Source organism: Paeniglutamicibacter sp. NPDC091659, from assembly GCF_044756805.1.
Taxonomy (GTDB): Bacteria; Actinomycetota; Actinomycetes; order Actinomycetales; family Micrococcaceae; genus Paeniglutamicibacter.
Genome location: NZ_JBIVTO010000002.1, coordinates 114,734 through 172,404 on the forward strand (window position 1 = coordinate 114,734; position 57,671 = coordinate 172,404).

The window sequence follows — 57,671 nt, forward strand, 5'->3', positions numbered from 1 at the left end:
GTCGATCATCGCCCGCGACGTGCTGCTGGCCGAACACGTCGGCTCCCGCCTGCACATCTGCCACGTCTCCACCGCCGGGTCCGTGGAGATCATCCGCTGGGCCAAGTCCCGCGGCGTGCAGGTCACCGCCGAGGTCACCCCGCACCACCTGCTGCTGACCGACGAGCTGGTCAAGAGCTACGACCCGGTCTACAAGGTCAACCCGCCGCTGCGCCGCGAGGCCGACGTCATGGCGCTGCGCGCGGCGCTGGCCGACGGCACCATCGACATCATCGGCACCGACCACGCGCCGCACCCCTCCGAGGCGAAGGAATGCGAGTGGGCCGCCGCGGCCATGGGCATGACCGGCCTGGAGACCGCGCTCTCGGTCGTGCAGCACACCATGATCGAGACCGGCCTGATCACCTGGGCCGACTTCGCGCGCATCACCTCCTCCGCCCCGGCCGCGATCGGCCGCGTCACGGACCAGGGCCGCGCGCTGGCCGTCGGCGAGCCGGCGAACATCACGCTGGTTGACGCCGACGCCCGCTGGATCGTGGACCCGTACGTGATGGCCACCAAGGGCCGGAACTCCCCGTTCAAGGGACTGGAGCTGCCGGGCAAGGTCACCACGGTGTTCTTCCACGGGCACCCGACCGTGCTGGACGGCGCACTTGCCACCCCGCGCCTCGTGGGAGCCGAGTAAGTTGGGTCAATACACCGGCGCGGTGGTCATCACCATCGCGGTCATCGCGGTGCTGGTCGCCCTGATCCTGCTCGGCTGGCGCAACCGCCTGCGCCGCCAGTCCGGCATTGCGGCGCCGCCGGAAACCCCGGCCGATCCCGGCGTGCTGCTGGCGGACCCCAGCGAGGGTCAGTACGTCTGCACCACCACCGCCGGGGACTGGCTGGACCGCATCGCCGCGCACCAGCTGGGCATCCGCACCAACGCCACGCTGTCCGTCCACCCGACCGGCGTGTTGCTGGCCCGCCACGGGGCGCCGGACGTGTTCATCCCCGCGGCCACCATCACCAACGTGCAGCGCGCCTCGGGCATGGCCGGCAAGTTCGTCGAAAAGGACGGGCTGCTGGTCATCACCTGGGCGCTGGGGGACAAGGCGGTCGACACCGGCTTCCGCCCCCGCTACCACCTGGAACTGCCGGTCCTGCTCAAGGGCATCGCCGCCCTGGGCCTGGCCGGAACAACGAACGACGAAAAACCATCACCCGCCGAGGATAAGGAAAACCAGTGACAGCAGTACTAAGGACCGAGCCAGCCCTCCTGGTGCTCGAAGACGGACGGGTTTTCCGCGGCCGCAGCTACGGTGCCGTCGGCACCACCTTCGGCGAGGCCGTGTTCTCCACCGGCATGTCCGGCTACCAGGAAACCCTCACGGATCCGTCCTACGCCAAGCAGATCATCGTGCAGACCTTCCCGCACATCGGCAACACCGGCGTGAACGACGAGGACGCCGAGTCCAGCCGCATCTGGGCCGCCGGCTACGTGGTGCGCGACGCCGCGCGCCGCCCGTCCAACTGGCGCGCGCAGCGCTCCCTTGACGAGGAACTGATCAACTTCGGCGTCGTCGGCATCCAGCACGTGGACACCCGCGCGCTGACTCGCCACCTGCGCGACCGCGGCGCCATGAAGGCCGGTGTGTTCTCCGGCGAGGCCGCCGCCACGCCGGTGGCCGAGCTCGTCGCACAGGTCAACGCGCAGGCGCCGATGGAGGGCCTGAACCTCTCCGCAGTGGTCTCCACCAAGGAGGCCTACACGGTCGAGCCCAAGGACCACGGCTTCGACGGCGAGGTGGAGTTCTCCATCGCGGCGATCGACCTTGGCATCAAGGCGATGACCCCGCAGCGCTTCGCCGAGCGCGGCGTGCGCGTGCACGTGCTGCCGTACAACGCCACCTTCCAGGACATCGCCGCCACCGGCGCGCAGGGCGTCTTCCTCTCCAACGGCCCGGGCGACCCGGCCACCGCCAACGTGCAGGTGGAACTGGTCCGCCAGGTGCTGGACGCGAAGATCCCGTACTTCGGCATCTGCTTCGGCAACCAGATCCTGGGCCGTGCCCTGGGCTACGGCACCTACAAGCTGCGCTACGGCCACCGCGGCATCAACCAGCCGGTGCTCGACAAGGCCACCGGCAAGGTGGAGATCACCAGCCAGAACCACGGCTTCGCCGTCGACGCCCCGCGCGAGGGCGCCTCGCTGGCCCCGCTTGACCGCTTCGGCCGCGTCGAGGTCTCCCACATCTCGCTCAACGACCAGGTCGTCGAGGGCCTGGTGTGCCTGGACCTGCCGGCGTTCTCCGTGCAGTACCACCCGGAGGCAGCCTCCGGCCCGCACGATGCAAGCCACCTGTTCGACCGCTTCATCGACGTGATGCGCGCAGCGGGAACCGCCGCCGCATCCACCTCCACCACCGCCTCCACCCAGGAAGAGAAGTAAATGCCCAAGCGCGAAGACCTCAAGTCAGTCCTGGTCATCGGTTCCGGCCCGATCGTCATTGGCCAGGCAGCCGAATTCGACTACTCGGGCACCCAGGCGTTGCGCGTGCTGCGCGAGGAGGGCCTGCGGGTCATCCTGGTCAACTCCAACCCGGCCACCATCATGACCGACCCGGAGTTCGCCGACGCCACCTACGTGGAGCCGATCACCCCGGAATGCGTCGAGAAGATCATCGCCAAGGAGCGCCCGGACGCACTGCTGCCGACCCTGGGCGGCCAGACCGCGCTTAACACCGCGATCGCCCTGGACAAGGCCGGCGTGCTGGAGAAGTACAACGTCGAGCTGATCGGCGCGAACATCGAGGCCATCGAGCTCGGCGAGGACCGCGAGAAGTTCAAGGGCGTCGTCGAGCGCTGCGGCGCCGAGTCCGCCAAGTCCGTCATCGTCCACACCATGGACGAGGCCTTCGCGGCCGTCGAGATCCTGAACTATCCCGTCGTCGTGCGCCCGTCCTTCACCATGGGCGGCCTGGGCTCCGGCATGGCGTACAACGCCGAGGACCTGCGCCGCATCGCCGGCGCCGGCCTGCAGTACTCGCCGACCACCGAGGTGCTCCTGGAGGAGTCCATCCTCGGCTGGAAGGAGTACGAGCTGGAGATGATGCGCGACAAGGCCGACAACGTCGTGGTCGTCTGCTCGATCGAGAACTTCGACCCGGTTGGCGTGCACACCGGCGACTCGATCACCGTGGCCCCGGCCATGACGCTGACCGACCGCGAATACCAGAAGCTGCGCGACATCTCGATCGCGGTCATCCGCGAGGTCGGTGTGGACACCGGCGGCTGCAACATCCAGTTCGCCATCGAGCCGGACACCGGCCGCATCGTGGTCATCGAGATGAACCCGCGCGTGTCGCGTTCCTCCGCGCTGGCCTCCAAGGCCACCGGCTTCGCCATCGCGAAGATCGCCACCAAGCTTTCGCTGGGCTACACCCTGGACGAGATCCCGAACGACATCACGCTCAAGACCCCGGCCTCCTTCGAGCCGGCGCTTGACTACGTGGTCGTGAAGGTCCCGCGCTTCGCGTTCGAGAAGTTCCCGGCCGCCGACGCCACGCTGACCACCACCATGAAGTCCGTCGGCGAGGCCATGGCCATCGGCCGCAACTTCACCGAGGCCCTGCAGAAGGCCCTGCGCTCCCTGGAGCAGAAGGGCTCCGAGCTGGAGTTCAACAAGCCGATGGAGTTCGAGGTCGAGGAGCTGATCGCGGCCTCCGTCAAGGGCTCGACCTCCCGCCTGTCCAACGTGCAGCGCGCCCTGCTGGGCGGCGCCACCATCGAGCACATCTTCGACGAGACCGGCATCGACCCGTGGTACCTCGACCAGCTCGCGCTGATCAACGAGACCGCCGAGATGATCCGCTCCAACCCGGACCTCACCGAGGACGTGCTGCGCACCGCCAAGCGCCACGGCTTCTCCGACGCGCAGATCGCCAAGCTCACCAACAAGACCGAGGCAGTGGTGCGCGGCATCCGCCACGCGCTGAACATCCGCCCGGTCTTCAAGACGGTCGACACATGCGCCGCTGAGTTCGAGGCCTTCACCCCGTACCACTACTCCTCCTACGACGAGGAGACCGAGGTTGCGCTGCACGAGAAGCCGTCGGTCATCATCCTGGGCTCGGGCCCGAACCGCATCGGCCAGGGCATCGAGTTCGACTACTCCTGCGTGCACGCCACCATGGCGCTGCGCAAGGCCGGCTACGAGACCGTCATGGTCAACTGCAACCCGGAAACCGTCTCCACCGACTACGACGTCTCTACCCGCCTGTACTTCGAGCCGCTGACGCTCGAGGACGTGCTGGAGGTCATCCACGCGGAGGAATCCACCGGCGGCGTGCTCGGCGTGTTCGTGCAGCTCGGCGGCCAGACCCCGCTGAAGCTCGCGCAGGAACTCGCCGACGCCGGCGTGCCGATCCTGGGCACCTCCCCGGAGGCCATCGACCTGGCCGAGCACCGCGGCGCCTTCCAGCGCGTGCTGGATGCCGGCGGCCTGATCGCCCCGAAGAACGGCACCGCCGTCTCCTTCGAGGAGGCCAAGCGCATCGCCGACGAGATCGGCTACCCGGTCCTGGTCCGCCCGAGCTACGTGCTCGGCGGCCGCGGCATGGAGATCGTGTACGACGAGGCAAACCTCGCCCGCTACATCCTCAACGCCACGGAAATCACCGAGGACCACCCGGTGCTCGTCGACCGCTTCCTCGAGGACGCCATCGAGATCGACGTCGACGCCCTGTTCGACGGCAAGGACCTCTACGTCGGCGGCATCATGGAGCACATCGAGGAGGCCGGCATCCACTCCGGCGACTCCGCCTGTGTGCTGCCCCCGATCACCCTGGGCAAGGACGTGCGCGACCGCGTGGTCCACGCGACCCGCGTCATCGCCGAGGGCGTGGGCGTGCGCGGCCTGATCAACATCCAGTTCGCGCTGGCCAGCGACATCCTCTACGTGATCGAGGCCAACCCGCGCGCCTCGCGCACCGTGCCGTTCACCTCCAAGGCGACCGGCGTGCAGCTGGCCAAGGCCGCGGCGATGATCGGCGTCGGCGTGTCGATCGCCCACCTGCGCTCCGTGCACAAGATGCTGCCGGCGACCGGCGACGGCGCCAACCTGCCGGACGGCGCGCCCGTCTCGGTGAAGGAAGCGGTTCTTCCGTTCGCCCGCTTCCGCACCCCGGAGGGCAAGGTCGTCGACTCGCTGCTCGGCCCGGAAATGCGCTCCACCGGCGAGGTCATGGGCATCGACAAGTACTTCGACACCGCCTTCGCCAAGTCGCAGGCCGCGGCCAACAACCCGCTGCCGACCTCCGGCAAGGTCTTCGTCTCGGTGGCCAACCGCGACAAGCGCTCGATCGTCATCCCGGTCAAGCACCTGGCCGACATCGGCTTCGAGATCATCTCCACCGGCGGCACCGCCGAGGTGCTGCGCCGCAACGGCATCCCGTCCACCGTGGTCCGCAAGGTCCGCGAGGGCGCTGCCGAGGGCGAGTCCAACATCGTGGACCTGATCACCGAGGGCGAGATCGCGATGATCCTCAACACCCCGTCCGGCGGCGACGCCCGCGGCGACGGCTACGAGATCCGCGCGGCGGCCACCTCGGTGGGCACCCCGGTGATCACCACCGTCGCCGAATTCGGAGCGGCCATCCAGGCGATCGACGCCATGCGCCACTTCGAGTGGACCGTCACCTCGCTGCAGGAGCACGCGGCCACCCTGAATGCAGCCACCGCGTTGCGGGATGCAGCCGATGCCTAACACCGAGAACACCACCGTGCCGGGCCAGCGCGCCGCCTTCGGGCAGCGTCTGGCCTCGGCCATGGCCGCGCACGGTCCGCTGTGCGTGGGCATCGACCCGCACCCGGGACTGCTCGCGGCCTGGGGCCTGAACGACGACGTCGAGGGGCTCCGCTCCTTCTCGCTGCGCGTGGTCGAGGCCATGGCCGGACAGGTCGCGGCCCTCAAGCCGCAGGTGGCGCTCTTCGAGCGCCACGGTTCGCGCGGCCTGGCCGTGCTGGAGGAAACCCTGGCCGCCTGCGCCGACGCATCGTTGATTTCGATTGCCGACGCCAAGCGCGGGGACATCGGGTCCACTATGGCTGCCTACGCCGACGCCTGGCTGGGGGAGGGCAGCCCGCTGGCCTCCGACGCCGTGACGCTGAGCCCGTACCTGGGCTACGAGTCGCTGCGCCCGGCGCTCGACCTTGCCGCAGCCACCGGCCGCGGCGTGTTCGTGCTGGGCCTGACCTCCAACCCGGAGGGCAAGGCCGTCCAGCATGTGGGAGGCGGCGAGTCGGTTGCCAAGCGCATCATCGCAGCCGTCGGTGCTGAGAACGCCGCCGAAGACCTGCCCGGGGCGCCGTTCGGCTCCACCGGACTGGTCATCGGCGCGACCGTGGGCGCGGCCCTGGAGGAGCTGGGCATCGACCTGGCCGCCTCCGCGGCGCCGATCCTGGCCCCCGGGCTGGGAGCCCAGGGCGCAACCGGCGCCGAGATGAAGGTCTCCTTCGGGGCGTTCTGGCCGCAGGTGCTCGGCACCTCCAGCCGCGACATCCTCAAGGCCGGCCCCGACGCGAAGTCGCTGCTCGAAGCGGCACTGCGTACCCGGGATTCGCTGGTCTAACCGGCCCGGCCGTCCGACGGCCAGCCAGCAAGTGTGCGTTTGTCTTTCCGTTCCCTCGCGGGGCGGAAGGACAAACGCACATTGCTTTAACGGTGTCTCAACGGGGTCGGCGGGCGGCGGAGCGAGGTCCGATCCGACCTCGTCCAATGGCCTGCACGCACTCCACAAGACCCGGAACCGCACCTGTAGGACGCCCCTTGTGCGGATTCCGTCGTGAAGTAGGTCATGAATGGTCGACAATGAACCATTGTGACACGGCCACGCGGGATTCTCACAGCATTTTGCCAGATTTCGAGAGGTCGGATGTTTCGGGTGCGACCTTGGTCACGGAAGGGTGTATACCGGTCACTGACTGGTACTTATGTGCCAATGCCCACCACTGCGAATACCTTGGTTAAAACTCCCGACAGGCGCGGTTTTCTGACATTTCCCGGGAGTTCAGCGCGTATTCCGCTCGTTTTTACCGGGATTTTGCGTTCATGCAGGTGGGCGCGGAATCCGTGTCGGAATCATGATCTTGCTTACAGCCTGGGGATTATGAATTACGAACGAAACGCGGTTTTGACGGTTTGTCGCATTCGTGGTAGCCACGGCGCAAATACCCATTGCATCGGGGAGTAAGTTTGGCTATCTTCGGTTCAGGGCGCACTGCCCTAGTGCTGAAACCTACAGATGGAATGGCGGCAAGAGCATGGTACTGCGAGAACTCTCGGACGAGGATCGTATTCGAGCACGGGCGAAGGCGCTGGCAGCGCGCACGCGTCGGGCCCACATCAAGAACCAATTTGGCGCCGGCAAGCTCAGCATCACCGAGGTCCTGGATCTGGTTCCGGACGACGAGGCCATCGGGCGCCTGCGCGTGATGGACCTGCTGGAGTCCGTACCGGGGGTCGGGGAAATCCGAGCCCACACCCTTATCGATAGACTAGGGATCTCACCCAGTCGGCGCCTGCGCGGACTGGGGCGCAAACAGCGCATCGCATTGGTGGAACATTTCCAGCAATCGCCTCCCAAAACGAAAGAGTAATGAAGCACACCATGACGCTTAGTGCCCATCCTTCGGTCACAGTACTTGCCGGCCCCACGGCCGTGGGCAAGGGGACGATCTCGACCTACATTCGAGACAACTACCCGGAGGTATGGCTCTCGGTTTCCGCAACCACACGCGACCCCCGCCCCGGCGAGGTGGATGGTGTGCACTACTTCTTCGTCGGACCCGAAAAGTTTGCGGAACTTGTCCAAAACGGGGAAATGCTTGAATGGGCGGTCGTGCACGGGCAGAACAGCTACGGCACGATCCGCACCAAGGTGGAAGAGGCGGTTGCCGCCGGAAAGCACGTGCTGCTGGAGATCGACCTACAGGGCGCGCGCCAGGTCAAGGAGAACATGCCGGAGGCGAAATTCGTGTTCCTGGCCCCGCCAAGCTGGGACGAATTGGTCCGCCGGCTCACCGGACGCGGCACCGAAACGCCCGAGGAGCAGCAGCGACGGCTGGAAACCGCTAAACTGGAACTTGCTGCCGAATCCGAATTTGACGTGACCATCGTCAACGACGAGATTTCGCGGGCGGCTAACGAGCTGGTTACCCTCATGGGATTGACCCCGCACGAGCACTAAAACTTTTTTGCCGGTGGGATCCTTGTGCGCCTTTTGGCGCGCAAACCCCGCTCGCACCCCGACTGATCCACCGACTAGTTATTTGGAGGCTTCGTTGACCACGAACCTTGAAGGCATCATCAGCCCGTCCATCGACTCGCTGTTGACCACCACCGATTCGAAGTACGCCCTGGTGATTAACTCCGCCAAGCGCGCACGCCAGATCAACGCATACTACGCACAGCTGCACGAGGGCCTGTTCGAGTACGTCGGCCCGCTGGTTGACACCCGCCTGAACGAGAAGCCGCTGTCGATCGCACTGCGCGAAATCAACGAGGGCATGCTCAGCGTCACGAAGATCGAAGAAGCAGCAGAGTAACAACCCGGGCCTCCCAGGCTTTTTGAACACAGGGGCCTGGGCCCGGAAGCGGCCGGCTCCGAACGAGAGTATCGGTGGTAGCAGTGAAGCGCATTGTTCTTGGTGTATCCGCAGGGATCGCCGCCTACAAGGCAGCTTTGCTGCTACGGCTGTTTAAGGAGGCGGGCCACCACGTCGATGTGATCCCCACCGAGGCCTCGCTGCAGTTCGTGGGGATCGCCACCTGGGAGGCGCTGAGTGGCAACCCGGTGCGCACCGGCGTGTTCGAGGCCGTCGACACCGTGAACCACGTGCGACTGGGCCAGCTGGCCGACCTGGTGGTGATCGTCCCGGCGACCGCCGACGTGTTGGCACGCGCCGCCGCCGGCATGGCCAATGACTTGCTCACCGGCACGCTGCTTGCCACCGGCGCACCGGTGGTGATGGCCCCGGCCATGCACACCGAGATGTGGGAGCACCCGGCAACGGTCGCCAACGTCGCGACCCTGCGCTCCCGCGGCGTCCTTGTGATCGACCCGGCCGTCGGCAGGCTCACCGGCAAGGACTCCGGTCCCGGCCGGCTGCCCGAACCCGAGGACATCTATGCCTTGGTCCAGCCCTACCTTGCCGATGCCGCGGGCGCCCCGGCGGAGCTTCCGCTGGCGGGCAGGATCGTCGCGATTTCCGCCGGCGGCACACGCGAGCCGCTGGACCCGGTGCGCTACCTCGGCAACCGTTCCTCCGGACGCCAAGGCATTGCGCTGGCCAAGGCCGCGATGGCGGCGGGTGCCCGCGTGCGCTTCATCGCCGCGCACATGGACCAGCCGGCGCCCGAGGGCGTCGAACTGAGCACCGCCTCCACCGCCCGGCAGCTGCAGGCGGCAGTGAACGAGGCGGCACGCGGGGCAGACGTGCTGATCATGAGCGCCGCCGTCGCCGACTTCCGTCCCGCCGAATACGTGGACTCCAAGATCAAGAAGTCCGACGAACACGCGGACCCCGTCATCACCCTGGTCCGCAACCCGGACATCCTGGCCTTGCTGGTCGCCGACCGCGCGGCGCAGGGCCCGGCCACGGAACTGCCGGGCCTGGTCGTCGGGTTCGCCGCCGAAACCGGCGACGCCGAAAACAGCGTGCTGGAGTACGGGGCGGCGAAGCTGGCCCGCAAGGGCTGCGAGCTGCTGGTCGTCAACGAGGTGGGGGAGAACCTGACCTTCGGGACCGATGAGAATTCCATCACCATCCTTTCGGCGCTCGGGGCGGACCCGGTCCACGCAGCGGGGTCCAAGGACGCCGTGGCGCGGACGGTCATCGAGGCCGTCGCCTCCGCACTCGGCCGCTAGGCCGCGTCCGTCCGCCGTGCCTGCCGCCGGGTTTGCGCAACCGGCGGCGTCATCGTGCGTCACGCCGCGTCACATGGCCGGGTCCGCCGCGTCACATGCGGTTCATGGGATTGACGCATGAATCTGACCGCGCGCCAACTTGACGGTAGAGTAGCTAGGTGACTTTAGAAACCCCGCAGCTGCGCCTCTTCACCTCCGAATCGGTTACGGAGGGCCACCCGGACAAGATCTGCGACCAGATCTCCGATGCCATCCTCGACGCCATGCTGGCGCAGGACCCCAACTCCCGTGTTGCAGTGGAGACGCTGACCACCACCGGGTTGGTGCACGTTGCCGGCGAGGTGACGACCGACGGCTACGTCGAGATCCCGGAGATCGTGCGCCGCACCATCCTGGATATCGGCTACGACTCCTCGGCCAACGGCTTCGACGGCGCGCGCTGCGGCGTTTCGGTGTCGATCGGGCAGCAGTCCCAGGAGATCTCCGACGGCGTCTTCAACTCGCTGGAGGTCCGCGAGGGCACCGCCGTCGACCCGCGCGACGCGCAGGGCGCCGGCGACCAGGGCCTGATGTTCGGCTACGCCTCGGACGAAACCGAGACCCTCATGCCGACCCCGATCCACCTGGCGCACCGCCTCTCCGAGCGGCTCACCGCGGTCCGCAAGTCCGGCCTGCTGGACCTGCTGCGCCCGGACGGCAAGACCCAGGTCACCGTCGGCTACGACGGAGACGTACCGGTCTCGGTCGAGACCATCGTGGTCTCCTCCCAGCACGCCGCCGAGTTCTCCCTGGAGGACTTGAAGGACGGCCTGCTGGAGCACGTGGTGAACCCGGTGCTGGCCAACGCCCCGCTGGACACCTCCAAGACCCGCATCATCCTGAACCCGTCGGGCCCGTTCATCATCGGCGGCCCGGTCGGCGACGCCGGCCTCACCGGTCGCAAGATCATTGTCGACACCTACGGCGGGTTCGCCCGCCACGGCGGCGGCGCCTTCTCCGGCAAGGACCCGTCGAAGGTCGACCGCTCGGCCGCCTACGCCATGCGCTGGGTCGCCAAGAACGTCGTGGCCGCCGGCCTGGCCCGCCGCGTCGAGGTCCAGATCGCCTACGCCATCGGCGTGGCCCGCCCGGTGGGCCTCTACGTGGAGACCTTCGGCACCGAGACCGTCGATCCGGCGAAGATCACCGCGGCGATCAACGAGGTATTCGACCTGCGCCCGCTGGGCATCATCGAGGACCTGGACCTGAAGCGCCCGATCTATCAGAAGACCGCCGCCCACGGCCACTTCGGCCGCGAGGAACCGGACTTCACCTGGGAGAACCTGGACCGCGTGGACGCGCTCAAGGCGTACTTCGGAGCCTAGGCACCAAAAACCCCGCCGCACGGGCGCCCTGGCAACCGTGCGGCCGTGCGGCCCCCGTGGCGCTTGCCCCTTGGTGGGACGGCGCCACGGGGGCCGTGCCGTTTGCCCGGTTGTTTGCCTGCTCGTTTGCCAAGACGGCGCCCGGACGTGCCACAATGCTGGTGGGCGCGTGCCCGGTGAACAACGGCAAACACCGAATACACCAATTACACCGAAATACACACGACAACCCGAAGGGAACGCGCCGGCACCGTGAGTGATCCACTTCAGCCATCGCTGCTGGCGGGCTTCAATCTGGGCGCCACGCTGCCCGGAACGCCCAAGACCGCCGAACTGTTGCCGGTGGCCCGGGTTGTCATCGACTCGGCGTTGCCGCATCTTGACCGTCCCTTCGACTACTCGGTGCCGGCGGAGCTCGATGCCCTCGCGCAGCCGGGCGTGCGGGTGAAGGTGCGCTTCGGCGGCCAAGAGCTGGCCGGATTCCTCGCCGAACGGCTTGAACACGGCGAGCCGGGCATGAAATTGCAGCCGCTCGGCTCGGTGGTTTCGCCCGAGGTGGTGCTCAGCGCGCCGGTGCTTGCCACGGCCCGCGCCGTGGCCGAACGCTACGCCGGAACGCTGTGGGACGTCTTGCGCTCCGCAGTCCCCCCGCGCATGGCCCGGGTGGAGAAGGAAACCGGAAGCGCCGGCGAAGCGCCGGCAACAGGTGCGCCGGATGTGAGCCCGACGGCGGCCGTCACGGTGTCGTCCGACCCGCGTGTCGTGGGCCAACACGCCGATGAGGCCTCCCCGGGCGACGCACACGACGCTCCACATGGCGCCGGTTCGGTGCATGCAGACACTCTGCACGAAGAAACCCCGCACGAAGAAACCCTGCACAGCCCGCTGCTGGCCGAATACGACGGCGGGGCGCACTTCGCGGCCGAGCTCGCCACCGGAAACTCCCCGCGCGCAGTTCTCAGCGCGGTGCCGAACCGTCCGGGCCACTGGCCGGCACTGTTGCTGGAGGCGGCCCTGGCCGCCAACGAATCGGGGCGCGGCGCACTGATCGTCGTGCCCGACGCGCGCGACCTGGCCCGGCTGTGCGCGCTGCTCGACGAGCGGGTCGGTGCCGGAAACTACGTGCGGCTCAGCGCCGAGGACGGGCAGACCCCGCGCTACAGGAGCTTCCTCAGGGTGGCCCGCGGCCACGCCAAGCTGGTGGTCGGCACCCGCAACGCGGCCTTCGCCCCGGTGAGGGACCTGGGGCTGGCGATCATCTGGGACGACGCGGACAGCTCGCACGCCGAACCGCGCGCCCCGTACCACCACGCCCGCGAGGTGCTGCTGCTGCGCAGCGAGATCGAGAACGCCGCCGTGCTGGTCGCGGCCCCCGGTCGCAGCGCCGAGGCCCAGCGCCTGATCCGCAGCAACTGGGCCGTTGAGCTGCGGGCCAGCCGCGCGCTGCTGCGCGCCCACGCCCCGCGCGTGATCGCCGCCTCCGACGAATTCGAGCAGAACCGCGACCCGCTGCTGCATGCGGCCCGGCTGCCCGCCGCGGCCTGGCGCGAGGCCAAGCACGCGCTGGAGCGCGGCCCGGTGCTGGTGCAGGTGGCCCGCACGGGCTTCATGCCCGCGCTGCGCTGCGAACGCTGCCGGACCAGTGTGCGCTGCACCAAGTGCACGGGCCCGCTGGCGCTTGACGATGCGCGCGGCGCCCCCTCCTGCGGCTGGTGCGGGCTGGTGGCGGCCGGATGGTCGTGCGCCGAATGCGGTTTCATGCGGCTGCGCGCGGCGAGCATCGGAGCGGACCGCACCGTGGAGGAGCTCGGGCGGGCCTTCCCGAACGTGAACGTGGTAGCGGCCACCGGCGCCAAGCCGCTGCACCACGTCCCGGACGCCCCGGCGCTGATCGTCGCCACCCCCGGCGCCGAACCTGTCGCGGAGCACGGCTACGCGGCGGTGCTGCTGCTGGACGGGGACCGGATGATGTCCCGCGAGGGCCTGCGCACCGGCGAGGAGGTGCTCAACCGCTGGATGGGCGCCGCGCAGCTGGCCCGCGGCCAGAAGGGCGCGCCGGGCATGCCAGGCGGCGGGACCGTGGTGGTTGCCGGGGAACCCAGCGAGCCGATGCGCGCGTTGGTGCGGTTCGACGCCGGCGCCTACGCCGATGCCGAGCTGGGGGAGCGCCGCGCGCTGGGGCTGCCGCCGGCGGTGCGCACGGCCCTGGTCAAGGGCCCCGCGGCAACCGCGGACAAGTTCGTCGAAGCCCTGGGCTTCGGGGACGACGTCCGCCTGCACGGACCGGTGCTGGAGGGCGAGGGCGAGCACCGCTGGCTGCTCTTCTACTCCTACGCCCTCGGGCCGGCCGTCACCCGCAAGCTCCGGACACTGCGGGCCAGCTTCAGCGCCGCGAAGGAACCGGTCCTCGCGATCCGCGTGGACCCCGACGGCATCCTCTAGCCACCGGCATCCACGCGGTCGACCTTAGTCGGTCTGCCGAGCCCCGTGCAGGATGCGCGGCACCGGCTTGGGCACGTACGGGTGCTCGGAACCCAGGAACGAGTCGATCAGCGCGCCTGCCTCCGGCGCCTTTTCGTAGTGGATCAGGTGCCCGACCTCGGGAATCACCCGCATGACCCCGCGCGGGAACGCGCGTGCCAGGGCCTTCTGTCCCGGGATGGAACCCAGCTCGTCCTGCTCGCCGACCACCAGCAGCGTGGGCTGGGCGATACGCGCGGCGAAGTCGCGCACCGTCTGGGTGATCGACGCGGCGTAGGCTTCGCGCAGCGTGGCCCGGGAGGTGAAGCCGGAGAAGTAGCGGCGGTGCTGGTCAAAGACGTAGGCGCGCATGGCGGGGTCCTTTGACTTCAGCATCGCCAGGCTCGTCACGTCGGTGATCAGGCGCGAGCGCAGCAGTCCTTCGCCGAGTTTCGCCGGCAGCCCCGCACCCGCCCGGTAGTAGAGGCTCGCGACGCGGGACATGAACGCCTGGTCGCCCTCGAGCGCGGGCTCGCAAATCGGGTTGATCAGCACCAGCTGGGCAAACGATTCCGGATGTTTGGACAGGTAGGCGGCTGCAACGATGCTGCCGAAGGAGTGCCCCAGCAGGATGGTTTCGGGGCCGAGGTCCAGTTCCCCGCGCAGCGCGTGGATGACCTCGGCGTACCCGGTGACGTCGTGCGTCGGCAACGGCTGTCCCGGGGCGGCCGCGAACGGGGTGGAGACCCCGAAGCCCGGCAGGTCGGGGACGATGACCGTGTATCCGGGCAGCTGCTCGATCAGCCTGACCAGCCCGTGGTGGTCGCCCCGGAAGCCGTGCACCGCCAGGATGACCCCCCGGCTGGTTTCGCGCGCCGGGTAGCTCCAGCAGTGGACTTGGGAGCCGTGCACTTCGTGGACGCTGTGCAGGCTCGGACGTTGGGGGCTGAAAACATCGTCTGGCATGCATCCAAGCCTAGTGGCAAGCCCGGCCCCCGGCACGGCGGACCCGGCCGGGGCGGAGCCAGCCGGCTAGTTGTTGGGCATCCCGTTCGGCGCTCCGTTGGGCAGTCCGATGGGCACTCCGGGGGAGTTGAGCAGCTCCAGCGCCGTCCCCTCGTCGAGCACCAGGTCGGTGACAAGCCCCCCGGCCAGCGCCCCGCGCAGGGCCGTGAGCTTGCCGCGACCCGAGACCACGCACAGCCGCCGCGGCACCTCGCGCAGCGTCTGCAGGCTGGGCCCGGTGGCCCGCTCGTTGATTTCGATGCCCTCGTCGCTGCCGTGCGCGTCGAAGAACATGGTGGCGACGTCGCCCACCACGCCGCGTTCGCGCAGCGCCCGGTCCTCCTCGAGGGTCAGGTAGCCGCCCCGGTAGACCTGCGAGGGGACGGCAGCGGCCGTGGCGCCCAGGCTGAAGACCGCCAGCGTCATGTTCCGCTGGATCTTCAGCACCCGCTGCACCGAGCCCTCGCGCCACATGGCCTCGCGGGTGGAAGCCCTGTCGAAGAACGCCGGGACGGGGAACTGCTCCACGCGCGCGGTGAAGGCCGCCCCGAAGCGCTGGAGGATGTCCGAGGCGTAGGTCAGCCCGGTGGTCTGCGGGTTGGCCGCTCCGTTGAGCTGGACGATCACGGTGTCGTGGGTGGGCTTGCGGCTCAGTGCGTTGGACATCGCCTGCACCGTCGAGCCCCAGGCGACGCCGACCGTCATGCCGGATGAGATCAGCGTGCTCAGCACGTGGGCGGCGTGCGAGGAGACGCGCTCCAGGATTTCGCTGTCGCTGAGCGACCCGTCCGTGGGAACCACGAACACCTGGAGCCCGTAGATGCGCTCGAGTTCGCGCACCAGCACCGGCGTCCGGTCGCCGGTGGCGTTGATCTCGATGTTCACCAGGCCGGTGCGCCGGGCCAGGCCGAGCAGCCGGGAAACGGTGGAGCGCGAGACGCCCAGTTCGCGCGCTATCGATTCCATGGTCAGGTGCTGCAGGTAGTAGAGCTGGGCGGCACGCAGGGCGTCGCGTTCGCGGGGCACGACCTGCGCCTGATGCGCGGCCTGCTGCTTCGCCTGCACGTTTTGAGCACCCGGTGCGGGCGGAAAGTCACTGGTTAGGTGCTGTTTCATCGGCTGAAACGGCCTTTCGTGCACATATGTGCATTTCGGTTGACGGGAGTGTTCTGCACTGACCAGACTAGCTCGTATCCGGTGCAATGCGGCTCCCAGAGCCCGCTGGCGATCATCCGGGGATGCTCTGCTCTGTTGCTTGTTCGGTTTCGGTGCCAGAGTGGAATCCCGGGGGTGTGAACCGAGTTGTTCCCGGGTTGTTTGAAGTTTGAGCCACGCATCACAGCACCATGGAAGGGCCTCACAGTGGAAGCCGCAACCCCACATCGTTCACAACTCGCCGCCCTGCGCGAGCGCCCGGGAGCCAAGGTCCTGATAGTGGGTGGCGGCATCAATGGTGTCGCCACGTTCCGCTACCTTGCCATGCAGGGTGTCGACGTTGCCCTGGTCGAACGAGGCGACTACTGCCAGGGTGCCTCGGGCGCCTCCTCGCACATGATCCACGGCGGCATCCGCTACCTCGAAAACGGCGAATTCCGCCTGGTCCACGAGTCGGTCCAGGAGCGCAACTCGCTGCTGGAGATCGCCCCGCACTACGTCAAGCCGTTGCAGACGACGATCCCGATCTTCTCCACGTTCTCCGGCATCCTCTCGGCCCCCATGCGCTTCCTGACCCACAAGAGCGGCAAGCACACCGAGCGCGGCGCCGTGCTGATCAAGGCCGGCCTGGTGCTCTACGACCTGTTCGCCGGTGCCGGCGCCTCCAAGCGCAACACCCCGTGGCACAAGTTCCGCGGGGCCAAGGCCTCGCTGGCCGAACTGCCGCAGCTGCGCGACGATGTGAAGTACACGGCAACCTACTTCGACGCCTCGGTGCACAACCCCGAGCGACTCACCCTTGACGTCCTGCGCGACGGGTTGCACGCCAATCCCAACGCCCGGGCCAGCAACTATGTCTCGCTGGTTGGCCATGGCGCCCAGGGAGCCCGCCTGCGCGACGAGCTCAGCGGCGAGGAGTTCGACTTCGATGCGCAGGTCGTCGTGAACGCCACCGGCGCCTGGGTCGACCTGACCAACCAGACCATCGGCAGCCCCAGCAAGTTCATGGGCGGCACCAAGGGCAGCCACATCGTGCTGGACCACCCGGAACTGCTTGCCGCGACCGGCGGCCGCGAGATCTTCTTCGAACACAGCGACGGCCGCATCGTGCTCATCTACCCGATGGGGGACCGCGTCCTGGTGGGAACCACCGACATCGACGCGGACATGAGCGTGCCCGCACGCTGCACGGACGCCGAGGTGCAGTACTTCTTCGACCTCGTCCACCACGTCTTCCCGCGCATCCGGGTCACGGAGGACGAGATCGTCTACAAGTTCTCCGGCGTCCGCCCGCTGCCGCGCCACGACGAGACGGCCCCGGGCTTCGTTTCCCGCGACTACCGCGTGGAGCGCACGGAGCTGGAAGACAAGTCGGTCATGCTCTCGCTGGTCGGCGGCAAATGGACGACCTTCCGCGCCCTGGCCGAAACCCTGGGTGGCAAGGTCCTGGCCGAGCTCGGCGTCCCCGAGGTGCAAAGCACCCGCGGCGTGGCGATCGGCGGCGGCAAGAACTACCCGCGAAGCACCCAGGAAAAGAACGCCTGGCTGGCCGCGCGCAGCGACCGTGCACCCCGGGCACGCCTTGAGGCGTTGCTCGAACGCTACGGCAGCCGCGCCGACACGGTTCTCGAGGCCATCGGCGCCAACGATCCCGTCCTGGCCGAATGCGCCGAGCTTTCCGCGGCCGAGCTCGTCTACCTGGCCGAACACGAACAGATCGGCACGCTCGTCGACCTGTTCATCAGGCGCACCTCGCTGGCGTTCCGCGGCCTGGTGACCCCTGAGCTCATGGGCAGCTGCGCCGGGATCCTCGCCCCGGTCCTGGGCTGGGACTCCGCCGAAATCGATGCACAGGTCGCCGAGTGCACCCGCGTGCTGGAGCAGGAACACGGGGTGCGTTTCGCCCCCGCCGGCGCCTGAACCGCACGACCCACGCTTCACCTCACGTTTTAGTTTCCGACTACCCCTTTACCCACGTTTTCAGACGTGGGTAAAGTGTGCCCAAAAGCGTTTGTGATTAAACTCACGTCAGTAGGGGAATTTCAGCTCAAGGGGCCGCCTTTCGGGGGTGCCGCGACTGAAAGTTGTTGCAAGAAAATCACTCCAAGTTTTCACTCACACACGAAAGAGGTTGAACCATGTCCTTACACGCATTCATCGCCGAGACGCTCGGCACGATGCTGTTGCTCTTGCTGGGTGGCGGTGTCGTTGCGAACGCGGTGCTGGCCAAGACCAAGGGCCTGGCCGGCGGATTCCTGATGATCAACTTCGGCTGGGGCCTCGCGGTCTTCGCCGGCGTCTTTGCCGCGGCCTCATCGGGCGCACACCTGAACCCCGCAGTCACCATCGGCCTGTGGGTCAACGGCGATGTCGCCGAGTTCGGCCCGGGCATTCCCAAGACCTTCATTGTGGTCCTTGCGTACCTCGCGGCACAGATGCTCGGCGCCATGATCGGTGCGGTGCTCTGCTACCTGGCCTACAAGCAGCACTTCGACGCAGAGGAAGACGCCTCGCTCAAGCTGGCAGTCTTCTCCACCGGCCCGGCCATCCGCTCCTACTCATGGAACCTGGTCACCGAGATCATCGGCACCTTCGTGCTCGTCTTCGTGATCGCAGGTCTGGGCAAGACGCCCCACCAGCTTGGCCCGCTGGCCGTGGCACTGTTGGTCGTCGGCATCGGCGCCTCGCTCGGTGGCCCGACAGGCTACGCCATCAACCCGGCGCGTGACCTCGGTCCGCGCATCGTCCACGCATTGCTCCCGATCAAGGGCAAGGGTTCCAGCGACTGGTCCTACGCCTGGGTGCCGGTTGTCGGCCCGCTGGTCGGCGGTCTCATCGGCGGCCTGTTGGCCGCGGCCGTGTACTAGCCCGACTCCGCAAGCCACGGCTTCGTCGGAACTGGCCCTTCGCAGCAACAAACCACAGCAGTCCCCGCCGTGTCCCCCGATGAACGGGGGACACGGAACTCGCCACCGGGCCACGGCCCGAAGTTGAAAGGACCCCCACAATATGTCCAAGTACGTCATCGCCATTGACCAGGGAACCACCAGCTCCCGAGCCATCGTTTTCGACCACGCAGGCGCCATCGTTTCCACCGGACAGATGGAACACGAGCAGATCTTCCCGCAGGCAGGTTGGGTCGAGCACAACGCCACGGAAATCTGGGACAACGTGCGCGAAGTCATCGCCGTCGCCCTTGCCGCCGGAAACCTCACCCGACACGACATCGCTGCCGTCGGCATCACCAACCAGCGAGAGACGTCGGTGGTCTGGAACAAGAACACCGGCGTTCCGGTATACAACGCCATCGTCTGGCAGGACACCCGGACCCAGTACATCGTCGAGGAACTCGCGGCAAACGGGGGGGCTGACCGCTATAAGGAGCGCGTCGGCCTGCCGCTGGCACCGTACTTCTCCGGCACCAAGATCAAGTGGATCCTGGACCACGTCGAGGGCGCCCGCGAGGCCGCCGAGGCCGGCGACCTGCTCTTCGGCAACACCGACACCTGGGTGACCTGGAACCTGACCGGCGGCACCGACGGCGGCGTGCACATCACCGACGTCACCAACGCCTCGCGCACCATGTTCATGGACCTGGAAACGCTCGCCTGGGACGACGAGATCCTCTCCGACTTCGGCGTTCCGCGGTCCATGCTTCCGGAAATCAAGTCGTCCTCCGAGGTCTACGGGCAGGTGCACTCCTCGCAGCTGCTGCGCGAGGTCCCGATCTCCGGCATCCTCGGCGACCAGCAGGCCGCAACGTTCGGCCAGGCCGCCTTCGACGCGGGCGAGGCCAAGAACACCTACGGCACCGGCTGCTTCCTGATCTTCAACACCGGCGAAGAGATCGTGCGCTCCAAGAACGGCCTGCTGACCACCCTGGGCTACAAGCTCGGCGACGCGGCACCGGTCTACGCGCTCGAGGGCTCGATCGCCGTCGCTGGGTCTCTGGTCCAGTGGCTGCGCGACAACATCGGCATGATCTCGACCTCGGCGGAGATCGAGACCCTCGCGGCAACCGTCGCCGACAACGGCGGCGTGTACATCGTGCCGGCGTTCTCCGGGCTCTTCGCCCCGTACTGGCGCTCCGACGCCCGCGGCGCGATCGTCGGGCTGACCCGGTACGCGAACAAGAACCACATCGCCCGCGCGGCCCTGGAGTCCACGGCATTCCAGACCCGCGAGGTGCTCGATGCCGTCAACGCGGACTCGGGCGTTCCGCTGACCGAGTTGAAGGTCGACGGCGGCATGGTCGCCAACGACCAGCTCATGCAGTTCCAGGCGGACCTGCTCGGAGTGCCGGTCATCCGCCCGAAGGTCACCGAGACCACGGCGCTGGGCGCGGCCTACGCCGCGGGCCTGGCCGTCGGGTTCTGGAACGACCTGGGCGAGCTGCGGGCCAACTGGTCCGAGGACAAGCGCTGGGAGCCGAAGATGGACGAGGCGGAGCGCGCACGCCAGATGCGCCTGTGGAAGAAGGCCGTCACCCGGACCTTCGACTGGGTTGACGAGGACGTGCGCTAGGGCGGCCTCACGACCCGCAGAATGCGGACCGCATAGCCCGCGCCCGGGTGTTGACCTCGCCATGAAGTGGGGCAATGCCCGGGCCTTGGGGTAGAATGCAGAACATGAACGTTGAGCTCTTGCTAACCTAGCCGTATGGGTTTCACCCCATGCGGCCGCCCCTTGCATGCAAGGGGCTTTTGTGTGTCACGGGGTCTTTTGATCCGGCGCACAGGCGGCCAGGCAAGCCTGGAACGTTCCCACATACGCGCACGATTATAAGAAGGCGAAACACGATAGTGAGCACTCAGCCCACCGGCACCGATACCGCGGACAACGAGTCCACCGCAGCGGCCTACAACTTCCAGGAGATGGAAGCCAAGTGGGCTCCGGTGTGGGACGAACTAGGTGTCTTCACCCCCAAGGACGACGGCTCCGCCGAGCGCCGCTACGTGTTGGACATGTTCCCTTACCCCTCGGGCGACCTCCACATGGGCCACGCCGAGGCCTTCGCCATGGGCGACGTCGTCTCCCGCTACTGGCGCCAGTGCGGCTACGACGTCATGCACCCGATCGGCTGGGATTCCTTCGGCCTGCCGGCCGAGAACGCCGCCATCAAGCGCAACGCCCACCCCGCCGAGTGGACCTACGCAAACATCGACACCCAGGCCGCGAGCTTCAAGCGCTACGCGATCTCCGCCGACTGGGACCGCCGCCTGCACACCTCGGACCCGGAGTACTACCGCTGGACCCAGTGGCTGTTCACCCGCTTCTACGAAAAGGGCCTTGCCTACCGCAAGAACCACCCGGTGAACTGGTGCCCGAAGGACCAGACCGTGCTCGCCAACGAACAGGTCGTCAACGGCGCCTGCGAGCGTTGCGGCACCCAGGTCACCAAGAAGTCGCTGAACCAGTGGTACTTCAAGATCACCGACTACGCCGACCGCCTGCTCGACGACATGGACGACCTCAAGGGCCACTGGCCCGAGCGCGTGCTCGCCATGCAGAAGAACTGGATCGGCCGCTCCGAGGGCGCCCACGTCGACTTCGTCATCGAAGCCACCGAGGCCAAGGCAGCGCACAAGACCACGGTCTTCACCACCCGCCCGGACACCCTGCACGGCGCCACGTTCTTCGTGGTCGCCGCGGACGCCGAGCTGGCCAACGAGCTCGTCACCGAGGAGCACCGCGAGGCCCTGGAGGCCTACCAGGAAAAGGTCAAGGCGCTGTCCGAGATCGAACGCCAGGCCACCGAGCGCGAAAAGACCGGTGTCTTCACCGGCCGCTACGCCATCAACCCGCTCAACGGCGAGAAGCTGCCTGTCTGGGCCGCGGACTACGTGCTGGCCGAATACGGCACCGGCGCGATTATGGCCGTGCCCGCGCACGACCAGCGCGACCTCGACTTCGCCCGCGCCTTCGGCCTGCCGGTGCGCGTGGTCGTCGAGACCGGCGCCGAGGACCCGGCCGAGACCGGCGTTGCCGCCGCCGGCGAGGGAACCCTCGTGAACTCCGGCGAGCTCGACGGCCTGCCGAAGGCCGAGGGCATCGCCCGCGCCATCGAGATCGTCGAGGCCGCCGGCACCGGCGAGAAGTTCGTGAACTTCCGCCTGCGCGACTGGCTGCTGAGCCGCCAGCGCTTCTGGGGCACCCCGATTCCGATCATCCACTGCGAGCACTGCGGCGAGGTCCCGGTACCGGATGACCAGCTGCCGGTCCGCCTGCCGGATGACCTGCGCGGCGAGGACCTGGCGCCCAAGGGCACTTCCCCGCTGGCGGCCGCCAGCGACTGGGTCAACGTCGACTGCCCCAAGTGCGGCGCCGCGGCCAAGCGCGACACCGACACCATGGACACCTTCGTCGACTCGTCCTGGTACTTCCTGCGCTTCGTGTCCCCGAAGTACACCGAGGGTCCGTTCGACCCGGAGGCCGTGCGCAACTGGATGCCGGTCGGCCAGTACGTCGGCGGCGTCGAGCACGCAATCCTGCACCTGCTCTACTCGCGCTTCTTCACCAAGGTCATCTTCGACCTGGGCCTGATCGACGTCACCGAGCCGTTTGCCGCCCTGCTGAACCAGGGACAGGTGCTCAACGGCGGCAAGGCCATGAGCAAGTCGCTGGGCAACGGCGTGGACCTGGGCGAGCAGCTGGACAAGTTCGGCGTCGACGCCGTGCGCCTGACCATGATCTTCGCCTCCCCTCCGGAGGACGACGTGGACTGGGCCGACGTTTCCCCGGGCGGCTCGCAGAAGTTCCTGGCCCGCGCCTGGCGCGTGGCCCAGGAAGTGGCCAGCGAACCGGGCGTGGATCCGTCCACGGGCGACAAGGCACTGCGCCACGTCACCCACAAGACGGTCCACGAGGCCACCGCTCTGCTCGAGGGCGGCAAGTTCAACGTCGTCATCGCCAAGGCCATGGAGCTGGTCAACGCGACCCGCAAGACCATCGACTCCGGCGCCGGCGCGGCCGACCCGGCCGTCCGCGAGGCCGCCGAGGCCACCGCGGTCATCCTCTCGCTCTTCGCCCCGTACACGGCCGAGGACATGTGGGCAGCGCTGGGCCACGAGCCCGCCGTCGCCAACGCCGGTTGGCCCGCGGTCGACGAGGCATTGCTCGTCGAGGACAGCGTCACCGCCGTCGTGCAGATCAAGGGCAAGGTCCGTGCGCGCCTGGAGGTGCCCGTCGACATCACCGCCGAGGACCTCGAGGCGCTGGCCCTGGCCAACGAGCAGGTCATCCGCTACCTGGACGGCGCGGCGATCGCCAAGGTGATCGTGCGTGCGCCGAAACTGGTGAACGTGGTTCCGGCCTCCTAGTCAGGGGCTGTAACCTAACCCTATGGATCCTGACCAGTTGCCCGCCCGACCGCCGTGGCAGTCACGCCCCGGCGGCTGGGTGGGCAAATTGCGCCAGCGCCTGGACCGTCCCGAACACGGCGGTCCGGGCGGGCGCGGATTCATCCCCGTGGGGGTCGTCACCGACTCCGCCGCGGCCCTGCCGGCCGAGTGGGCCAAGGCCCACGGGCGCTACCTGCGGGTGGTGCCCATGCCGGTCATGATCGACCACCAGATCTACTCCGAGGGCACCGACGACGTGCCGCACGAACTCGCCCTCGGCTTGGCCATGGGCAAGTCGGTGCGCACCTCGCGCCCGGCGCCCGGCCAGTTGCTGCGCGCCTACCAGGAGCTTGCCGACGCCGGGGTCAAGCGGATCATCTCCATCCACCTCTCCGGGGCGCTCTCCGGCACCGTGGACGCCGCCCGGCTGGGTGCGGCGCAGTCCCCGGTCCCCGTCACCGTCATCGACTCGCTCACCGTCGCCCTCGCCGAGGGCTTCACGGTGATGGAGGTCGTCGAGGCGGCGGCCGCAGGGGCAAGCATCGGGGAGCTGGCGGAGATCGCGGCCCGCGCCCCGGAAAACCACGTGTTCTTTGCCGTGCCCTCCCTTGAACAGCTGCGCCGCGGCGGGCGGATCGGCACCATGGCCTCGGTGCTGGGCACCCTGCTGAACGTGAAGCCGATCCTGAGCGTCAGCGACGGGCACGTCGTTGCACACGAAAAGGTCAGGACGCAGGCGCGCACCGTGGCCCGGCTGGTGGCGATAGCCCGCGAGGAGGCGGCCGCGCGCGGCCCCGAGGCGCGCGTTGCCGTGCACTACTTCGGCAACGATGCCGCCGCCGAGGAGATCGTGCACGAACTTGCCGGCGCCTCGCGCTTCGAGGTGCTGGCCGTGCCCGTCCCGGCGGTGCTGGGCGCGCACACCGGCGCCGGCGTGCTGGCCGTAGCCATCGGCGGCGGGACAGCGCCCCGGCCTCCCGGACCCGCCGAGGCCAAACCCCGCCAGGCGGCCCCGCGCCGCGAGCAGCGGCCCAGGAACGGTGCTGATCCCGGAACCCCGGCGCGCCCGGAGGTTCCGGCGGCAACCCCGGAGTAGGGGCCCGGCACCTCGGTACCGCGTGCTCAGGGCCTGGGTCCGCCGTTGACGTTCCGGTCGTGGCAGGCCGCCGCGGCCTCCGGCGCGACGGCCGGGGCGGGAACGGGCGGGTTGCGGATGCCGATGGCGGAGATCGCGGCACCCGCATACAGGAGCACCGCCGTGACCAGCAGGACCCTGTGGAACGAGTCGTAGTCCAGGGTGGTCCCGACGATCGTGCCCATGGCCGCGACGGCAACCAGCCCCGCCACGCGGGCCACGGCATTGTTGATGGCCGACCCGATGCCGCTGCGGTCGGCCGCGATCGACCCCAGCACGGCCGCGGTCAGCGGCGCCACCGTGATCGACAGGCCCAACCCGAACAGCACCACCCCGGGCAGCACCTGCCACCAGTAGTCCAGCGGGTCCCGGGAGGTGAGCATCAGCAGGAAGCCGCACCCGCCCAGCAACGGCCCGAGCCCCATGAACAGGCGCGGGCCGTGCTTCCCGGCCAGCGTGCCGAACAGCGTGGAGAATGACAGGGACATGATGGTCAACGGGATGGTCGCGAGGCCCGCGGCGAGGGCGGAGAACGCCGCGACCTCCTGCAGGAAGATCGGGATGATGAACAGCCCCAGCGAAAGCCCGGCGTAGACCGCGGCCGTGGCGAGGTTGCCGACACCGAAGTTCCGGATCCGGAAGAGCCCCAGCGGCATCATCGGGTGCGTGGCGCGTGCCTGCCACCAGATGAAGCCTGCCAGGCACGCCAGCCCCGCCGCGAACGGGGCCAGCACCAGCGAGCTGCCCCAGCCCAGCGTGCCCTGCATGATCAACGCGTACACGGTTCCCGCCAGGCCGAGCGCCGCCAGCAGTGCGCCCGGGATATCGACGTGTGTAGTCGCGCTCCCGCGCGCCGGGTCGTGCAGCCCGGCCAGCAGCAGCATGGTCGCGGCGATCGGCACCACGTTGATGCCAAAGACCCAGCGCCAGCCGATGGTGTCGACCAGCACCCCGCCGAGCACCGGGCCGACAATGAACGCCGTGCCGGTCCACCCCGTCCACAGGCCGATATCGCGTGCGCGGGGCTCCTCTTGGAAGGTCGAGGTGATCAGCGCCAGCGAACTGGGTACCAGCAGGGCTCCCTCGGCGCCCTGAAGCAGCCTTGCCGCCACCAGCACCGGGCCGGTGGGTGCCACTGCGCACAGGAGGGAAGCCAGACCGAAGAGCACCAGCCCGGTCCGCAGCACGTGGACACGGCCGTAGATGTCTGACAGGGCGCCGGCCACAAGGATCAGCGAACCGAGCGTGAGCAGGTAGCCATCGAGCACCCACTGCTGGGTGGCCAGGCCGCCGCCGAGGTCCGCGGCGATGGCCGGCAGTGCCACGTTGACGATCGACCCGTCGAGAAACGCGACGAAGGAGGAGAGGATCGCCACCCACAGGACCACCCGTTCATGTGATGTCATGCGGCGTTGCACTCGTCTCTTCCCGCGGGAGCGCCCGGCCGGGGTCCCGGCACGGCTCCGTTCCCTTACGACCGAAGGTAGAACCGCGGGTCCGGCGTGTCAACGACGGGGGATCGGCCACCGGCAGGAATCGATTTCCGGGCCGATCGTGCGTTATTGCTTTTGCCCGGTTGCAGGTGTCCACTGTGTATGGAACCTGCGCCCGGTTGAGGTGGCTGTGGGGTGGGGACCGGACAATATTTGTGGAACAACCTCCAGGAGGATGCCATGTCCGCAGCACCGGGTGAAGAGAAGGCCGTGAAGCCGTGGGTCTACCGGGTGATGCCCGTCGAAGGCGAGGATGACAAGAAGTGGGACCTGCACAAGGTCCGGACCAGCAAGCACACGCACTTCCACACCGTGAAAGAGGCGGTTGCCGCGGCCCACGAGGAGGCCGGCGCCCACCCGGCACACATCGTCATCCACGCCCTTGACGGCCATGCCTACCGCGAGTACGACCTGTGAGCTGAAGGGACGCGGTGCGGCCGTCGCCCGCCGCAAGTAATCCACGTTCGAAACCCGGCAACGCAGTCGATGTCCTGCATTGCCGGGTTTTGAACGTGTGCATGCATGCATGCTTCGGCTGGGCCATGGAAGTTCTCCACACCCGGATCGGGGGAGCGACCCAACATTGGCCGCATGCGTTGAACTGGTGGCATGGGCAGACACGATTGGGCTGAACGTGCGGCCGCCCCGAACCTGGCGCAGGCACCGGGCCGCCTGCGCGTGCTGATCGGCAGGTCCGCCGTCATCGTCCTGGTCATCGGGGCGCTGAGCTGGATCTCGGTATCCATCGTTTTCAACCCGCCGCCGGGAGGCCCGAAACAGATCCAAACCCTGCCGTTGACCGTCGACGGGAATTCCGCGCCCGCGGAAAGCCGGACGGTCGACCAAGGACCGGGTGAACAGGAGCCTGGCAAGCAGGACGACCACCTGCAGCCGACAAACAGCGCGGGCGCCGGCGCCATGGTCGTCGTGCACGTCATCGGCGCGGTCAAGAAGCCGGGCGTGTACGAGTTGCCGCTGGGTTCCCGCGCATTGGATGCCGTCAACCGTGCCGGCGGGATGACAAGGAATGCGGCACCGGAGGCCGTCAACCTTGCGGCCGAAGTCACCGACGGGCAGCAGCTGCGCATTCCGCTTCGCGGGGAGCGGGCCGCGCCCGCGGCCCAAGCCCCCGATGCGGGAAACCCCAAGGCGGGCGCTCCCGGCGGCATGCTGGACATCAACGCCGCCACCGGTGCGGAACTCGAGGCGCTGCCCGGCATTGGCCCCGCGCTGGCCCAACGCATCCTTGAGTTCAGGGAATCCAACGGCGCATTCAAGAACATTGCCGAACTCGACGCCGTCAGCGGCATCGGCCCGGCATTGTTGGCAGGACTGCGCGAAAAGGTGGAGTTCAGGTGAGCCGAGGTGCCGGTTCCCGGTGGCATTCGTTGCCCGGCAGGAGATCCAACGCTGTGGCTGCGGACGAGGAGCCATTGAGGCTGGACCTGCGCGGACTGTGGTGCCTGATCGGTGCCTGGTCCGCCGCCCTGCTCGGGGTGCGCCTGTCCGTTCCGCAGCAGGGAATGGCGGCGCTGGTCGCACTGGGCCTGGCGGTGCTCGGCGTGTTGTTGCTGCTGCGGCCCAGGCACGTACTGTTCGGCGGCGACACCGCCCCGGTCTTCGCCGCCCCCGCGCTGATGTGTGCCGCGGCCGGCGTGGTGCTGGCGAACCTGGTGCTCAGCGGGGCAACCGCGGTGCCCGAGCCGCTGCGCCAGGCCGCCGATGCCTCCTCGGTCATCCGGATCCGGGTCGAGCTGGAAGGCACCCCGCGCGCCCGCCTCGTGGCCGACAGGTTTTCCGAGGATTCCCACGGACACACCCGCCACCAGGTCGAGGCACGGACATCGTTGATGTGCAGCGGCGACACGTGGTTGTCTGCTGTAGCCCCGGTCACCCTGGGCTACGGCGAATCGCTGGCACCGGTCGGCGCACAGCCAACGCGCGGCACCTCCGTTGAGGTGTTGGCCCGCATTACGCCGAATCCGGCCGGGCAGCGCAGCCGTTTCCGGCTTACGGCCGTGGCTCCGCTGGTGGTCCTGGCGACCGATGGCCAACCAGGCCTTGCCGAACGGATGCGCCAGAAATTCCGGCAGCACGCCATGGCGCTACCCGAGCCCGGGCGGGCGCTGCTTCCCGCAATGGTTTACGGGGACCGCGGCGGGCAGAGCGAGGAACTCGCCGACTCGATGAAGGCCTCAGGACTGTCGCACCTGAGTGCCGTTTCGGGGGCGAACTGCGCCATGGTGCTGGGCGCGGCCTTTGCCCTGTGCCGCCTGTTCGGCGTGCCGCGGCTCCCGACGCTGTTCCTGGGGTTGGCAGCGCTCTACGGTTTTGTGCTGTTGGTCGGCTACGAACCCAGCGTGTTGCGCGCTGCCGTCATGGGGGCCATTGCGGCGTTCTCGGTGCATTCCTCAAGGGGCCGCAACGGGCTCTCCGCGCTATGCCTTGCGGTGGTCATCCTGCTGGCCATCGACCCCTATCTGGCGGGCGAGGCCGCGTTCCAGCTCTCGGCCCTGGCCACGGCGGGAATCGTGCTGATCGGACGCAGGCTCGCCGACAAGCTGGGACTCCGGCTGCCGGAATTTATCGCCGAAGGAACGGCCATAGCCGTCGCGGCGCAGATCGCCTGCCTGCCGGTGCTCGTTTCGCTGACCCCCTCCTTTTCGCTGTATTCGGTGCCCGCAAACCTGCTGGTTGCCCCGCTCATTCCCTGGATCACCATCTCCGGCACCCTGGGCATCGTGGTCCTCATGTTCTCGGCTCCGCTTGGCGCACTGTTCATCTGGGCCGCGGGCATTCCGGCGGCCGCCGTGGGACTTGTTGGCATGTGGGTCGCGGCATTGCCGGGTGCGCTGAGGCCGTGGCCGGCGGGCGTCGTGGGCATTGCCCTGGCGTGGACGTTATTTGTCGCGGTCTTCTTCTCGCTGGGCTATGCACCGGAGCGTCCCGGGACCTGGCGGGCGCGGATCCCCCTGGGGGTCCAAAGCGTGGCGATGGGGCTGCTCCTGGGACTGACACTTCCCGTGACGGCACTGGTTCCGGCGCCGTCGGTGGCCTGGCTGGTGGTTGCCTGCGACGTGGGCCAGGGCGACGGACTCGTGCTCAACGCCGGCGACGCCGGGGCCATTGTCATTGACACCGGCAGGGAACCGCCGGACATCGATGCCTGCCTGCGTCGCCTGCGCGTCGAGAAGATCTCCGCGGTCTTCATCACGCACCAGCATGCCGACCATGACGGAGGGATTGCGGGAGCCGGGAAGGGCCGAGACGTTGGGCAGTTGTTCTACTCGGTGCTCGACGACCCGGCGAAGCCGCCGTTGGTCAACGGGCTCACGGGCGAACAACTGGCCTCAGGGGATATTGGCAGCGCCGGGACGGTGAGCTGGCGGGTCCTGGCGCCAAGCCGGACGGATGTCAAGCTGGACGAAAACGATGCCTCGCTGGTGATTCGCTTCGAAATGCAGGTGCCCGGAAGCAGCCGGGTCGTCTCGATGCTGGCGACCGGCGACATGCAGGAAGCACCGATGGGCACGCTGTTGGCCTCCGGCGCCGTGCAACGGGCCGACATCTTGAAGGTCGCCCACCACGGGGCGGCCAACGGCGGCACCGAAATCATCGGGGTCGTGAACCCCGCGGTGGCGCTGATCAGCGTCGGCAAGGAGAACACCTACGGGCATCCAAGCCCGGACATCATCGGGGCCCTGCAGGACAGGGGGGTGCCGGCTCTGCGCACAGACGAGCACGGAACGCTCGTCCTTGGCTGGGAAAACGGCGGGCTCAGCGTTTCGGCGCTGGAAGCACTGCAACCGGCAGACTAGTTCGTGCCGGCAGCCCTTCCGGAAACCCCTAATGCTGGCGTTGCGGATAGTATTTATGGGGTTCTCCATTCACTACGTAAGGGTTCGGTCATGGCTGCGGCACGAGGCACATCTAAGAGCGCCGGGATTTCCTGGCGGGACGTCTCCCCGGCGGCGATCATCCTGCTGCAGGGATCCGAGGAGCTGCTTGCATCCCGAGCTTTTGAAAAGGTCAAGGCAACCCTGCGGGCCGATGCGGAAGTCGAGCTCACGCGCTTTGAAGCCACTTCGTACGACCGCGGCGAATTGCTGCTGGCTTCCAGCCCTTCACTCTTCAGCGAAACCAAACTCATCGAGGTCCGCCAGCTGGCCAACATGAATGAGGACTTCCTCAACGATGCCCTTGAGTACGCCAAGGCCCCGGCACCGGACACCACGCTCGTCCTGCACCACGGCGGGGGAGTGCGCGGCAAGAAGTTGCTGGACGCGCTCAAGGCCGCCGGAGCGGTGTTGGTGGACTGCCAGCCGCTGAAGAAAGATGCGGAGAAGCTCGACTTCGTGACCCAGGAGTTCAAGGCGGCCAAGCGCCGGCTGAGCCCCGAGGCTGCAAGGGCCTTGGTTGCGGCACTGGGCAGCGATCTTTCCGAATTGTCCGCGGCCTGTTCACAGCTGCTGCAGGACACCACCGGGGCGATCGACCAGGACATGGTGGACAAGTACTACGGGGGCCGGGTCGAAGCCACGGGCTTCAAGGTTGCCGATGCGGCCATGATGGGACGTGCCGACGTGGCACTTTCCACGCTTCGGCACGCTCTCGCCACGGGAACCGATCCGGTGCCGATCGTCGCAACACTGGCCATGAAGTTGCGCCAGGTTGCGAAGGTGGCAGGGGTCCGGAAGTCCGCCGGCCAGCTCGCAAGCGAATTGGGCATGCCTCCCTGGCAGGTGCAGCAGGCCCAGGAACAGGCCCGTTACTGGAGCGCTGACGACCTCGGCCGCTGCATCCGGCTGGTTGCCGAGGCCGACGCCCAGGTCAAGGGTGCCTCACGCGATCCCGAGTACGCCGTTGAACGCGCGGTCACCCAGATAGCCCTGGCTGCCCGGCGCTAAAAAGCCCACTGAACTCGCTTTCCGATTGGGATTGGAGCGGGATCTTGGATCAGTGCCGGCCATCCGGCACGGTTTGACGAGCAATCCGGATACGGTTTGGGAGCGTGCAAGTCGCTGGGCGGAAGTTGCCGGACCATGGGCCGACGGTGCGCCATCGGCCAACAAGTTGCCAACGAAGCTTCCCGCGAGCCAGGTATCTCCAAGCGCTGCCTCGGCAGACGGCTTCGAATAGCGGATTTTTTGAAGGGCCACCCTGAACTTCCGCTCCCCAGGATATGGATCGTGGTGGCCATTGCAGCAATGTGGCAAAAAGTGGCTTGTCTGCGGTGCAGGTACGCCGGAAAATTCAGGTGCCGGGAGGCCGGTACTTGATCTGTTCGGCCTTGCGCAGGGCTTGCATAGTTTCGTCAATGCTCAAGAGCACTGTCGTTTCAAACGAGCTCAGTGCTCCGCCTCCGCTGATCGCCAAGGCAACCGCAGCCATGGACACGTTGTCGGGAGCCTCCCAAAGGTTGTAGCCGTCGTGGGTGCCGAAGGCATACCAGAATCCATGGAGTTTCCCTCCGACCGATTCGATATAAGCCTGGGCAGCCTTTCCTCGGTCCTCGGGGTTGTTGGTTAGCCTTGCCCAGGTTTCCGGTGTGTAGCTGAACTTCGACAGATAGAGCGGCATCGTCTCTTCCTTTCGTACAGTCTCGGAAGTGTGGATGCACAAAGAATGGCAGACCGCTACCAAGATCAGCAATGAGCCCAGCTTGAATTCCGGAACTCGCCCCCGGAAGCCAGATGGGCGGTTAAACTGCTAGGCCCTCCACCCAATTGGGTGGAGGGCCTAGCAGCGCAGTGAAGCAATCCTTAGAGGGCGTTAACCTTCTTGGAGATGGCCGACTTGTGGTTTGCTGCGTTGTTCTTGTGCAGCACACCCTTGGTGACGGCCTTGTCAATCTTGCGGCCAGCGGTTACCAGTGCGGTAGAGGCTGCTTCCTTGTCCTCGGACACAACGGCAGTGTTTACTGCGCGGATTGCGGTCTTGAGCTCGGACTTGATTGCAGCGTTACGCTGGCGTGCCTTCTCGTTGGTGAGAATGCGCTTCTTCTGGGACTTGATATTTGCCACTGTTTTAAACTCTCTTGCTCATCGCTTATATGGTCGGTGAGGGATATCTTCCGGGCCATTGACTGAGCGGCGTGGGGATACCTATGGCGACCCGGGAGAAGTGCCCGTCGACCTGCGCGGACACACAAGAAGTAATAGTATCAGGTTCATATCGAACTCACGATTCATTCGCGGCATCCCCGACGTGATGCGGGTCAAGTTTCTCTGCCTGTGCCGACCTGCAATGAGCTGCGAAGCAGCTCTTCAGGCCGGAAAATCAGGACAAGATGCCCGCCGATTTAGGAACCGAGCCGGTCCGCGACACGCGAGAAAAGCTGCTTGTTCAACACGGCGCCCTCGCGCCTGATGCCGGAAGGCAGGAGGCGGATCAGTCGGTCGACCTTGACTTCGCTGGGCCGCCCCTGCTTGTCCCAGGGGCCGGATCCGACGTCGACATAGTCCCTGTCGGAGCGTCCCGGGTTGTTGTGGTCCTTGGAGGTCAGCATGAGGGCCAGCAGGTACTTGCCGTCGTTTCCGACCAAGAGAACCGGGCGGTCCTTGCCCTGGCTGTAGTCCTCTTCATACGGAACCCAGGCCCACACGATTTCCCCGGGATCCGGCTGCCCGTCTGGCTCGGGGCTGTAAACAGACTTCACCGCACCATGGAAGTCGCCCGGGTAGTCGCCGTTTTCCCACCCGAGGGCCGTTGGCGAATCGGTGCGTACCGGCTTGGATGCGCTGCGCGGACCTGCCGGGGCCGACGGCCGGGACTTGGCTCCCGGCTTTGTTGCGGTTCCCGCATTCCGGGAAGGAGCCGGGGCGCGCTTGGCGCCCGCTTTTGCATTCGTGTCGTTCTGGGATTTCAGGAAGCCTTCGAGGACCCGACCGAGAAACCCGAAGAATTTGTTGGTGTTGAACTTCATCTGGCCAAACTATCAGGAGCAACACCTCGACCGATTGTGCGACACCGGCGTCGCGGCATGGGAGAATGGCCATTGCGAAGCAATTCGCTGCCAACTTACTTTTCCACTCCTTATTAGCGAGGTCCCTTACGTGTCACCCATGGCCCGCACCGCACCGGTGCCTGCCGCGACAGATCCGGCGATCATCAGAAACTTCTGCATCATCGCCCACATCGACCACGGCAAGTCGACCCTGGCCGACCGCATGTTGCAGCTCACCGGAGTCGTCTCCTCACGCGATATGAAGGCCCAGTACCTGGACCGGATGGACATTGAACGCGAACGCGGCATCACCATCAAGTCACAGGCCGTACGCATGCCATGGGAGGTCGATGGTCAGTCCTACGCGCTGAACATGATCGACACCCCGGGGCACGTCGACTTCACCTATGAAGTATCGCGCTCCTTGGCGGCCTGCGAAGGTGCCATCCTCCTGGTTGACGCTGCGCAGGGCATCGAAGCCCAGACGCTGGCGAACCTGTACCTGGCCATGGAGAATGACATGACGATCATTCCCGTGCTGAACAAGATCGACCTTCCCTCGGCACAGCCCGAAAAGTACGCTGCCGAAATCTCCAAACTCATTGGCTGCGACCCGGAGGACATCCTCCAGGTTTCGGGTAAGACCGGCATGGGCGTCGAAGCCCTGCTGGACAAGGTTGTTCGCGACCTGCCGGCACCGGTCGGCGACCCGAATGCCCCGGCACGCGCCATGATCTTCGACTCCGTCTACGACACCTACCGTGGTGTTGTCACCTACGTGCGCGTGGTTGACGGCAAGATCTCGCCGCGCGAAAAGGTCCAGATGATGTCGACCGGCACCACCTATGACCTGCTGGAAATCGGCGTTTCCTCACCGGAACCGGTTCCCTCCAAGGGCCTTGGTGTCGGCGAGGTCGGCTACCTGATCACCGGCGTGAAGGACGTGCGCCAGTCAAAGGTCGGTGACACGGTCACCAACTTCGCCAAGCCGGCGGAGAAGTCTCTGGGCGGTTACCAGGACCCGAAGCCGATGGTGTTCTCGGGCCTGTACCCGATCGATGGTTCGGATTACCCGGCCCTGCGCGATGCGCTGGACAAGCTACAGCTCAACGATGCAGCCCTGACGTACGTCCCGGAGACCTCCGTGGCACTGGGCTTCGGCTTCCGCGTTGGTTTCCTGGGGCTTTTGCACCTGGAAATCACCCGCGAACGCCTCGAGGCGGAGTTCAACCTCGACTTGATCTCGACCGCACCGAACGTGGTGTACGAGGTCATGACCGATGACAAGAAGCTGCGTACAGTGACCAATCCGAGCGAATTCCCCGACGGGAAGATCCTCGAGGTCCACGAGCCAATGGTTGCTGCAACCATTTTGGCACCGCACGAATTTGTCGGCGCCATCATGGAACTATGCCAGTCACGCCGAGGCGTCATGCGCGGCATGGACTACCTCTCCGAGGAACGCGTGGAGATCCGTTACTGGCTTCCGCTGGCAGAGATCGTCTTCGACTTCTTCGACGTGCTGAAGTCCAAGACCCGCGGCTACGCCTCGCTGGACTGGAAGGCCGACGGCGAACAGATCTCGGATCTGGTCAAGGTCGACATCCTGCTCCAGGGTGAACAGGTCGATGCGTTCAGTGCGGTTACCCACCGTGACAAGGCCTACGCGTACGGAACCATGATGACCTCGAAGCTGCGCGAGCTGATTCCCCGCCAGCAGTTCGAGGTGCCCATCCAGGCAGCCATCGGTTCACGCATCATTGCCCGCGAAAGCATCCGCGCCATCCGCAAGGACGTCCTGGCCAAGTGCTACGGCGGCGACATTTCCCGTAAGCGCAAGCTGCTGGAAAAGCAGAAGGCCGGCAAGAAGCGGATGAAGATGGTTGGCCGCGTGGAGGTTCCCCAGGAAGCCTTCATCGTTGCCCTTTCGTCCGACGAGCCCAAGAAGAAGTAACAATGCCAGGTGCTTTGCCCCTCGGGGATCCGGCACCATCGGACGGGTTGCTTCCGGCAATCTGCGCCGATGGTGCCGTGGACCGGACCTTTTCGGTCTACGTCCACATTCCGTTCTGCGCCGTGCGCTGCGGATACTGCGACTTCAACACGTACACGGCCCACGAGCTCGGCTCGGGTTCCAGCCAGGACACCTACGCCGAGGCCGTCTCCTCGGAGATCGCCTTCGGCGCCAAGGTCCTGGAGGAATCCGGCGTGCCGCGGCGCAGCGTGTCCACCGTCTTCTTCGGCGGCGGAACGCCCACGTTGCTGCCCGCCGAGGACCTGGTCCGCGTGCTGCGTGAGATCCGCACCCAATGGGACCTTGCTCCCGACGCGGAAATCACCACCGAGGCGAACCCGGATTCGGTGACGCCCGAGTCCCTGCAGCTGCTGGCCGACGGCGGATTCACCCGCGTGTCGATCGGCATGCAGTCCGCTGTCCCGCACGTCCTGAAAACCCTTGACCGCACGCACAACCCCGAGCGGGTCGGCCTTGCCGTGCAATGGGCGAAGGCTGCGGGCCTGCAGGTGAGTGTCGACTTGATCTACGGCACGCCGGGGGAGTCGATCGAGGATTGGCGCACCAGCGTCAACACCGCGCTCAGCTACGACCCCGACCACATCTCCGCCTACGCGCTGATCATCGAGGAGGGCACCCGGCTTGCCGGGCAGATCCGCCGCGGCGAGGTAGCGAACATCGACGATGACGACCACGCCGACAAGTACCTGATCGCCGACGAGCTTTTCGCCGCTGCCGGTTACAACTGGTACGAGGTCAGCAACTGGTCGAAGGACGAAAGCAGCCGCTGCCTGCACAACCTTGCCTACTGGCGGGGTGGCGACTGGTGGGGCGCGGGCCCCGGGGCGCACTCCCACGTGGGCGGGCTGCGTTGGTGGAACGTCAAGCACCCGGCCGCGTACCAGCAGCGCATCGACGCGGGCACCTCGCCCGCCGCGGGGCGTGAAACCCCGGACGAGGACGCACGCTACCTGGAACGGGCCATGCTGTTGACCCGCATCGTCGACGGCATGGACACCGCCGAGCTGAATCCCGAGGGCCGGCAGGCAATTGCCGGCTTGATTGCCGACGGCTTGGTGGTCCCGGAGGCGGCATTCGCCAAAAAGGTCGTTCTGACGCTGCAGGGTCGGTTGTTGGCCGATGCCGTGTTGCGCAGGCTGCTGGATTTCTAGGAACCGCCGCGCAGCGAAAGCGGGTGGAACCCACAAAGGTGGGTGGCGGGTTGGATGAATTTCCAACCCACCACCCACCTTTGTCATTTGGAAAAGGCGGCCTGGCCGACCCGCTTGTTCAATCCGGGGCGAAGCGTCGAGCCACGTGGACCAAGCGTCGACAGCGGTTGTCCACGGCCTGCAGGTCCCCCCCCGTCGGCGTCTTCGGCGCCGGCCGCGGATTCGCGTTCGGTGCGGCCCGCATCCAAGTCGGCCCGGTAGCTGGCAACGGAAAAGGGCACTGCCTTTCGGCAATGCCCTGGGTTTCCGGCAGGCTCTTTGCTACTTGAACAGCCGAAGGTTGAGCGGGTAGCGGTAGGGGCGGGACTTGTTCGCGTTGATGCCCGCCTTGACGCCGCTGACGGTGAGGAAGATCCAGATTGCGACCACGAGAACCGCGAAGACCCACCCGACGACGGGAATCAGCGAGAGCAGGTTCAGCACCACGGCAATGACCGTGAGCGGGAATGTGAAGTTGAGTGCTTCCTTGGATTCCTGCGCCGTGAACGGCCCGCGCGAGCGGTACACGTAGTAGATGATGGCCGAGGGAACGCACCCAAGGATCGCGCCGAAGTGGGCGATGGTTGCCCACTGGCGGTCTTCGGTGGGTGTCAGTGGCAGCGGGGCGTCCGAAGAACCTTCGAATCGGTCCGGCTGGCCGTCGCCTGCGCCGGATGGCTGTCGTGCCTCATTGACCACTGCTGGTGTCCTCTTCGTTGCTGTTGGTGAATCGATGGACAGTTTATCGCCAATCCAACGGCTCCAATGCATCGAACCGTGGCTTTGGGCGCGTCCCGGCCGAAAGGTGAAAGGTTTTTCATGCAGCATGGACATCTTCAGGCTGTCCACGTGGCACGATCGGCGGGCAGGGTGAGCATTCTCACGGTCCGGACATTATTCCGGCCGGGCGCGTCGCGCGTGTGGCGACAACTACTCGGGTCCGTGGTCGCCTGCCGTAAGGAAGTCGATGACCTCTTCAACGCGGCCCAAAAGCGATGGTTCCAGATCGGCGTAGCTTCGCACCTGCCCCAGGATGCGTTCCCACCCCTGCGCCACGTCGACCTGTTCCTGGTGCGGCCAGCCCAGGCCCTTGAGGATGCCGGTTTTCCAGTCGGTTCCGCGCGGCACCACAGGCCATGCCCTGATGCCCAGCACCGTGGGGCGGACGGCTTGCCACACGTCGACATACGGGTGGCCGACAATCAGCACGTTGCCCGCGGCACCTGGCACGCGCATTGCCTCGGCGGCGATCTTCGCCTCCTTGGTGCCGGACACCAGGTGGTCGACGAGGATTCCGAGCTTGCGCTGCGGGCCGGGTGAGAAGTCGCGGATGGCGGCAGCCAAGTCATCGACACCATGCAGCGGCTCCACGACGATGCCCTCCACCCGCAGGTCATGGCCCCAGACTTTTTCGACCAGCTGGGCGTCGTGCTTGCCTTCGACCCAAATGCGGCTTGCCCGGGCGGTGCGGGCCCGCAGGTCGGTGACCATGCGCGAACCCGATGCGCTGCGCGCGGTGCCCTGGTTGGCCGGCGGCGCGGCGACCGGTTCGGTGATTTCCACGGGTTCCCCTTCGAGCAGGAAGCCGAAGCCCGTGCGGAAAGACTTCGTCCGGCCCGCACGGTCCTCCAGGGCCATGACGCGCATGCCGCCGGATTTTTCCATGCGGACGACTTCTCCCACCCACCCGCTTTCGACGTCCTCGAGGAGCAGGCCCAGGCGCAGTGGAACCTTGCGGAGCTGTCGTCGTACGGGGGCGCTCATGTCTTGGGCGCCCCAGGTGTAATTGGTCATGGTTTCACTTTCCGGTGCCGATGGTCGCGTGCCGCGGCGGTGAGACGTGTGGTGAACGCGGCATCACCGTGTTTGAACAAACCATGCTAACAACCCAGCCGGACGTATTAGACTTAGCACTTGGACATGTCGAGTGCTAAATGCCGCAACTTCACGGGTCCCGGCGCCCCGATGCGTCGTCGACCGTATCAATCTGGTAGTCAGGAGGGTAAGAATGACCGAACCGCGCAGGCTTGAGGTCCTCCGAGCCATCGTTGAAGACTATGTGAAGTCACGTGAACCGGTGGGTTCGCGGGCCCTGCTGGAGCGTCACAACCTCGGGGTCTCGGCCGCGACCATCCGCAACGACATGGCATCGCTTGAGGAAGAGGGCTTCATCGTCGCCCCGCACACTTCCTCCGGGCGGATTCCCACCGAAAAGGGCTACCGCCACTTCGTGGACCAAATCGGCGACATCAAGCCGCTCTCGCCGGCCGAACGACGTGCCATAGCCGCACTGATCGAAGGGTCGCACGACCTCAACGAGGTCCTCGAAAACACCGTCCGCCTGCTGGCCAGCATCACGCAGCAGGTGGCGCTCATCCAGGTGCCGCATTACTCGAACGCCACGGTCCGCCACATCGAGCTGGTGGGCCTTGGCGCCGGGCAGACACTCGTTGTCCTGATTGCCTCCAGCGGCAAGGTCGAGCAACGGGTCATACTCTTGCCCCCGGACACCAGCGAGGAAGACCTCCAGCGCCTGCGCGCGGTGTTCCTCGCCGTGTTGGACAACCGCCCCATCGCCGATGTCTCGAAACTCTGCGGGGGCCCCACCGATTTGGTCGAACCACGGTTGCTGCATGCGGCACGGGCCGTCGCGGAGTCGTTGGCTGCCCTGGCGCGCAACAACACCGTGGACCGCATGGTCATGGCCGGCACCGCCAACCTGGCCCGCGCAAACCGCGACTTCCCGTTGAGCATCACCCCGGTCCTTGAGGCGCTCGAGGAACAGGTGGTCCTGCTGCGGCTGTTCTCCGAACTCGAGCAGGACGCCCACGGGATCGCGGTGGGTATCGGCACCGAAAACCAGTACGGCGCGCTGACCGAGGCCTCGGTGGTCGCCACGGGTTACGGGCCGGGCGAACAGTCGATGATCGGCGTGTTGGGCCCGACGCGCATGAACTACCCCACCTCGATGGCCGCCGTGCGCGCCGTCGCCAGATATCTTTCCCGGATCCTGGCCGGCTAACGCTTCGGCCATTGTCAATTTTTGAAGTACGAAAGGACACAGCGAGCACTGTGAGCACTCACTACGAAGTTCTGGGCGTCAGCAAGGACGCCACGGGCGAAGAGATCAAGAAGGCCTACCGAAAATTGGCCCGCAAGCTGCACCCCGATGTGAACCCGGGGGAGGACGCCTCCGAGCAGTTCAAGCAGGTGACCCACGCCTATGAGGTGCTCGCCGACGCGGACAAGCGCGCGAACTACGACGCCACGGGCAACGAGAACGGCACGGGCCAGACCGGTTTCGGCGGAGGCGGCGGCTTCGGCGGCGGCTTCGGGGACATCTTCGAGCAGTTCTTCGGCGGCGGCCAGGCCCAGGGCCCGGCCTCGCGCACGCAGCGCGGACGCGACGCACTGATCACCGCGACCATCGACCTTGCCGATGCGGTGGCCGGCACGGTGTACCCGCTGGAGATGGAAACCGCCGTCACCTGCCCCACCTGCGAGGGCACCTGCTGCCGCAAGGGCACCTCGCCCGTCACCTGCAGCATCTGCCACGGCGCCGGCCAGGTCCAGCGTCCGGTCCGTTCCTTCCTGGGCCAGATGATGACCGTCGAGACCTGTGCGGCCTGCCGCGGCTTCGGCACCACCATCCCCGACCCGTGCATCGACTGCAGCGGCCAGGGCCGCATCCGCGAACGCATCTCCAAGCAGCTCAAGGTCCCCGCCGGCGTTGCCAGCGGCACCCGCATCCACCTGGCCGGCCAGGGCGAGGCGGGCCCCGGCGGCGGCCCCAACGGCGACCTGTACGTGGAGATCGAGGTGCGCCGCCACAAGGTCTTCGAACGCGAGGGCGTCGACCTGCACGCACGCATGAACGTCCCGATGACCGCGGCCGCGCTCGGCGCGGACCTGAAGCTGGAGACCTTCGACGGCACCCAGGTCATCGAGGTCGAATCCGGCGCCCAGTCCGGCGACACCGTCCGCCTGGCCGGCTACGGCGTTCCGCGCCTGCGCGGCGGCAAGCGCGGCGACATCATCGTGCACCTGCACGTCGAGACCCCGACCAAGGTCGACGCGGCGCAGCGCGAGCTGCTCGAGCAGCTGGCCAAGCTGCGCGGCGAGGAATTCGCCGAGGGGCGCATGGAAAACAGCGGCGGTATGTTCTCCCGCCTGCGCGGCAAGCTCGGCAACCTGGGCTCATGAGCAACCAGTGCTTCTTCATGGAGCGCGGTTCCCTCGGCGACCCCGCCGTGGGAACCGTCCTCACCCTTGAGGGGCCCGAGGCCCACCACGCGGTGAACGTGAAGCGCGTGCGCAGCGGGGAGATGATCGACCTGGTCGACGGCACCGGTGTGCGCGCAAGCGTCGAGGTGCTGGACACCGACAAGGCCACGCTGCGTGCCACGGTTGCCTCCGTCGAGCACGAGGCGGTCCTGCCGGTCCGCATCACCCTGGTGCAGGCGCTGGCCAAGGGCGACCGCGACCTGCAGGCCGTCGAGTCCGCGGTGGAACTCGGCATCGACGCGGTGCGCCCCTGGCAGTCCGAACGCGCCATCGTGCGCTGGAACGAGGCCAAGGCCGCCAAGGCCCTGGGCAAGTGGGAGGCGACGGTGCTCAGCGCGCTGAAGCAATCCAGGCGCACGTTCCTGCCGGAGGTCCTGCCGATGGTTTCCACCCCGGCGCTGGCCAAGTCCATGGCGGACGCGGCGGACGCAGGGAGACCGGTGCTGGTGCTGGTGCTTCACGAACGCGGGGCCAACTCGGTGGCCGACGTCGTCGGCGCCTGGGCCGCCGAGCACGCCGTGGCACTGGCCTCCGGGGAGAACCCGCGCGCGGAAGTCCACTTGGTCGTGGGACCCGAGGGCGGGATTTCCGACAACGAGATCGACCAGTTCCTGGCCGCCGGCGCCAATGTGGCCCTGCTGGGCCGGCACGTGCTGCGCGCCTCGACCGCCGGGCCCGCGGCCCTGGTGCTCGTCAGGCACCTGCTCGGACAGCTCTGACCCGTAAGAAGTCTTGAAGCTGCACGGCCACAGGCACAAGGATCCCTGTGCTGTTCCTCCCGGTCCATCGGGAAGGGGGAACAACACAGGGATCCTTGCGTTGGCAGCGGTGCGTCGGGCCGTGTTTGGCGGGCGGTGCGGCTACTCCGTCACCGTGAAGTCCTTGGATTCGAGGGCGATCCGCTTGTCCGTGGTCGCATCGACGCCCCATGCCGTGAATGTGTACTCGCCGGCCCCCAGCTCGTGGCTGAAGGAAAACTCGTTGGTGTCCCGGGATTCGCTGCCCGCGGGCAGCTGGCCGGAGGCGACGGGCTCGGTCGACTCGCTCTTGATGCCCAGCGGGTTCGTGGCCTTCTTCCGCCGGATCTCCCAGAACTCCCCGCCGGAGAAACTCGCGCTCAGGCCGCGGAAGTTCACGCTGCCGGCGGGCACGGAACTGCCGGCCTGCGGGTCGATGACCCACAGCGGCGCCGCAAGCGTGGCGTCGCGGGTGAAGGTCTGGTCCAGAGGAATCTGGCCGAAGGCCAGGAAGTCGCTCGATCCGTCGACCTGGATCCGCACGCTTGGCTCGATGCCGTCGGAGAGGATGCCGGCGTTGGCCGCGGCGGCAGTGGCCGTGTACACCAATTGCGCGATCGACCGTTCCGCGAGGCCGCGATCCAGCGATGCACCGAACGCCTTTTTGCCCAGGTCGATGGTGATCAGGTTCTGCGGGCTCACCGAGGCCCCGATCGAGGTGCTCGGACGCCACAGGTTGAAGTAGTCGGTGTCACGCGGCTTCGAGGACAGCATGTAGCGCACCGCTGCGGCGATCGGATCGCCGGCCCCGGGGATCTGCACGAATTCCCGGTAGAGACGCACCGTGCCGTCCGATTCCGAGAGCCAGTAGACGGGCATGCTCCGGTCGGTGCTCAACGCTTCCATGCCGACAGCCGACAACGGGGCAACCGAATGGGTGTCGGTGTTCGATGCGGGCATCGAGAACTGTTCGGCGCCGGTCCCCAGGCCGCAGGAGGCCGTGGTTCCAAGCAACGCCATGAGCGCCAAGGCCGCAATGCGGGAATGGGCGGTGCGACGGGAACGGGACATCGGAAATAGTGGCTCTCTGGGAGAAAGGGAACTGAAAACATGGGTGGAGCAGCATCGGGGGAGACGATGAACTTCCCCAGCCTTGCACAAAAAACCGGTCAGAGGGGGTTTCGATCCGGGTTTTGCGGGGACTGTTGCCTGATTGATATGTTCCCGGGCGGGCAGACGGGCCTGCAGCGCGCCAATGGCCGGTGCCACAAGGGCAGGATAAGATGGACGAGGTGCAGGGACCATTGGCCGCGGAAGGACCGCAGGCCTTAGTTGCCCACACAGATTGCGGAGGCGGCAACAGTCGTATGGATCCAGAGATGAGCCAATCAGGGCAGCCACGGGAAACCGATGCGCTGGTCAGTTTCGACAGTTCCGACCAGATGGTCGCCACCCTGGGTGCACATGATGAACTCTTGCGCGTCATCGGCGGTGCCTACCCGGGCGTTGACCTGCACGCCCGCGGCAACGACCTGCGGGTCACCGGCGAACCGGGCGCCGCACACCGTGCCCTGCGGGTGATCACCGAGGCCCGCACGCTCGCGGCCAACGGCACCCGGATTTCCGCGCAGACCATCGAACAACTGGTGCGCATGCTCGAGGGCTCCGGAGCCGGCGACGCCCAGTCCGTGCTCGGGCTGAAGATCCTCTCCGGCCGAGGCAAGGCCATCCGGCCCAAGACGGTGAACCAGAAGTCCTACGTCGACGCCATCGACGAGAACACCGTGATCTTCGGCATAGGTCCCGCGGGCACCGGCAAGACCTACCTGGCGATGGCCAAGGCCGTCGCGGCGCTGCAGGCCAAGGAGGTCAGCCGGATCATCCTGACCCGCCCCGCCGTGGAGGCCGGGGAGAAGCTCGGCTTCCTGCCCGGCACCCTGACCGACAAGATCGACCCGTACCTGCGCCCGCTCTACGACGCCCTGCATGACATGCTGGAGCCGGATTCGATCCCGCGCCTGCTGGCCGCCGGCACCATCGAGGTCGCACCGCTGGCCTACATGCGCGGACGCACGCTCAACGACGCTTTCATCATCCTCGACGAGGCGCAGAACACCACGCCCGAACAGATGAAGATGTTCCTCACCCGGTTGGGCTTCGGCTCCAAGATCGTGGTCACCGGCGACATCACCCAGGTCGACCTGCCCGGCGGGACCAAGTCCGGGCTGCGCGTGGTCACCGAGATCCTCGAGGGCGTCGACGACATCGCATTCTGCGAACTGGACGCCAGCGACGTGGTGCGCCACCGGCTGGTCGGGGCCATCGTCGGCGCCTACGAGCGCTGGACGGCCCGCCAGGACCCCAACTTCAACCGCTCGGCCGCCCGCGCGCGGCGCCGGGCGGCCGCGGCCCCCGGAGCGGGCCACGCAGCACACAAGCAGCACGGAAAACCACAGGGACACGGTCCCGACAACCAGGAGAACGCATCATGAGCGTAGAGGTCAACAACGAGTCCGAGATCGCAGCCGATCTCGAACGCATCAGCGCGTTGGGACGCCACATCCTCTCCGAGCTGCACGTGCACCCGGAAACCGAGGTCTCGATCATCCTGATGGACGAGGAACCCATGAGCGCGCTGCACGTCGAATGGATGGACATCGACGGGCCCACGGACGTGATGAGCTTCCCGATGGACGAGCTGCGCCCGGGCCGCCCCGGATCCCCCACCGAGGCCGGCATGCTCGGCGACATCGTGATCTGCCCGCAGGTCGCCACCACCCAGGCCGCCGCCGGCGGGCACAGCGTCGAGGACGAGATCCTGCTGCTGACCACGCACGGCATGCTGCACCTGCTGGGCTTCGACCACGCCGAGCCCGAGGAAAAGGACATCATGTTCACCCTGCAGCGCCAGCTGCTTGAAGGATTCCTGGGCCGCCCGGCTCCGCGGGAGACGATGAACTAGTGACCGCGATTGTTCTCGCGCTCTGTGCACTGGTGTTCATCATCTGTGCAGCAATCCTCACCGCGGCCGAATCCGCCTACCTGTACCTATCCAGGCAGCAGGCGGAGGTGCTGCGCAACGAATCCGCGGCCGGCCACCTGAGCCGCATCCTCGACGACACGACCAGCCACACGCACGCCGTGCGTTTCTGGCGGATCTGGTTCGAGACCGCCTCCGCCGTGGCGGTCGGCATCCTCTACCACGACAGGCTCGGCAACGTCTGGCTGGCCGGCCTGCTGGCCACCGTCACCATGGCCGCCGTCAGCTTTGTGCTGGTCGGTGTCTCGCCGCGCCGCTACGGCCGCACCCACGCCGATGCGGTGGTGCGCCGCACCGCGCCGCTGATCCGCTTCCTGCGCCTGGTGCTGGGCCCTGTCCCGTCCTGGCTCGTCGGCATCGGCCAGGCCATTTCCCCGCGCGCCGTCGCGGAGGACGAGGGCTTCCTCTCCAAGGAGCGCCTGCGCGACCTGGTCGACCGGGCCTCGGAGGGCGACGGCCTGGAGGACGAGGCGGCGGAGATCATCAACTCCGTCATGGACCTGGAGGACACCTACGTGCGCTCGGTCATGGTGCCGCGCACGGACATGGTCACCATCCCCAGGGGCCGGGACCTCAACGCGGCCATGGAACTGTTCCTGAACTCCGGCTGCTCGCGCGTGCCGGTGATCGGGGAGGACGCCGACGACATCTTCGGCATCGTCTACCTCAAGGACGTGGCCTACAAGCTGCACAAGGAGCCCGGATCCCGGGCGCTGGTCGAGGAGCTGGCACGACCCACCCGCTACGTGCCCGAATCCAAGCTGGTCGGCGAGCTGCTGCCGGAGCTGCAGCGCGAATCGACCCACATGGCCATCGTCATCGACGAGTACGGCGGAACCGCCGGGCTGGTCACCCTCGAGGACCTCATTGAGGAAATCGTCGGGGAGATCGATGATGAGTACGACAGGCAGCGCAACGAGATCGAGGACCAGGGCGACGGTAGCTACACCGTCACCGCCCGCACCTCCATCGACGAACTCGGCGAGCTTTTCGACATCGACATCGACGAGGACGAGGTCGACTCCGTCGGCGGGCTGCTGGCCAAGGAGCTGGGCAGCGTCCCGGTCCTCGGCTCGCACGCCGCGGTCCACGGCATAGAACTGAAGGTCGTCTCGCTCAGCGGGCGGCGCAACCGCATCGGGAAGATCCTGGTGCGCAAAGTGGAAGTACAAACGACAACCGGCGAACAACCCGCCGTGAACGATGCACCGCATCACAAGGAGCAAGCATGAGCCGGAACACCAAAACCCCCGCAATGATGCCCGATGGCGGCTGGCCGAAGGACTTCCGTTCCGGCTTCACCTCCTTCGTGGGCCGCCCGAACGCCGGCAAGTCCACGCTGACCAACGCGCTGGTGGGCCAGAAGGTGGCCATCACCTCCTCGAAGCCGCAAACCACCCGCCACACCATCCGCGGCATCGTGCACCGCGAGGACGCGCAGCTGATCCTCGTGGACACCCCGGGCCTGCACCGCCCGCGCACCCTGCTGGGCCAGCGCCTGAACGACCTGGTCGCGGACACCCTCTCCGAGGTCGACGCCATCGGCTTCTGCCTGCCGGCCAACGAGAAGATCGGCCCGGGCGACCGCTTCATCGCCACCCAGCTGGCGCAGCTGCAGAAGAAGCCGATCGTCGCGATCGTCACCAAGGCCGACACCGTGGACAAGGCCGCGCTCATGCAGCAGCTGATGGCCGTGGCGCAGCTGGGCGTGGACACCCTGGGGGAGGGCGGCTGGGCCGCCGTCGTTCCGGTCTCCGCCACCAAGGACTTCCAGGTCAAGGAGGTCGCCGACGTGCTCGCCGCGCAGATGCCGCTTTCCCCGCCGCTGTACCCGGACGGCGAGCTGACCGACGAGCCGGAGGCCAAGATGGTCGCCGAGCTGATCCGCGAGGCCGCCCTGGAGGGCGTGCGCGACGAGCTTCCGCACTCGCTTGCGGTCGTCGTCGAGGAAATGGTCCAGCGCGAGGGACGCCCGGAGGACAGCCCGCTGCTGGACGTGCGCGTGAACCTCTACGTGGAGCGTTCCAGCCAGAAGGCCATCGTCATCGGCAAGGGCGGCGCGCGCCTGCGCGATGTCGGCACCCGTTCGCGCAAGGGCATCGAGGCGCTCCTGGGCACCAAGGTCTACCTTGACCTGCACGTGAAGATCGCCAAGGAATGGCAGCGCGATCCCAAGCAGCTGGGAAAGCTCGGCTTCTAGTTTCCGGCTCCACCATGCAATTCAGAACGATCCCGGGCGCCGTTTGCCCGGGATCGTTCTGCGTTCGGGCCGCCCGACGGCGCCCGCCCCTATGCGCGGCTCACTGGCCGATCCGCTTGCGGATCTCCGCGGCAATCGCTTCCGATCTTGCGGCGATCCTCGCATGGAGGTCCATTTCCTCCGCCGACAGGGAACCGTCGTTGGCCAACATGCGATCGGCTTCCACGTCCCCGAGGGCATCGATGATGAACGACCACGTTTCACGGGGAAGCCGTATCGCCGGGATCTGCTCCTCGGGCCCCTCAAGATCGGCGGACCGGTCCAGATTCTCGCCCCACCCGGCTTCACGGATCGTGCCGCACCATTGGACCAGCGCGGGATCCCCGAGGGATAGGGCACCCAGGTTGCCCAAGGCCCCGTCGATGAGAAGCCAGTCCGTGGTTGGAAGGGAAAGCCCGATCCGGGCCGGCGATTTTTCTGTCATGGGTCGATCGTAGCGGAGCCGCCCCGGCATGCTGAAAGCCAGTTGACTTGGTACTGGGCATAAACAGCGGGCCGCATGCGATCCGGGCGCCTGTCCGCCATGTGACACAATTGTTCAACAAATCACATCAGGCGCGGGCGCGGTGCTATGTTAAACAAATGCATTTCGGACTACTACTACTAAGCCGCCGCGGCGAGACCCAGACAGGACTCTAAGCGTCCTTAGGCCGACCCCTCGCTGCGGAGTCAACCACCGTCCCGGCCCCCTTTCTCACACCACTTAGAAAAGGCCCACTGAAATGCAGAACATGCAAAAGTCCTCCGGAATGCCGATCCACAAGTACGTGCCGTTCCAGGACCAGATCAACATCTCCCTGCCGGACCGCACTTGGCCGGACAAGTACATCACCCAGGCCCCGCGCTGGTGCGCGGTCGACCTCCGTGACGGAAACCAGGCGCTGATCGATCCGATGAGCCCCGAGCGCAAGCACAAGATGTTCGACCTGCTCGTCAAGATGGGCTTCAAGGAAATCGAGGTCGGCTTCCCGTCCGCCTCGCAGACCGACTTCGACTTCGTGCGCCAGCTGATCGAACGCGGCATCCCTGACGACGTCACCATCCAGGTGCTCACCCAGGCCCGCGAACACCTTATCGAGCGCACCTACGAGGCACTCGAGGGCGCCAAGCAGGCCATCGTGCACCTCTACAACTCCACTTCCGTGCTGCAGCGCCGCGTGGTCTTCAACCAGGACCAGGACGGCATCATGGACATCGCGCTGACCGGTGCGCGCCTGTGCAAGAAGTACGAGGAGCAGCTGGTCGGCACCAAGATCACCTACGAATACTCCCCGGAGTCCTTCACCGGGACCGAGCTGGAGTTCGCCAAGCGCATCTCCGACGCCGTGGCCGAGGTCCTCGAAGCCAGCCCCGAAAACAAGATGATCCTGAACCTGCCGGCGACCGTCGAAATGGCAACGCCGAACGTCTACGCCGACTCGATCGAGTGGATGCACCGCAACCTGGCGAACCGCGACTCGATCGTGCTCTCCCTGCACCCGCACAACGACCGCGGCACCGGCGTCGCGGCGGCCGAGCTCGGCTACCTGGCCGGCGCCGACCGCATCGAGGGCTGCCTCTTCGGCAACGGCGAACGCACCGGCAACGTCGACCTGGTCACGCTGGGCATGAACCTGTTCGGCCAGGGCATCGACCCGCAGATCGACTTCTCCGACATGGACGAGATCCGCCGCACCGTCGAGTACTGCAACCAGCTTCCGGTCCCGGAACGCTCCCCGTACGGCGGAGACCTGGTCTTCACCGCCTTCTCCGGCTCCCACCAGGACGCCATCAAGAAGGGCTTCGAGTCCATGGAGGCCGACGCCAAGGCGGCCGGCAAGACCATCGACGAGATCGAGTGGGCCGTTCCGTACCTGCCGGTCGACCCGAAGGACATCGGCCGCTCCTACGAGGCCGTCATCCGCGTGAACTCCCAGTCCGGCAAGGGCGGCGTCGCCTACCTGCTCAAGAGCGAGCACTCGCTGGACCTGCCGCGCCGAGCACAGATCGAATTCTCCGGCGTCATCCAGCGCAAGACCGACGGCGAGGGCGGGGAAATCTCCTCGGCCGCGATCTGGAACGTCTTCCAGGACGAATACCTGCCGGTCACCGAGGGCTCGGACCACGAGCCGTGGGGCCGCTTCAAACTGGGCTCCGCCACCGCCGACACCGCGGAGGACGGCACCTTCGAGCTGACCACCACGCTGGTCATCGACGGCACCCCGCACCGTCGGTCGGCCAGCGGAAACGGCCCGATCAACGCGCTGGTGAACATCCTCTCCGCCGAGGGCGTGGACGTGCGCGTGCTGGACTTCACCGAGCACGCACTCTCCGAGGGCGGCAACGCCGCTGCAGCTGCCTACGTCGAATGCGCCGTCGGTGAACGCGTGCTCTGGGGCGTCGGCGTCGACACAAACACCACCATGTCCTCGCTGAAGGCAGTGGTCTCCGCGGTGAACCGCGCGGTGCGCGACACCAAGTAGGTCCCTTCGGGGTGAGACGGCCGTGGGTCCGGTGCATCGGGTTGATGCACCGGACCCACTGTTTTGTTTGAGATGATGGGTAGCGTGTCACGTACAGGTTTTGCAGCAAAGAGCTACCGCACGCGCGGGATCATCCTGCGCACCCAGAAATTGGGGGAGGCGGACCGCATCATCACGCTGCTGAGCCCCGAGCGCGGCGTGATCCGTGCCGCCGCCAAGGGCGTGCGCCGCACCAGCTCCAAGATGGGCGCGACGCTGGAGCCCTTCATGGAGGTCGACGCCCAGATCGTCGAGGGCAAGTCGCTGCACACCATCATCCAGGCGCAGCTGCGCAACCCCTACGGCCAGGCGCTGGTTGCCGACTACGCCGCCTACACCGCCGCCCACGCCATGGTGGAGACGGCCGAACGGCTCACAGACTCCGAGGCCGAATCCATTGCCCCGCAGTACAGGCTGCTGCACGGCGCCATCGCGGCGCTGGCCCGCGGCGGCCACGAGCCCGGCACCGTGCTCGACTCCTACCTGCTGCGGGCCCTGGCCACCGCAGGCTGGGCCCCGAGCTTCACGCACTGCGTCCGCTGCGGTGCCGTCGGACCGCACCAGGCCATCAACATCCCGCTGGGCGGAGTGGTCTGCCACGATTGCCGCCCCGCCGGATCGCTTTCCCCCTCGCCGCAGACCGTCGAATTGCTGGCGGCGCTGCTGGCAGGGGACTGGGAGACAGTGGATGCAAGCGAGATCGCCTCACGCACCCAGGCCGCCAACATCGTGGGCAGTTACCTGCAGTGGCACCTTGAACGCCTAGTCAAATCCCTCAAACTCGTGGAGAGAAGATGAAGAAGCCCACCAAGATCACCGGGAACCCCGGACGCAGCCACCCGGCACCGCACCCGGCGGGTTTCACCATGCCGCAGATCCCCGCCGAGTTCGTGCCGCAGCACGTTGCGATCGTAATGGACGGCAACGGCCGCTGGGCCAACCAGCGCGGGCTGCCGCGCACCGAGGGGCACCGCGCCGGGGAGGCCGCGCTGCTGGACGTGATGGCGGGCGCCGTCGAGATGGGCATCAAGTACGTTTCCGTCTACGCGTTCTCCACCGAAAACTGGAAGCGCAGCCCAGAGGAGGTGCGCTTCCTCATGGGATTCTCCCGCGACGTGCTGCGCCGACAGCGCAATACCCTGAACGAGTGGGGCGTGAAGATCCGCTGGGCCGGGCGCGAACCCCGGCTCTGGAAGTCAGTGGTCAACGAGCTCAAGGCCGCCGAGGAGCACACGGCCGGCAACGAAACCTGCCAGCTGACCATGTGCGTGAACTACGGAGGCCGGGCCGAGATCGCCGACGCCGTGCAGGCCATCGCCACGGAGGTCCAGGCCGGACGCATGAAGCCGTCCCAGGTCAGCGAAAAGACGGTTGCCAGGTACCTGGACGAACCGGAGCTGCCGGACGTGGACCTGTTCCTGCGCACGAGCGGGGAACAGCGCACGTCGAACTTCATGCTGTGGCAGTCCGCGTACGCGGAAATGGTCTTCATCGACGAGCTCTGGCCGGATGTGAACCGTTCGACGCTGTGGTCGGCCGTGCAGGAATATGCAAGCCGCGACCGCCGCTACGGGGGAGCCGTGGACAAGCCCGCGGCAGGGGCCTAGACCCGCGCGAAGCTATCCGGCGGTCGTTCGTTTCGGCAGGTACCCCGCGGCCCAACGGTCGATTGCCGCGTAGGCGGCCGCGCGCGGAGCCGGCAGGGAAGTGAACACGTCGTGCATCGAACCGTCGATGATGACATTCGTGACCTCCGATCCCAGGCCCAGGCTGCGTTCGCGCACCACCTGCACCTCGATGACCGAGTCGGTGTGCAGCATCGACTCATCGAAGCTTGTGCCGAGGTGGGTTGAACGCGAGGTCAGCACCAGGATCGGGATCCTCACGTCGAGCCCCCGGGCGACCTCCCTGTGCCCTGCCAGGATCGCGGTGATCCACCCGGCCGTGGCAGGGAAGGAAACCGGCGGCCTCCACACCGGGTGCAGGTCCCAGAAACCGTGGGACAGCCGGCTGAGTGACCGCCAATAGTGGTCGAACTCGGGCAGGTGCAGCTTCGCGCGCGGCCTGACCCTGGCGATCGGTTCGAAGACGCCCTGGGTTGCGTACCGCACCAGGTAGCTGCCCTGAGTTTCCAGCCACGGGCTGTTGAGGATCAGCGCGGAGAACGCGTCCGGGTTGCGGTTGGCCCACAGGCTGGCAATGAGGCCTCCGGTGGAGTGCGCGACACAGATGCCGGGCAGGTCTTGGCCTTCCAGTTCGCGGATGGCGGCAAGCGCCGCCGCAAGGTCCGCATCGTATTCCTCGAGGTTGTTGGTGAACCCCGGGTTTTGGTGGTGGGCCCGCATGCTGCGGCCGTACCGACGCAGGTCCAGGGCGTAGAAGGAGTATCCGCGCGAGGCCCAGTAGCCGGCATGCTCCGTGTTGTAGAAGTAGTCGCTCCACCCGTGGATGGCGAGGACAAAGCCGTTGGGCTTGGCCTTCGGGGCCCTGCTGCCGGCGAGGAAGCGACCGATGTCTTCGCGAAGCGGAGCGAACTGGGCGGTGATCCTGCTCAGCCATCCGGTTGGCTCGGTCAGGTGCCGGGGGTGCTCATGGGGCTGGTAGCGAATGAGCGTGGCGCAGAGTTCGCCCTCTTCGTCGGTTCCCATGGGCAGTGTCGTGTAGGAAAAGCCGGCGCCCAGGATATCGGGGAGCCACTGGCCGGGAAGCGTCGTTTCGCAGTAGTCGGGCCAAGTGGCGGTCGGGTCGTAGTCCGGCACTGTGGGGAACCTCGAGGTTTGTGAAGACGCATGCGACATGTGATGAGCATAACCGGGTTGAAGTTGTTTGGATGGAGCGCAAAGGGAAGACTGGAGATTATGCGCATCTATCCCACGATTTTCCGTGTGCTTTTCTCGGGCATGGACCCCGAAAAGGCCCACCACTTTGCCTTTAACGCCATTCGACTTTCCGAAAAGGTCGGGCTTTCGAGCGTCGCCCGCATGATTTGTTCCCCCGATTCTTCCTTGCGCCGCACGGTCATGGGCATCGATTTCCCGTCGCCCTTCGGCCTGGCCGCGGGTTTCGACAAGGAAGGTGCCGGCATCGGCTCCCTTGCCGACCTGGGCTTTGGCCACGTGGAAGTCGGGACGATCACCGGTGCAGCCCAGCCCGGCAACGAGCAACCCCGGCTTTTCCGCCTGATTGAAGACAAAGCAGTCATCAACCGCATGGGCTTCAACAACGATGGCGCCCATGCAGTGGCCCCGCGGACCCGCGCCGCCCGCATGCTGCTGAACCGCCGCTTCGGTGCACACCGCCCGGTGATCGGCATCAACATCGGCAAGACCAAGGTCGTGGAGCTCGAGGACGCTGTGGAGGACTACCTGGTCTCCACCCGCGAACTCGCCCCGCACGCCGACTACCTGGTGGTCAACGTGTCTTCGCCCAACACCCCCGGTTTGCGATTGCTGCAGAGCGTTGAATCGCTGCGTCCATTGCTGAGTGCCGTTGGCGCCGAGGCCGACCGCGTGGCCGGGCGCCATATCCCGCTGCTGGTGAAGATCGCGCCCGACCTGACCGATGAGGACATAGCGGATGTCGCAACCCTGGCCCAGGAGCTGAAGCTCGACGGCATCATCGCGACGAACACCACGATCTCGCGCGACGGATTGACCTCCGACGCGTTCAAGGTTGCCGAGATCGGGGCCGGCGGCTTGAGCGGCGCACCGCTGAAGGAACGCTCGCTCGAGGTCTTGAAGGTGTTGCGCGCCAAGGTGCACGCCAGCATGGCGATCATTTCCGTTGGCGGCGTCACCACCGGCGAAGACGTCATCGAACGCCTGCAGGCGGGCGCGGACCTGGTGCAGGGTTACACCGCTTTCCTCTACGAGGGACCGCTGTGGGCACGCGGCATCAACAAGACCTTGGCCAAGGCCGTTGCCAACGGGGTCAGCCTGCGCAACCAGGCATAGGCCGCCCCGGGCAAGGCGATGGGTCGGTTGGGTTTTCCGCGGGATTTGAGCGGAAAACCCAACCGACCCATTTGTCTATCCGGGCCGCGAGGCCATGAAAAAGGCGTGTGTTGCGCCGCTTCCGGTGCAACACACGCCTTGTGTGGATTATTGAACGCTTGTGCGTTTAGCGCGGATCGTCTCCGCGACGTACCTGGGGCTTGGGCAGGCGCAGCTTGCGGAACTGCATGCCGCGCATGACGCCGTACCAGACGACGCCCCGCTCGACCGAGCCGTAGCGGGCGACAAGGCCCTTCTTCAGTCCGCGGGACATGAAGAACGAGTCGACGACCACGAGGGCGACAAGGGCCCACAGCGCGAAGACGATGTATGCCTGAATCGTCAGGAACGACTGCATCGTCAGCGAGATGATCAGGAAGCCGAAGACGGCGAACATCAGGTACTCGCCGATCATGAAGCGGCGGTCCACGAAATCGCGGGCGAAACGCTTCTGGTCGCCGCGGTCGCGGAGCGCCATGTATCGCTCGTCGCCCGTTTCATTTGCCAGGCGCATGCGGTTCTGCGCTTCGAGGCGCTGGGCGCGCTCTGCTTCACGCGCAAGCTTGCGGTCCGTGGGAACCAATGGCCGCTGGCGGCTTGCTTCCTGGGCATTACGCTTGGGAGTCGGGGCATTTTTGCCGGTGGGCTTGATGGTCTCTTCTGTGGGCGCTTCTACGGAAGCTGCCTGATCTTTCTTGCGTCCAAACACCCATATAGTCTACCCGCGTGTGGCACGCCTCCCTCATCCAGGACACGGCACGGTTGTAGGCTTTCGAGTATGACTACCAAGAACACCGCCGTTTCGACGTCATTCGGTGTGGATCGCGACGCACTGAGCAACCACATCGACAACGACTTCGGACGAATCGTTTCCGAACTGAGCAACCTTGTGGCAATCCCGGGCATCGCCTGGGAGTCGTTCGACGCCACGCAACTGGACCGAAGCGCCGAGGCCGTGGCGCAACTCGTACGCGACGCGGGGATGGAACAGGTCGATATCCTGCGCGTACCCACCGAATCCGGCGCCATGGGCGGCCCGGCCATCGTCGCAAACCGCCCCGCCCGCGACGGCAAGCCGACTATCTTGCTATACGCGCACCACGACGTGCAGCCTCCGGGGGATGAAGCCCTCTGGAACACCAAGCCCTTCGAAGCCACCGAGATCGATGGACGCCTTTTCGGCCGCGGCGCTGCCGACGACAAGGCCGGCATCATGGTCCACATCGCCGCCCTGCGCGCGGTGCTGGCCAAGGTCGAGGAATTCGGCCTCGGCGTCACGTTCTTCCTGGAGGGCGAGGAAGAAGCCGGTTCGCCGAGCTTCCGCAACTTCCTTGAGACCCACCGCGACCGCCTCGAGGCCGACGTGATCGTCGTTGCGGACTCCAGCAACTGGAAGGTCGGCGTCCCGGCACTGACCACGTCGCTGCGTGGCATGGCCGGGGGAGTGGTCGAGGTCCGCGTTTTGGACCATGCCGTGCACTCGGGCATGTTCGGGGGACCGGTCCTCGACGCCCCGACGATCGCCGCCCGCCTGATCTCCACCTTCCACGACGCCGAGGGCAACGTGGCAATCGCCGGACTGGTCGCCAACGAGACCGCCGAGGTTGAATACCCGGAAGCCGACTTCCGCACCGATTCCTCGGTCTTGGATTCGGTTGTTCTTGCCGGCAACGGCAAGATCTCCGACCGCCTGTGGAACAAGCCGGCGCTCTCGATCATCGGGATGGACATTCCGACCGTTGCTGTCTCTTCCAACACGCTGATCCCGTCGACCCGGTTCAAGTTGAGCCTGCGTCTGGCCCCGGGCCAGGATCCGCAAGAGGCCGTGGAAGCGGTCCGGACCCACATCATGGCCCAGGACCTGCGCGGTGCGCAGGTCAGCTTCGAATCCGACGAGGCGGGACAGGCTTTCTCCACCGACACCTCGGCACCTGCCGCGCAGGCAAGCCTCTGGGCCTTGGGCGAGGCGTGGGGCGTGCCGGCCGTGGAAACCGGAATCGGCGGCTCCATCCCGTTCATCTCCGACCTCCTCGAGGTCTTCCCGCAAGCACAGATCCTTGTCACCGGCGTCGAGGATCCCGATTCGCGCGCCCACTCGGCCAACGAGTCGCTTCATTTGGGTGACTTCCGTCATGCAATTTTGGCCGAGGCGATGCTCTTGGCACGCTTGAACAACTACGGGCTCTAAGTCACAAGGGGCGCCGCGACATCCTTTGCGGCGTCGACGTACCATAGAAGATGAGGGGCGACGCTTGAGGCGTGGCCCAAGTTGAGCAGTAAATGGAGGATCAAGCATGACAGCTGCACCCAACGAAACCACCGCCGATGCTACCGAGTTGCCGACCCACGAGGTCAAGCTCTCCGATGTCGCTGCAGACAAGGTCCGTTCACTGCTTGAACAGGAAGGCCGCACCGATCTCCGGTTGCGCGTCGCCGTTCAGCCAGGGGGATGCTCGGGCCTGATCTACCAGCTCTACTTCGACGAGCGACTGCTCGAAGGCGACGCGGTTAACGAGTACGACGGCGTTGAAGTTGTAGTGGACAAGATGAGCGTCCCGTACTTGGCAGGTGCTTCGATTGACTTCGAAGACACCATTGCCAAGCAGGGCTTCACCATCGACAACCCGAGCGCCGGCGGTTCCTGCGCCTGTGGAGATTCTTTCCACTAAGTCGGAACCAAATACACCGCCCACGCGTTGAGACATCTTCACGCGTGGGCGGTGTTTTGGTCGGCATTCGAGCGCCCGAGAGGGTAAGCTCTACGATAAGTAGTAAAACTATGGTTTTCTTCGACCTCATCAGCGTTGATTCACTTGAGTCCGGCGGCTGAGCGTCGAAGACTCATTCAGCACCAACAAAGAGGAAGGGCCGTCTGTGAGTTCGCAAGACCGAACCAGCAGCCGCCGCAAAGGCAGAGCCAAAGTCTTGGCTATTGCTGGCGCTGGCGCGTTGTTGTTGACGGGATGTTCAGCGGAAGCCCAGCGAGGTTGGCTCCCAAACGTCGAACGTGACACCACCAACCACACCAGTATGATCCAGGATCTCTGGGTCAACTCGTGGATTGCAGCGCTTGTCATCGGCATTTTAACGTGGGGCCTGATGCTTTGGTGCATCATCGCTTACCGCCGTCGCAAGGACGATACTGGCTACCCACGCCAGCTCAGCTACAACTTGCCAATCGAAATTTTCTACACGGCCGTGCCGTTGGTCTTGGTCCTGACGTTCTTCACGTTCTCCGACCAGACCGAAAAGACGATCAACACCAAGGTCGACTCCGAGCTCGTCGTGGACGTCCGTGCCAAGCAGTGGGCATGGGACTACAACTACACCTACAAGGGCGTAGAGAAGTACGACGCAACCGTCCAGGCTCACCTCACCGGTAAGCCTGGCGTTGAAGAGACCCTGCCGACCCTGTACCTGCCGGTTGGAAAGAGCGTCACGCTCGAGCTGAACAGCCGTGACGTCATCCACTCGTTCTGGGTACCTGCGTTCCTGCAGAAGCTGGACATGATTCCGGGCAAGACGAACTACATCTACCTCACCCCACAGGTCGAGGGTCAGTTTGACGGCAAGTGCGCAGAACTCTGTGGCGAATACCACTCTGAGATGCTGTTCAACGTCAAGGTAGTTTCCGAGGCCGAATTCCAGGCACAGCTGGCCACCATGAAGGATGGCCACTTGGGCGAGGAATACGATCGCCAGCCGGGCAAGGTCAACCAGGCAGCCGCCCACGGCGCGGAAAAGGAGTAATCCATCGTGACTACTTACGAATACGCAACCGACGGGGCCGCTAGCCTCGCACCGCGCGTGGTTCCGGTTTCCAAGGGACGGATCTTCGTCAACTGGATCACCTCCACCGACCACAAGACCATCGGGTACATGTACCTGATCATGTCGTTCATCTTCTTCTGCATCGGCGGCGTGATGGCTTTGATCATCCGTGCCGAGCTGTTCGAACCGGGTATGCAGATCCTGCAGACCAAGGAACAGTACAACCAGCTGTTTACAATGCACGGCACGATCATGCTGCTCATGTTTGCAACCCCGCTCTTCGCGGGCTTCGCAAACGTCATGATGCCGCTCCAGATCGGCGCACCGGACGTGGCCTTCCCACGCCTGAACGCACTGGCCTTCTGGTTCTTCTCCTTTGGCTCGATCATCGCGCTGTCCGGTTACCTGACCCCGCAGGGCGCAGCCTCCTTCGGCTGGTTCGCCTACGCACCGCTGTCGAACACCACCTTCAGCCCCGGCGTGGGTGGCGACCTCTGGGTCTTCGGCCTGGCGCTGTCGGGCTTCGGCACCATTCTCGGCGCCGTCAACTTCATCACCACGATCATCTGCCTGCGTGCACCGGGCATGACCATGTGGCGTATGTCGATCTTCACCTGGAACACGCTGATCACCGCGATCCTGGTCCTGATGGCATTCCCGCCGCTGGCAGCCGCACTGTTCGCACTGGGCGCTGACCGACGGTTCGGGGCGCACGTCTTTGATCCGGAAGCAGGCGGGCCGGTTCTCTGGCAGCACCTGTTCTGGTTCTTCGGACACCCCGAGGTTTACATCATCGCGCTGCCGTTCTTCGGCATCGTCTCGGAAATCTTCCCGGTCTTCAGCCGCAAGCCGATCTTCGGCTACAAGGGCCTGATCTTCGCAACCATCTCCATCGCGGCACTGTCCGTGGCGGTTTGGGCGCACCACATGTACGTCACCGGCTCTGTCATGCTTCCGTTCTTCGGCTTCATGACCATGCTGATCGCCGTACCTACCGGTGTGAAGTTCTTCAACTGGATCGGGACCCTCTGGCGCGGATCGATCACCTTCGA

General features: G+C 66.4%; 49 protein-coding genes (2 of these 49 running past the window's edge). 37 read left to right on the top strand and 12 right to left on the bottom strand.

The features are described 5' to 3' along the window. From ACIQLF_RS05425 to ACIQLF_RS05475, 11 genes are all read left to right on the top strand, one after another. Positions 1–685: the 3' portion of a dihydroorotase gene (locus ACIQLF_RS05425; RefSeq protein ID WP_400295323.1), read on the top strand. The gene continues 650 nt to the left of window position 1, outside the view; only the last 685 of its 1,335 coding nucleotides appear in the window; its start codon lies off the left edge, out of view; its stop codon occupies positions 683–685. A 1-nt stretch (position 686) separates the two neighbouring features. Then, on the top strand, positions 687–1,232 hold the full coding sequence (locus ACIQLF_RS05430; RefSeq protein WP_400295326.1) for a hypothetical protein: 546 nt from the start codon (positions 687–689) through the stop codon (positions 1,230–1,232). Next, positions 1,229–2,434: a glutamine-hydrolyzing carbamoyl-phosphate synthase small subunit gene (gene carA / locus ACIQLF_RS05435; protein ID WP_400295329.1), complete on the top strand. Its 1,206-nt coding sequence runs from the start codon at positions 1,229–1,231 to the stop codon at positions 2,432–2,434. The genes ACIQLF_RS05430 and carA overlap by 4 nt, the downstream gene beginning before the upstream one ends. After that, positions 2,435–5,749 carry a carbamoyl-phosphate synthase large subunit gene (gene carB / locus ACIQLF_RS05440; RefSeq protein ID WP_400295331.1) on the top strand — a complete coding sequence of 1,105 codons (3,315 nt, stop codon included), beginning with the start codon at positions 2,435–2,437 and terminating at the stop codon, positions 5,747–5,749. Then, positions 5,742–6,614: an orotidine-5'-phosphate decarboxylase gene (pyrF, locus tag ACIQLF_RS05445; RefSeq protein ID WP_400295334.1), complete on the top strand. Its 873-nt coding sequence runs from the start codon at positions 5,742–5,744 to the stop codon at positions 6,612–6,614. Before carB ends, pyrF begins: the two co-directional genes overlap by 8 nt. A gap of 691 nt (positions 6,615–7,305) precedes the next feature. Next, a complete protein-coding gene (mihF, locus tag ACIQLF_RS05450) occupies positions 7,306–7,641 on the top strand; it encodes an integration host factor, actinobacterial type (RefSeq protein ID WP_400295337.1) in 336 nt (111 codons plus the stop codon). Then, complete coding sequence (gene gmk, locus ACIQLF_RS05455; protein ID WP_400295339.1) at positions 7,641–8,231, top strand: guanylate kinase; 591 nt, start codon at positions 7,641–7,643, stop codon at positions 8,229–8,231. Before mihF ends, gmk begins: the two co-directional genes overlap by 1 nt. A gap of 94 nt (positions 8,232–8,325) precedes the next feature. Beyond that, positions 8,326–8,589, top strand: a complete 264-nt coding sequence (gene rpoZ, locus ACIQLF_RS05460; protein WP_209997046.1) for a DNA-directed RNA polymerase subunit omega — start codon at positions 8,326–8,328, stop codon at positions 8,587–8,589. 83 nt (positions 8,590–8,672) lie between these two features. Then, the gene (gene coaBC, locus ACIQLF_RS05465) at positions 8,673–9,911 is read left to right on the top strand and encodes a bifunctional phosphopantothenoylcysteine decarboxylase/phosphopantothenate--cysteine ligase CoaBC (RefSeq protein WP_400295343.1); all 1,239 of its coding nucleotides are present in this window, start codon (positions 8,673–8,675) and stop codon (positions 9,909–9,911) included. 158 nt (positions 9,912–10,069) lie between these two features. Continuing rightward, a complete protein-coding gene (gene metK, locus ACIQLF_RS05470; protein ID WP_400295345.1) occupies positions 10,070–11,275 on the top strand; it encodes a methionine adenosyltransferase in 1,206 nt (401 codons plus the stop codon). Between the two features lie 252 nt (positions 11,276–11,527). Further along, positions 11,528–13,717, top strand: coding sequence for a primosomal protein PriA (locus ACIQLF_RS05475; protein WP_400295347.1), 2,190 nt, complete (start codon positions 11,528–11,530; stop codon positions 13,715–13,717). A gap of 24 nt (positions 13,718–13,741) precedes the next feature. On the opposite strand, the gene ACIQLF_RS05480 is transcribed toward ACIQLF_RS05475, so the two are convergent. Further along, on the bottom strand, positions 13,742–14,701 hold the full coding sequence (locus tag ACIQLF_RS05480) for an alpha/beta fold hydrolase (RefSeq protein WP_400295349.1): 960 nt from the start codon (positions 14,699–14,701) through the stop codon (positions 13,742–13,744). A gap of 66 nt (positions 14,702–14,767) precedes the next feature. After that, positions 14,768–15,856 (bottom strand): sugar-binding transcriptional regulator, encoded by a 1,089-nt coding sequence (locus ACIQLF_RS05485; protein WP_400295352.1) that lies wholly within the window; start codon positions 15,854–15,856, stop codon positions 14,768–14,770. Between the two features lie 246 nt (positions 15,857–16,102). Between ACIQLF_RS05485 and ACIQLF_RS05490 the strand changes: the two genes are divergently transcribed. The 5 genes from ACIQLF_RS05490 to ACIQLF_RS05510 all read left to right on the top strand — a co-directional run bounded on the left by ACIQLF_RS05490 (position 16,103) and on the right by ACIQLF_RS05510 (position 24,331). Continuing rightward, positions 16,103–17,815: an FAD-dependent oxidoreductase gene (locus ACIQLF_RS05490; RefSeq protein WP_400295354.1), complete on the top strand. Its 1,713-nt coding sequence runs from the start codon at positions 16,103–16,105 to the stop codon at positions 17,813–17,815. Positions 17,816–18,033: 218 nt separating this feature from the next. Then, positions 18,034–18,762 (top strand): MIP/aquaporin family protein, encoded by a 729-nt coding sequence (locus ACIQLF_RS05495; RefSeq protein ID WP_400295357.1) that lies wholly within the window; start codon positions 18,034–18,036, stop codon positions 18,760–18,762. Between the two features lie 142 nt (positions 18,763–18,904). Then, entirely contained in the window at positions 18,905–20,419 is a 1,515-nt protein-coding gene (gene glpK, locus ACIQLF_RS05500; RefSeq protein WP_400295360.1) for a glycerol kinase GlpK, read from the top strand. A gap of 278 nt (positions 20,420–20,697) precedes the next feature. Further along, positions 20,698–23,214, top strand: a complete 2,517-nt coding sequence (gene leuS / locus ACIQLF_RS05505; RefSeq protein WP_400295363.1) for a leucine--tRNA ligase — start codon at positions 20,698–20,700, stop codon at positions 23,212–23,214. Positions 23,215–23,236: 22 nt separating this feature from the next. Next, positions 23,237–24,331 carry a DegV family protein gene (locus ACIQLF_RS05510; RefSeq protein ID WP_400295366.1) on the top strand — a complete coding sequence of 365 codons (1,095 nt, stop codon included), beginning with the start codon at positions 23,237–23,239 and terminating at the stop codon, positions 24,329–24,331. Between the two features lie 26 nt (positions 24,332–24,357). On the opposite strand, the gene ACIQLF_RS05515 is transcribed toward ACIQLF_RS05510, so the two are convergent. Further along, entirely contained in the window at positions 24,358–25,776 is a 1,419-nt protein-coding gene (locus ACIQLF_RS05515; protein WP_400295368.1) for an MFS transporter, read from the bottom strand. Between the two features lie 267 nt (positions 25,777–26,043). Here ACIQLF_RS05515 and ACIQLF_RS05520 point away from each other — a divergent pair, with 267 nt between their 5' ends. The 4 genes from ACIQLF_RS05520 to holA all read left to right on the top strand — a co-directional run bounded on the left by ACIQLF_RS05520 (position 26,044) and on the right by holA (position 30,770). Continuing rightward, positions 26,044–26,280, top strand: a complete 237-nt coding sequence (locus ACIQLF_RS05520; RefSeq protein WP_400295371.1) for a DUF2188 domain-containing protein — start codon at positions 26,044–26,046, stop codon at positions 26,278–26,280. 192 nt (positions 26,281–26,472) lie between these two features. Then, positions 26,473–27,222 (top strand): helix-hairpin-helix domain-containing protein, encoded by a 750-nt coding sequence (locus ACIQLF_RS05525; protein WP_400295374.1) that lies wholly within the window; start codon positions 26,473–26,475, stop codon positions 27,220–27,222. Between the two features lie 53 nt (positions 27,223–27,275). Next, complete coding sequence (locus ACIQLF_RS05530) at positions 27,276–29,681, top strand: ComEC/Rec2 family competence protein (protein WP_400295376.1); 2,406 nt, start codon at positions 27,276–27,278, stop codon at positions 29,679–29,681. Between the two features lie 90 nt (positions 29,682–29,771). Continuing rightward, positions 29,772–30,770 (top strand): DNA polymerase III subunit delta, encoded by a 999-nt coding sequence (gene holA, locus ACIQLF_RS05535; RefSeq protein ID WP_400295379.1) that lies wholly within the window; start codon positions 29,772–29,774, stop codon positions 30,768–30,770. Between the two features lie 346 nt (positions 30,771–31,116). On the opposite strand, the gene ACIQLF_RS05540 is transcribed toward holA, so the two are convergent. The 3 genes from ACIQLF_RS05540 to ACIQLF_RS05550 all read right to left on the bottom strand — a co-directional run bounded on the left by ACIQLF_RS05540 (position 31,117) and on the right by ACIQLF_RS05550 (position 32,788). Then, the gene (locus tag ACIQLF_RS05540) at positions 31,117–31,443 is read right to left on the bottom strand and encodes a GYD domain-containing protein (protein WP_400295382.1); all 327 of its coding nucleotides are present in this window, start codon (positions 31,441–31,443) and stop codon (positions 31,117–31,119) included. A gap of 182 nt (positions 31,444–31,625) precedes the next feature. Beyond that, a complete protein-coding gene (gene rpsT / locus ACIQLF_RS05545; protein WP_209997031.1) occupies positions 31,626–31,886 on the bottom strand; it encodes a 30S ribosomal protein S20 in 261 nt (86 codons plus the stop codon). Between the two features lie 278 nt (positions 31,887–32,164). Then, complete coding sequence (locus tag ACIQLF_RS05550; protein ID WP_400295385.1) at positions 32,165–32,788, bottom strand: type II toxin-antitoxin system PemK/MazF family toxin; 624 nt, start codon at positions 32,786–32,788, stop codon at positions 32,165–32,167. Positions 32,789–32,918: 130 nt separating this feature from the next. Between ACIQLF_RS05550 and lepA the strand changes: the two genes are divergently transcribed. After that, positions 32,919–34,763 carry a translation elongation factor 4 gene (lepA, locus tag ACIQLF_RS05555; protein WP_400295388.1) on the top strand — a complete coding sequence of 615 codons (1,845 nt, stop codon included), beginning with the start codon at positions 32,919–32,921 and terminating at the stop codon, positions 34,761–34,763. Between the two features lie 2 nt (positions 34,764–34,765). Further along, positions 34,766–35,995 (top strand): radical SAM family heme chaperone HemW, encoded by a 1,230-nt coding sequence (gene hemW / locus ACIQLF_RS05560; RefSeq protein ID WP_400295391.1) that lies wholly within the window; start codon positions 34,766–34,768, stop codon positions 35,993–35,995. A gap of 321 nt (positions 35,996–36,316) precedes the next feature. On the opposite strand, the gene ACIQLF_RS05565 is transcribed toward hemW, so the two are convergent. Together ACIQLF_RS05565 and ACIQLF_RS05570 are read right to left on the bottom strand one after the other, a co-directional pair. Continuing rightward, entirely contained in the window at positions 36,317–36,733 is a 417-nt protein-coding gene (locus tag ACIQLF_RS05565) for a DUF4870 domain-containing protein (RefSeq protein WP_400295394.1), read from the bottom strand. 231 nt (positions 36,734–36,964) lie between these two features. Further along, entirely contained in the window at positions 36,965–37,828 is an 864-nt protein-coding gene (locus ACIQLF_RS05570; RefSeq protein ID WP_400295397.1) for a DUF3097 domain-containing protein, read from the bottom strand. Between the two features lie 214 nt (positions 37,829–38,042). Here ACIQLF_RS05570 and hrcA point away from each other — a divergent pair, with 214 nt between their 5' ends. The 3 genes from hrcA to ACIQLF_RS05585 are packed head-to-tail and all read left to right on the top strand — an operon-like array spanning position 38,043 to position 41,037. Next, complete coding sequence (gene hrcA, locus ACIQLF_RS05575) at positions 38,043–39,056, top strand: heat-inducible transcriptional repressor HrcA (RefSeq protein ID WP_400295400.1); 1,014 nt, start codon at positions 38,043–38,045, stop codon at positions 39,054–39,056. Between the two features lie 50 nt (positions 39,057–39,106). After that, entirely contained in the window at positions 39,107–40,237 is a 1,131-nt protein-coding gene (dnaJ, locus tag ACIQLF_RS05580; RefSeq protein WP_400295402.1) for a molecular chaperone DnaJ, read from the top strand. Continuing rightward, positions 40,234–41,037, top strand: coding sequence for a 16S rRNA (uracil(1498)-N(3))-methyltransferase (locus ACIQLF_RS05585; RefSeq protein ID WP_400295405.1), 804 nt, complete (start codon positions 40,234–40,236; stop codon positions 41,035–41,037). Before dnaJ ends, ACIQLF_RS05585 begins: the two co-directional genes overlap by 4 nt. 141 nt (positions 41,038–41,178) lie before the next feature. Here the strand turns inward: ACIQLF_RS05585 and ACIQLF_RS05590 are convergent, their stop codons facing one another. After that, on the bottom strand, positions 41,179–42,126 hold the full coding sequence (locus tag ACIQLF_RS05590; RefSeq protein ID WP_400295408.1) for a GerMN domain-containing protein: 948 nt from the start codon (positions 42,124–42,126) through the stop codon (positions 41,179–41,181). Positions 42,127–42,434: 308 nt separating this feature from the next. Between ACIQLF_RS05590 and ACIQLF_RS05595 the strand changes: the two genes are divergently transcribed. From ACIQLF_RS05595 to era, 4 genes are read left to right on the top strand one after another with little or no spacing between them, the layout of a single operon-like run. After that, positions 42,435–43,547, top strand: a complete 1,113-nt coding sequence (locus ACIQLF_RS05595) for a PhoH family protein (protein WP_400295410.1) — start codon at positions 42,435–42,437, stop codon at positions 43,545–43,547. After that, positions 43,544–44,017 (top strand): rRNA maturation RNase YbeY, encoded by a 474-nt coding sequence (ybeY, locus tag ACIQLF_RS05600; protein ID WP_400295413.1) that lies wholly within the window; start codon positions 43,544–43,546, stop codon positions 44,015–44,017. The genes ACIQLF_RS05595 and ybeY overlap by 4 nt, the downstream gene beginning before the upstream one ends. After that, positions 44,017–45,327, top strand: a complete 1,311-nt coding sequence (locus tag ACIQLF_RS05605; protein WP_400295416.1) for a hemolysin family protein — start codon at positions 44,017–44,019, stop codon at positions 45,325–45,327. The genes ybeY and ACIQLF_RS05605 overlap by 1 nt, the downstream gene beginning before the upstream one ends. Beyond that, complete coding sequence (gene era, locus ACIQLF_RS05610) at positions 45,324–46,295, top strand: GTPase Era (RefSeq protein ID WP_400295419.1); 972 nt, start codon at positions 45,324–45,326, stop codon at positions 46,293–46,295. The genes ACIQLF_RS05605 and era overlap by 4 nt, the downstream gene beginning before the upstream one ends. 100 nt (positions 46,296–46,395) lie before the next feature. Here era and ACIQLF_RS05615 read toward each other — a convergent pair whose 3' ends face one another. Then, on the bottom strand, positions 46,396–46,779 hold the full coding sequence (locus ACIQLF_RS05615) for a hypothetical protein (protein ID WP_400295422.1): 384 nt from the start codon (positions 46,777–46,779) through the stop codon (positions 46,396–46,398). Positions 46,780–47,077: 298 nt separating this feature from the next. Between ACIQLF_RS05615 and leuA the strand changes: the two genes are divergently transcribed. The 3 genes from leuA (at position 47,078) to ACIQLF_RS05630 (ending at position 50,463) form a co-directional block, all read left to right on the top strand. Next, positions 47,078–48,817 carry a 2-isopropylmalate synthase gene (gene leuA / locus ACIQLF_RS05620; RefSeq protein ID WP_400295425.1) on the top strand — a complete coding sequence of 580 codons (1,740 nt, stop codon included), beginning with the start codon at positions 47,078–47,080 and terminating at the stop codon, positions 48,815–48,817. 84 nt (positions 48,818–48,901) lie between these two features. Next, entirely contained in the window at positions 48,902–49,654 is a 753-nt protein-coding gene (gene recO / locus ACIQLF_RS05625; RefSeq protein WP_400295427.1) for a DNA repair protein RecO, read from the top strand. Further along, positions 49,651–50,463: an isoprenyl transferase gene (locus ACIQLF_RS05630; protein ID WP_400295430.1), complete on the top strand. Its 813-nt coding sequence runs from the start codon at positions 49,651–49,653 to the stop codon at positions 50,461–50,463. Before recO ends, ACIQLF_RS05630 begins: the two co-directional genes overlap by 4 nt. 12 nt (positions 50,464–50,475) lie before the next feature. Here the strand turns inward: ACIQLF_RS05630 and ACIQLF_RS05635 are convergent, their stop codons facing one another. After that, entirely contained in the window at positions 50,476–51,654 is a 1,179-nt protein-coding gene (locus ACIQLF_RS05635) for an alpha/beta hydrolase (RefSeq protein ID WP_400295433.1), read from the bottom strand. 60 nt (positions 51,655–51,714) lie between these two features. Between ACIQLF_RS05635 and ACIQLF_RS05640 the strand changes: the two genes are divergently transcribed. Beyond that, positions 51,715–52,809: a quinone-dependent dihydroorotate dehydrogenase gene (locus ACIQLF_RS05640; RefSeq protein WP_400295436.1), complete on the top strand. Its 1,095-nt coding sequence runs from the start codon at positions 51,715–51,717 to the stop codon at positions 52,807–52,809. 166 nt (positions 52,810–52,975) lie between these two features. Here the strand turns inward: ACIQLF_RS05640 and ACIQLF_RS05645 are convergent, their stop codons facing one another. Continuing rightward, on the bottom strand, positions 52,976–53,557 hold the full coding sequence (locus tag ACIQLF_RS05645; protein ID WP_400295439.1) for a DUF3043 domain-containing protein: 582 nt from the start codon (positions 53,555–53,557) through the stop codon (positions 52,976–52,978). A 69-nt stretch (positions 53,558–53,626) separates the two neighbouring features. On the opposite strand from ACIQLF_RS05645, the gene ACIQLF_RS05650 reads away from it, so the two are divergent. The 4 genes from ACIQLF_RS05650 to ctaD all read left to right on the top strand — a co-directional run. After that, complete coding sequence (locus tag ACIQLF_RS05650; protein WP_400295442.1) at positions 53,627–55,036, top strand: dipeptidase; 1,410 nt, start codon at positions 53,627–53,629, stop codon at positions 55,034–55,036. A gap of 106 nt (positions 55,037–55,142) precedes the next feature. After that, the gene (locus ACIQLF_RS05655) at positions 55,143–55,517 is read left to right on the top strand and encodes an iron-sulfur cluster assembly accessory protein (RefSeq protein ID WP_209997008.1); all 375 of its coding nucleotides are present in this window, start codon (positions 55,143–55,145) and stop codon (positions 55,515–55,517) included. 205 nt (positions 55,518–55,722) lie between these two features. Then, entirely contained in the window at positions 55,723–56,598 is an 876-nt protein-coding gene (coxB, locus tag ACIQLF_RS05660) for a cytochrome c oxidase subunit II (protein ID WP_400295446.1), read from the top strand. Positions 56,599–56,604: 6 nt separating this feature from the next. Further along, positions 56,605–57,671, top strand: partial view of a cytochrome c oxidase subunit I gene (gene ctaD / locus ACIQLF_RS05665; protein WP_400295449.1) — the 5' portion only. The gene runs 652 nt beyond the window's last position; the window shows 1,067 of its 1,719 coding nt (coding positions 1–1,067); the start codon lies at positions 56,605–56,607; its stop codon lies beyond the right edge, outside the window.

What these genes read in the sequence shown, in the direction of transcription:
- carB (WP_400295331.1), top strand. Translation starts at nt 2,435, where the DNA reads ATGCCCAAGCGCGAAGACCTCAAGTCAGTCCTGGTCATCGGTTCCGGC.
- pyrF (WP_400295334.1), top strand. Translation starts at nt 5,742, where the DNA reads ATGCCTAACACCGAGAACACCACCGTGCCGGGCCAGCGCGCCGCCTTC.
- mihF (WP_400295337.1), top strand. Translation starts at nt 7,306, where the DNA reads ATGGTACTGCGAGAACTCTCGGACGAGGATCGTATTCGAGCACGGGCG.
- gmk (WP_400295339.1), top strand. Translation starts at nt 7,641, where the DNA reads ATGAAGCACACCATGACGCTTAGTGCCCATCCTTCGGTCACAGTACTT.
- ACIQLF_RS05480 (WP_400295349.1), bottom strand. Translation starts at nt 14,701, where the DNA reads ATGCCAGACGATGTTTTCAGCCCCCAACGTCCGAGCCTGCACAGCGTC.
- ACIQLF_RS05485 (WP_400295352.1), bottom strand. Translation starts at nt 15,856, where the DNA reads ATGAAACAGCACCTAACCAGTGACTTTCCGCCCGCACCGGGTGCTCAA.
- ACIQLF_RS05495 (WP_400295357.1), top strand. Translation starts at nt 18,034, where the DNA reads ATGTCCTTACACGCATTCATCGCCGAGACGCTCGGCACGATGCTGTTG.
- glpK (WP_400295360.1), top strand. Translation starts at nt 18,905, where the DNA reads ATGTCCAAGTACGTCATCGCCATTGACCAGGGAACCACCAGCTCCCGA.
- ACIQLF_RS05510 (WP_400295366.1), top strand. Translation starts at nt 23,237, where the DNA reads ATGGATCCTGACCAGTTGCCCGCCCGACCGCCGTGGCAGTCACGCCCC.
- ACIQLF_RS05515 (WP_400295368.1), bottom strand. Translation starts at nt 25,776, where the DNA reads ATGACATCACATGAACGGGTGGTCCTGTGGGTGGCGATCCTCTCCTCC.
- ACIQLF_RS05520 (WP_400295371.1), top strand. Translation starts at nt 26,044, where the DNA reads ATGTCCGCAGCACCGGGTGAAGAGAAGGCCGTGAAGCCGTGGGTCTAC.
- ACIQLF_RS05525 (WP_400295374.1), top strand. Translation starts at nt 26,473, where the DNA reads ATGGGCAGACACGATTGGGCTGAACGTGCGGCCGCCCCGAACCTGGCG.
- holA (WP_400295379.1), top strand. Translation starts at nt 29,772, where the DNA reads ATGGCTGCGGCACGAGGCACATCTAAGAGCGCCGGGATTTCCTGGCGG.
- ACIQLF_RS05540 (WP_400295382.1), bottom strand. Translation starts at nt 31,443, where the DNA reads ATGCCGCTCTATCTGTCGAAGTTCAGCTACACACCGGAAACCTGGGCA.
- ACIQLF_RS05550 (WP_400295385.1), bottom strand. Translation starts at nt 32,788, where the DNA reads ATGAAGTTCAACACCAACAAATTCTTCGGGTTTCTCGGTCGGGTCCTC.
- hemW (WP_400295391.1), top strand. Translation starts at nt 34,766, where the DNA reads ATGCCAGGTGCTTTGCCCCTCGGGGATCCGGCACCATCGGACGGGTTG.
- ACIQLF_RS05570 (WP_400295397.1), bottom strand. Translation starts at nt 37,828, where the DNA reads ATGACCAATTACACCTGGGGCGCCCAAGACATGAGCGCCCCCGTACGA.
- hrcA (WP_400295400.1), top strand. Translation starts at nt 38,043, where the DNA reads ATGACCGAACCGCGCAGGCTTGAGGTCCTCCGAGCCATCGTTGAAGAC.
- ACIQLF_RS05585 (WP_400295405.1), top strand. Translation starts at nt 40,234, where the DNA reads ATGAGCAACCAGTGCTTCTTCATGGAGCGCGGTTCCCTCGGCGACCCC.
- ACIQLF_RS05590 (WP_400295408.1), bottom strand. Translation starts at nt 42,126, where the DNA reads ATGTCCCGTTCCCGTCGCACCGCCCATTCCCGCATTGCGGCCTTGGCG.
- ACIQLF_RS05595 (WP_400295410.1), top strand. Translation starts at nt 42,435, where the DNA reads ATGAGCCAATCAGGGCAGCCACGGGAAACCGATGCGCTGGTCAGTTTC.
- ybeY (WP_400295413.1), top strand. Translation starts at nt 43,544, where the DNA reads ATGAGCGTAGAGGTCAACAACGAGTCCGAGATCGCAGCCGATCTCGAA.
- era (WP_400295419.1), top strand. Translation starts at nt 45,324, where the DNA reads ATGAGCCGGAACACCAAAACCCCCGCAATGATGCCCGATGGCGGCTGG.
- ACIQLF_RS05615 (WP_400295422.1), bottom strand. Translation starts at nt 46,779, where the DNA reads ATGACAGAAAAATCGCCGGCCCGGATCGGGCTTTCCCTTCCAACCACG.
- leuA (WP_400295425.1), top strand. Translation starts at nt 47,078, where the DNA reads ATGCAGAACATGCAAAAGTCCTCCGGAATGCCGATCCACAAGTACGTG.
- ACIQLF_RS05630 (WP_400295430.1), top strand. Translation starts at nt 49,651, where the DNA reads ATGAAGAAGCCCACCAAGATCACCGGGAACCCCGGACGCAGCCACCCG.
- ACIQLF_RS05635 (WP_400295433.1), bottom strand. Translation starts at nt 51,654, where the DNA reads ATGTCGCATGCGTCTTCACAAACCTCGAGGTTCCCCACAGTGCCGGAC.
- ACIQLF_RS05640 (WP_400295436.1), top strand. Translation starts at nt 51,715, where the DNA reads ATGCGCATCTATCCCACGATTTTCCGTGTGCTTTTCTCGGGCATGGAC.
- ACIQLF_RS05650 (WP_400295442.1), top strand. Translation starts at nt 53,627, where the DNA reads ATGACTACCAAGAACACCGCCGTTTCGACGTCATTCGGTGTGGATCGC.
- ACIQLF_RS05655 (WP_209997008.1), top strand. Translation starts at nt 55,143, where the DNA reads ATGACAGCTGCACCCAACGAAACCACCGCCGATGCTACCGAGTTGCCG.